Source organism: Aeribacillus sp. FSL K6-2848 (assembly GCF_038004325.1).
Lineage (GTDB): Bacteria > Bacillota > Bacilli > Bacillales > Aeribacillaceae > Aeribacillus > Aeribacillus composti.
Genome location: NZ_JBBOQQ010000001.1, coordinates 2,095,585 through 2,153,255 on the forward strand (window position 1 = coordinate 2,095,585; position 57,671 = coordinate 2,153,255).

General features: G+C 39.5%; 42 protein-coding genes and 8 pseudogenes (1 of these 50 running past the window's edge). 43 read left to right on the forward strand and 7 right to left on the reverse strand.

Annotation, left to right across the window (positions count from 1 at the left end; translation table 11 throughout):
• Nucleotides 1-69 precede the first annotated feature (69 nt).
• Entirely contained in the window at nucleotides 70-933 is an 864-nt protein-coding gene (locus tag NSS70_RS10145) for an AraC family transcriptional regulator (RefSeq protein WP_013877336.1), read from the forward strand.
• A gap of 34 nt (nucleotides 934-967) precedes the next feature.
• On the opposite strand, the gene NSS70_RS10150 is transcribed toward NSS70_RS10145, so the two are convergent.
• A complete protein-coding gene (locus tag NSS70_RS10150) occupies nucleotides 968-2,734 on the reverse strand; it encodes an alpha-glycosidase (RefSeq protein WP_094245760.1) in 1,767 nt (588 codons plus the stop codon).
• 256 nt (nucleotides 2,735-2,990) lie between these two features.
• Between NSS70_RS10150 and NSS70_RS10155 the strand changes: the two genes are divergently transcribed.
• The 6 genes from NSS70_RS10155 (at nucleotide 2,991) to NSS70_RS10180 (ending at nucleotide 11,485) form a co-directional block, all read left to right on the forward strand.
• Nucleotides 2,991-4,265 carry a sugar ABC transporter substrate-binding protein gene (locus NSS70_RS10155; protein WP_339192791.1) on the forward strand — a complete coding sequence of 425 codons (1,275 nt, stop codon included), beginning with the start codon at nucleotides 2,991-2,993 and terminating at the stop codon, nucleotides 4,263-4,265.
• A 64-nt stretch (nucleotides 4,266-4,329) separates the two neighbouring features.
• Nucleotides 4,330-5,610 carry a carbohydrate ABC transporter permease gene (locus tag NSS70_RS10160; protein ID WP_339211495.1) on the forward strand — a complete coding sequence of 427 codons (1,281 nt, stop codon included), beginning with the start codon at nucleotides 4,330-4,332 and terminating at the stop codon, nucleotides 5,608-5,610.
• Nucleotides 5,610-6,452 (forward strand): sugar ABC transporter permease, encoded by an 843-nt coding sequence (locus NSS70_RS10165; protein ID WP_012749390.1) that lies wholly within the window; start codon nucleotides 5,610-5,612, stop codon nucleotides 6,450-6,452. Before NSS70_RS10160 ends, NSS70_RS10165 begins: the two co-directional genes overlap by 1 nt.
• 76 nt (nucleotides 6,453-6,528) lie before the next feature.
• Nucleotides 6,529-8,061 (forward strand): alpha-amylase family glycosyl hydrolase, encoded by a 1,533-nt coding sequence (locus tag NSS70_RS10170; protein WP_090950134.1) that lies wholly within the window; start codon nucleotides 6,529-6,531, stop codon nucleotides 8,059-8,061.
• A 12-nt stretch (nucleotides 8,062-8,073) separates the two neighbouring features.
• Nucleotides 8,074-10,437: a glycoside hydrolase family 31 protein gene (locus NSS70_RS10175; RefSeq protein WP_090950136.1), complete on the forward strand. Its 2,364-nt coding sequence runs from the start codon at nucleotides 8,074-8,076 to the stop codon at nucleotides 10,435-10,437.
• A gap of 22 nt (nucleotides 10,438-10,459) precedes the next feature.
• Nucleotides 10,460-11,485 carry a LacI family DNA-binding transcriptional regulator gene (locus tag NSS70_RS10180; RefSeq protein ID WP_340882502.1) on the forward strand — a complete coding sequence of 342 codons (1,026 nt, stop codon included), beginning with the start codon at nucleotides 10,460-10,462 and terminating at the stop codon, nucleotides 11,483-11,485.
• Nucleotides 11,486-11,657: 172 nt separating this feature from the next.
• Here NSS70_RS10180 and gnd read toward each other — a convergent pair whose 3' ends face one another.
• Nucleotides 11,658-12,560: a phosphogluconate dehydrogenase (NAD(+)-dependent, decarboxylating) gene (gnd, locus tag NSS70_RS10185; RefSeq protein WP_181555732.1), complete on the reverse strand. Its 903-nt coding sequence runs from the start codon at nucleotides 12,558-12,560 to the stop codon at nucleotides 11,658-11,660.
• 103 nt (nucleotides 12,561-12,663) lie between these two features.
• Nucleotides 12,664-14,121 (reverse strand): glucose-6-phosphate dehydrogenase, encoded by a 1,458-nt coding sequence (zwf, locus tag NSS70_RS10190; RefSeq protein ID WP_339192795.1) that lies wholly within the window; start codon nucleotides 14,119-14,121, stop codon nucleotides 12,664-12,666.
• A gap of 412 nt (nucleotides 14,122-14,533) precedes the next feature.
• On the opposite strand from zwf, the gene NSS70_RS10195 reads away from it, so the two are divergent.
• The 12 genes and pseudogenes from NSS70_RS10195 to NSS70_RS10250 all read left to right on the forward strand — a co-directional run bounded on the left by NSS70_RS10195 (nucleotide 14,534) and on the right by NSS70_RS10250 (nucleotide 24,239).
• Complete coding sequence (locus NSS70_RS10195; RefSeq protein ID WP_339192796.1) at nucleotides 14,534-14,899, forward strand: winged helix-turn-helix transcriptional regulator; 366 nt, start codon at nucleotides 14,534-14,536, stop codon at nucleotides 14,897-14,899.
• A gap of 429 nt (nucleotides 14,900-15,328) precedes the next feature.
• A complete protein-coding gene (locus tag NSS70_RS10200; protein WP_339211503.1) occupies nucleotides 15,329-16,186 on the forward strand; it encodes a carbon-nitrogen hydrolase family protein in 858 nt (285 codons plus the stop codon).
• 22 nt (nucleotides 16,187-16,208) lie between these two features.
• A pseudogene (locus NSS70_RS10205) lies at nucleotides 16,209-17,104 on the forward strand (MBL fold metallo-hydrolase); the annotation flags it as partial.
• Between the two features lie 224 nt (nucleotides 17,105-17,328).
• Nucleotides 17,329-17,724: a sulfurtransferase gene (locus tag NSS70_RS10210; protein WP_240326745.1), complete on the forward strand. Its 396-nt coding sequence runs from the start codon at nucleotides 17,329-17,331 to the stop codon at nucleotides 17,722-17,724.
• Nucleotides 17,691-17,951, forward strand: coding sequence for a metal-sensitive transcriptional regulator (locus NSS70_RS10215; RefSeq protein WP_063389517.1), 261 nt, complete (start codon nucleotides 17,691-17,693; stop codon nucleotides 17,949-17,951). Before NSS70_RS10210 ends, NSS70_RS10215 begins: the two co-directional genes overlap by 34 nt.
• Nucleotides 17,952-18,145: 194 nt before the next feature.
• Entirely contained in the window at nucleotides 18,146-18,373 is a 228-nt protein-coding gene (locus NSS70_RS10220) for a sulfurtransferase TusA family protein (protein ID WP_066246718.1), read from the forward strand.
• 53 nt (nucleotides 18,374-18,426) lie between these two features.
• Nucleotides 18,427-18,909, forward strand: a complete 483-nt coding sequence (locus NSS70_RS10225) for a DsrE/DsrF/DrsH-like family protein (RefSeq protein WP_066246720.1) — start codon at nucleotides 18,427-18,429, stop codon at nucleotides 18,907-18,909.
• Nucleotides 18,910-18,919: 10 nt separating this feature from the next.
• Nucleotides 18,920-19,284: pseudogene (locus NSS70_RS10230) on the forward strand (rhodanese-like domain-containing protein).
• Between the two features lie 305 nt (nucleotides 19,285-19,589).
• Complete coding sequence (locus tag NSS70_RS10235) at nucleotides 19,590-20,150, forward strand: sulfurtransferase TusA family protein (protein ID WP_327873931.1); 561 nt, start codon at nucleotides 19,590-19,592, stop codon at nucleotides 20,148-20,150.
• Between the two features lie 341 nt (nucleotides 20,151-20,491).
• Nucleotides 20,492-21,273 (forward strand): annotated as a pseudogene (locus tag NSS70_RS10240) (sulfite exporter TauE/SafE family protein).
• A gap of 795 nt (nucleotides 21,274-22,068) precedes the next feature.
• Nucleotides 22,069-22,371, forward strand: a complete 303-nt coding sequence (locus NSS70_RS10245; protein WP_063389511.1) for an ArsR/SmtB family transcription factor — start codon at nucleotides 22,069-22,071, stop codon at nucleotides 22,369-22,371.
• A gap of 470 nt (nucleotides 22,372-22,841) precedes the next feature.
• On the forward strand, nucleotides 22,842-24,239 hold the full coding sequence (locus tag NSS70_RS10250) for an acetaldehyde dehydrogenase (acetylating) (RefSeq protein ID WP_340881441.1): 1,398 nt from the start codon (nucleotides 22,842-22,844) through the stop codon (nucleotides 24,237-24,239).
• 312 nt (nucleotides 24,240-24,551) lie between these two features.
• Here the strand turns inward: NSS70_RS10250 and NSS70_RS10255 are convergent, their stop codons facing one another.
• The 3 genes and pseudogenes from NSS70_RS10255 to NSS70_RS10265 all read right to left on the reverse strand — a co-directional run bounded on the left by NSS70_RS10255 (nucleotide 24,552) and on the right by NSS70_RS10265 (nucleotide 27,752).
• Entirely contained in the window at nucleotides 24,552-25,361 is an 810-nt protein-coding gene (locus NSS70_RS10255) for a hypothetical protein (RefSeq protein WP_340881442.1), read from the reverse strand.
• A 374-nt stretch (nucleotides 25,362-25,735) separates the two neighbouring features.
• Complete coding sequence (locus tag NSS70_RS10260; protein ID WP_340881444.1) at nucleotides 25,736-26,176, reverse strand: hypothetical protein; 441 nt, start codon at nucleotides 26,174-26,176, stop codon at nucleotides 25,736-25,738.
• A 225-nt stretch (nucleotides 26,177-26,401) separates the two neighbouring features.
• Nucleotides 26,402-27,752 (reverse strand): annotated as a pseudogene (locus NSS70_RS10265) (ISLre2 family transposase).
• Between the two features lie 561 nt (nucleotides 27,753-28,313).
• Between NSS70_RS10265 and bioW the strand changes: the two are divergent.
• From bioW to bioD, 4 genes and pseudogenes are all read left to right on the forward strand, one after another.
• Nucleotides 28,314-29,084: a 6-carboxyhexanoate--CoA ligase gene (gene bioW, locus NSS70_RS10270; protein ID WP_094245806.1), complete on the forward strand. Its 771-nt coding sequence runs from the start codon at nucleotides 28,314-28,316 to the stop codon at nucleotides 29,082-29,084.
• A gap of 53 nt (nucleotides 29,085-29,137) precedes the next feature.
• A pseudogene (gene bioA, locus NSS70_RS10275) lies at nucleotides 29,138-30,399 on the forward strand (adenosylmethionine--8-amino-7-oxononanoate transaminase).
• A 22-nt stretch (nucleotides 30,400-30,421) separates the two neighbouring features.
• Entirely contained in the window at nucleotides 30,422-31,594 is a 1,173-nt protein-coding gene (gene bioF / locus NSS70_RS10280) for an 8-amino-7-oxononanoate synthase (RefSeq protein ID WP_130156618.1), read from the forward strand.
• Nucleotides 31,591-31,758, forward strand: a pseudogene (gene bioD, locus NSS70_RS10285) (ATP-dependent dethiobiotin synthetase BioD); the annotation flags it as partial. The gene bioF and the pseudogene bioD, both read left to right, overlap by 4 nt.
• Nucleotides 31,759-31,928: 170 nt before the next feature.
• On the opposite strand, the gene NSS70_RS10290 reads toward bioD, so the two are convergent.
• Nucleotides 31,929-33,635, reverse strand: a complete 1,707-nt coding sequence (locus NSS70_RS10290; RefSeq protein ID WP_340882504.1) for a sigma 54-interacting transcriptional regulator — start codon at nucleotides 33,633-33,635, stop codon at nucleotides 31,929-31,931.
• A gap of 444 nt (nucleotides 33,636-34,079) precedes the next feature.
• Here NSS70_RS10290 and ahlS point away from each other — a divergent pair, with 444 nt between their 5' ends.
• From ahlS to NSS70_RS10390, 20 genes and pseudogenes are all read left to right on the forward strand, one after another.
• Nucleotides 34,080-34,928 carry an AhlS family quorum-quenching N-acyl homoserine lactonase gene (gene ahlS / locus NSS70_RS10295; RefSeq protein WP_063389500.1) on the forward strand — a complete coding sequence of 283 codons (849 nt, stop codon included), beginning with the start codon at nucleotides 34,080-34,082 and terminating at the stop codon, nucleotides 34,926-34,928.
• A gap of 111 nt (nucleotides 34,929-35,039) precedes the next feature.
• A complete protein-coding gene (locus NSS70_RS10300; protein ID WP_063389499.1) occupies nucleotides 35,040-36,221 on the forward strand; it encodes an iron-containing alcohol dehydrogenase in 1,182 nt (393 codons plus the stop codon).
• 496 nt (nucleotides 36,222-36,717) lie between these two features.
• Nucleotides 36,718-37,117, forward strand: a pseudogene (locus NSS70_RS10305) (transposase); the annotation flags it as partial.
• A 62-nt stretch (nucleotides 37,118-37,179) separates the two neighbouring features.
• A pseudogene (locus NSS70_RS10310) lies at nucleotides 37,180-37,323 on the forward strand (metalloregulator ArsR/SmtB family transcription factor); the annotation flags it as partial.
• 380 nt (nucleotides 37,324-37,703) lie between these two features.
• Nucleotides 37,704-38,180, forward strand: a complete 477-nt coding sequence (locus NSS70_RS10315) for a DUF2975 domain-containing protein (protein ID WP_094245811.1) — start codon at nucleotides 37,704-37,706, stop codon at nucleotides 38,178-38,180.
• A 10-nt stretch (nucleotides 38,181-38,190) separates the two neighbouring features.
• The gene (locus NSS70_RS10320; protein ID WP_094245812.1) at nucleotides 38,191-38,412 is read left to right on the forward strand and encodes a helix-turn-helix domain-containing protein; all 222 of its coding nucleotides are present in this window, start codon (nucleotides 38,191-38,193) and stop codon (nucleotides 38,410-38,412) included.
• A gap of 269 nt (nucleotides 38,413-38,681) precedes the next feature.
• Nucleotides 38,682-39,425, forward strand: coding sequence for an amidohydrolase family protein (locus NSS70_RS10325; protein ID WP_066250671.1), 744 nt, complete (start codon nucleotides 38,682-38,684; stop codon nucleotides 39,423-39,425).
• A gap of 909 nt (nucleotides 39,426-40,334) precedes the next feature.
• Nucleotides 40,335-41,294 (forward strand): bile acid:sodium symporter family protein, encoded by a 960-nt coding sequence (locus NSS70_RS10330; protein ID WP_340881445.1) that lies wholly within the window; start codon nucleotides 40,335-40,337, stop codon nucleotides 41,292-41,294.
• Between the two features lie 2,332 nt (nucleotides 41,295-43,626).
• Complete coding sequence (locus tag NSS70_RS10335) at nucleotides 43,627-44,418, forward strand: NERD domain-containing protein (RefSeq protein WP_340881447.1); 792 nt, start codon at nucleotides 43,627-43,629, stop codon at nucleotides 44,416-44,418.
• A 723-nt stretch (nucleotides 44,419-45,141) separates the two neighbouring features.
• Complete coding sequence (locus NSS70_RS10340; RefSeq protein ID WP_340881449.1) at nucleotides 45,142-46,716, forward strand: Vga family ABC-F type ribosomal protection protein; 1,575 nt, start codon at nucleotides 45,142-45,144, stop codon at nucleotides 46,714-46,716.
• 918 nt (nucleotides 46,717-47,634) lie between these two features.
• Nucleotides 47,635-48,555 (forward strand): putative RNA methyltransferase, encoded by a 921-nt coding sequence (locus tag NSS70_RS10345; protein WP_340881451.1) that lies wholly within the window; start codon nucleotides 47,635-47,637, stop codon nucleotides 48,553-48,555.
• Nucleotides 48,536-49,999, forward strand: a complete 1,464-nt coding sequence (locus tag NSS70_RS10350) for an Msr family ABC-F type ribosomal protection protein (RefSeq protein WP_340881453.1) — start codon at nucleotides 48,536-48,538, stop codon at nucleotides 49,997-49,999. Before NSS70_RS10345 ends, NSS70_RS10350 begins: the two co-directional genes overlap by 20 nt.
• 387 nt (nucleotides 50,000-50,386) lie before the next feature.
• Nucleotides 50,387-50,560, forward strand: coding sequence for a DUF4083 family protein (locus NSS70_RS10355; RefSeq protein WP_094245820.1), 174 nt, complete (start codon nucleotides 50,387-50,389; stop codon nucleotides 50,558-50,560).
• A gap of 655 nt (nucleotides 50,561-51,215) precedes the next feature.
• Complete coding sequence (locus NSS70_RS10360; RefSeq protein WP_063389479.1) at nucleotides 51,216-51,863, forward strand: TetR/AcrR family transcriptional regulator; 648 nt, start codon at nucleotides 51,216-51,218, stop codon at nucleotides 51,861-51,863.
• A 96-nt stretch (nucleotides 51,864-51,959) separates the two neighbouring features.
• Nucleotides 51,960-53,102: an acyl-CoA dehydrogenase gene (locus NSS70_RS10365; RefSeq protein WP_339199900.1), complete on the forward strand. Its 1,143-nt coding sequence runs from the start codon at nucleotides 51,960-51,962 to the stop codon at nucleotides 53,100-53,102.
• A 54-nt stretch (nucleotides 53,103-53,156) separates the two neighbouring features.
• Nucleotides 53,157-54,809 (forward strand): AMP-binding protein, encoded by a 1,653-nt coding sequence (locus tag NSS70_RS10370; protein ID WP_340881454.1) that lies wholly within the window; start codon nucleotides 53,157-53,159, stop codon nucleotides 54,807-54,809.
• Nucleotides 54,810-54,819: 10 nt separating this feature from the next.
• The gene (locus NSS70_RS10375) at nucleotides 54,820-56,175 is read left to right on the forward strand and encodes an acetyl-CoA carboxylase biotin carboxylase subunit (RefSeq protein WP_340881455.1); all 1,356 of its coding nucleotides are present in this window, start codon (nucleotides 54,820-54,822) and stop codon (nucleotides 56,173-56,175) included.
• Between the two features lie 84 nt (nucleotides 56,176-56,259).
• Nucleotides 56,260-56,472, forward strand: a complete 213-nt coding sequence (locus NSS70_RS10380) for an acetyl-CoA carboxylase biotin carboxyl carrier protein subunit (protein ID WP_063389476.1) — start codon at nucleotides 56,260-56,262, stop codon at nucleotides 56,470-56,472.
• Between the two features lie 12 nt (nucleotides 56,473-56,484).
• On the forward strand, nucleotides 56,485-57,393 hold the full coding sequence (locus NSS70_RS10385; protein WP_063389475.1) for a hydroxymethylglutaryl-CoA lyase: 909 nt from the start codon (nucleotides 56,485-56,487) through the stop codon (nucleotides 57,391-57,393).
• A gap of 17 nt (nucleotides 57,394-57,410) precedes the next feature.
• Nucleotides 57,411-57,671, forward strand: the start of a protein-coding gene (locus NSS70_RS10390) for an enoyl-CoA hydratase (protein ID WP_063389474.1). The gene runs 519 nt beyond the window's last position; the window shows 261 of its 780 coding nt (coding positions 1-261); the start codon lies at nucleotides 57,411-57,413; its stop codon lies off the right edge, out of view.

Sequence of the window (57,671 nt, forward strand, 5' to 3'; positions counted from 1 at the left end):
TATTGCATAATAAGAAGAGAAAAGAGCGATTTGATTTGTATATTTCCGACATGTGAAAGGATGTTTGGAATGGAATACATAACATTTTCTTTTCCGCCGTTTCCGATTTTTATTAAAGGGGCAGAAAGCGTATTTCCAAAAGGACAAAAACATTTTCGACGGACGTTTTCTGTGTTTGATTTGTTATATGTGAAAAAGGGATGCTTATATATGACAGAAGAAAACAAGGAATTTGCTGTAAAAGAAGGAGAATATCTTATTCTTATTCCGGGAAGAGAGCATTACGGGCATTATCCTTGCACGGAAGAAACACAACTAGTTTGGCTTCATTTTACGATCGAAGGAGGATATGACATTGTTCCAAAACAGTCGTTAAGCTGGCAAAATGTCATTGAGAGGGAAGCAACATATGTCGAGTCGGTTCAATATCGTTTTTGGATACGGCAATATGCGAAAGTAAAGCAAAGGGAACGCATCGAACAATTGCTTCAACAATTAGTCGAGCTGAATGAGGAAAGAGATCCAGATCGTTCATTAAAGCAATTACTCTATTTTGTTGAATTCATTTGGCAATTGCAAAAACAGGAGCTGCATATTCCAAGCGCTTCTGAAAAAGTGTGTGCCGAAGCGGTTGCTTACATCGAACGGCATTATGCTGAACCGATTACGATTCAGCAGCTCGCCCAATCATTACGATTTCATCCTGACTACATTACCCGTTGCATGCAAAAAACAATTGGCATGAGTTTTGTGCAATATTTGAATTATTATCGCTTGTCAAAAGCAAAAAAATGGTTGGCAGAAACGAATGAAACGATTGAAGCGATTGCCAAGAGAGCAGGAATTGAAGATGGCGCCTATTTTTCAAGGCTATTCAAAAAAATAGAAGGAGTTACACCGACAGAATATCGCCGTACTGTGCATCGGATGTAAAAAAAGCGAGAGGATACTTCCTTCTCGCCTTTTATCAATTTTCTACTTGATAGAGGAGAAAACCGTATGGAGGAATGTTTGCACGCAATGTTTTTGCTTCTACAGCAAATTGCTCGTTTGTCCATAAGTTCGTTAGCCGTTTTCCTTTAAGAGACAATGGGACCGTGACTTCAATATTTTTGTTGTTATTGTTGATCATAACTAAAATCGTTTCGTGCTTGTATGTTTTCGTATATATTAAATGATTTGTTTCATTATTTGCATCAATAAATGTAATATTTCCTCGACTTCCAAGAGCAGGATGAGTCTTGCGAAGCGAAATGAGTTTTTTCACATGTTCTAATATATCGCGGTTTTGTTTACTTTCATCCCAAATCATACATTTGCGGCATCCTGGATCTTGCCCACCTGTCATACCAATTTCGTCACCATAGTATATGCATGGAGAACCGGTAAAAGAGAGTTGGAATAAAAATAGCAGTTTGACTTTTCGTACGTCATTGTTACATGTCGTTAAAATTCTTGGTGTATCGTGACTGCCAAGCAAGTTAAAAGCGACTTCATTGACGTTTGCTGGGTAAGAATGCAGAACGTTCATAATTATATTAGCAAATTGTTCAGCACGGATTTCGTCTTTGGCGAAAAAGCGGATAACGCCATTCGTAAATGGATAATTCATGACAGCATCAAATTGATCGCCTCGAAGCCATGGCATTGCATCGTGCCAAATTTCTCCGAGAATATAAACATCCGGTTTGATTGCTTTCACCGCTTGACGGAATTCTCGCCAAAATTGGTGGTCTACTTCGTTTGCTACATCTAATCGCCATCCATCGATATCAAACTCGCGAATCCAATATGTTGCTACATCTAATAAATACTGCTTTACCTCAGGATTTTCCGTATTTAACTTTGGCATTTGCTCAACAAATGCGAACGTATCATAGTTTGGTCTTGGGACTGTCCGTAACGGAAATTCGTGAATATGAAACCAATCCTTATATTTTGAATTATTACCATTTTTTAGTACATCTTGAAACGGTGCAAAATAGTAACCGCAATGATTAAATACTGCATCTAGCATCACTCTTATTCCTTTTTGATGGCAAAGATCAACAAGTTTTTTAAATGTTTGTTTATCTCCAAAATGTGGATCGATTTCAAAATAATCTATCGTATCATATTTATGATTAGATGGCGCATAGAAAATAGGAGTAAAATAAATGCCGTTAATACCGAGCTCAACAAGATAATCAAGGTGTTGTATAATCCCTTCAAAATCGCCGCCGAAAAAACTTGTTGGTGTCGGTTCTTCGCTTCCCCAAGGTAGCGTTCCCTCTGGATTCAAAGACGGATTTCCATTTGCAAAGCGCTCCGGGAAAATTTGATACCAAATCGTATCTTTTGCCCATTCGGGCGCATGAAATACATCGATTTTATTTAAAAAAGGAAAGCAAAAATAGTAAGCGGTATCATCTGTTGGTGCCTCGTTGTAAAAACCTTTTTCCGTATATACTATCGTTTCACTGCCTGCTGTTAATTCAAACCCGTAACGAAGGCGGCGGTATGGAGGAACAACTTCAATAAACCAGTAGTCAAACAAATCGTCTGACCCGCTTTTCACCATGGGAGCACGGTTCAGCTGCCAAACGCCGTTTACCCATTCATACGGATCAGCATAAAGAAGGTAAACGGTTTCGATATCATTTTTTTTCGTACGAAGGCGAATATGTAACGTTTTTTCATTGTACGCATAAGCAAAGTTATCTTTTGGACGATGATAAATGGCTTCTTTCAACATTTTCTTTGCCACTCCTTTAACAAGAGCAATCGTTTGCACATAAATATGTTTTTGTACTTAAAGAGTAGGATAATTGAACAAAAAAGTCAAATTTTTATTGAAAAAAACTTGTCAAATAAAAAATAGACGATATAATGAAAGTGAGCGGTGCAATCGTTTTCATGGATAACTTACTCTTTTTTTGTAGTTTTGTGCAAACGATTTCCTAATACAAGCGATTGCGCTATAAGTGAATTAACTTTTAGGAGGGGGATATATGAAAAAAGTTGTTTCATTGTTTATGGTGATGATTCTTCTGATCGGCGTTTTGGCTGCGTGTGGTCCAAAGCGTGATACCGAACAAGTGAAAGAAAATAAAAAGGAAACTACAACAGAAAATGTAAAAAAACCAGAAAAATTAGTTGTTTGGGTAAATGATGAAGAAAAGCAAAAACAGGCATTAAGCGATATCTTTAAAAAATACACAGAGAAAACAGGAATCAAAATTGAAATGGTCGCTGCGAACATGCTTGATCAAGTGAAAAAAATAGCGCTGGACGGTCCGGCAGGAAAAGGTCCAGACGTGTTTTTCCAGCCGCATGACCGCATTGGTGACATTGTTCTCCAAGGTTTAGCTGATCCAGTTGATCTTGGTGATGCAAAAAGCGAATATAACAAAACAGCAATTGATGCGGTTACTTATGACGGTCAAACTTATGGTGTACCTTTTGTCGTGGAAACATACGGTCTATTCTACAACAAAGATTTAGTACCTGAAGCTCCGAAAACGATGGAAGATCTTATGAAAATTGCGAAAGAAAAAACAAATGCTGCAAAAGACCAATATGGTTTCTTGATGGAAGCAGCAAACTTCTATTTTGTCTATCCATTCTTTGCAGGGTATGGAGGCTACGTGTTCCATAACAAAGATGGCAAAGTCGACACAAGCGATATCGGGTTGGCAAATGATGGAGCTGTAAAAGGGGCCGAACTTGTTCAATCTTGGTTTAAAAATGGATACATTCCAAAAGAAATTAACGAAGATATTATGAACGGCTTATTTACAAAAGGAAATGTAGCGACGGTTATTAGTGGCCCATGGAACATTGCCATATATCGTGATGCGTTAGGGGATAAATTAGCGACTGCTCCACTTCCAGTATTAGAAAATGGCGAACATCCAAAATCGTTTGTCGGTGTGAAAACATGGATGTTATCTGCTTATTCGAAGAACAAAGAATGGGCGACGGACTTTATGAAATTTGTGACTAACGAAGAAAATTCACTTCATTACTATGAAGTTGCTGGTGAAATGCCAGCAAATGAAAAAGCGTTAACAAATGAAAAAATTAAAAATGACCCATTAATTTCCGGATTTGCAGAGCAAATTCAATACGGAGAGCCAATGCCAAACGTACCGCAAATGTCACAAGTATGGGATCCAATGGGCAATGCGTTACAATTCATCGCAAAAGGTGATGATCCAAAAGCAGTATTAACGGAAGCAGTAAAAACGATTCAAGATAAAATCGCAGCAAGCGGTGGAAAATGACGTAATAATTTGGTGGATAGAGCTCTCTATCCACCATTCTTATCACGTATAGGGGGGATACAACATGCCTGAAAAAAGGGTGCGGCATAATCCGGTTGTTGCCGTTGTGTTATCGGTCCTTTTTGCTGGCTTAGGGCAATTATACAATCGGCGCTATGTCAAAGGGATTTTATTTATTATCATTGAAGCAGCTTTTTTGATGACGTTTTATAACTTTTTAAACATTGGATTATGGGGACTCATTACATTAGGGGAAATTCCGAAAGTCGATCATTCGATTTTCTTGTTAATTCAAGGTCTAGTTTCTGTCATTATCATCGCATTTGCGGCCGCTCTTTACTATTTTAATATTATGGACGCGCGGAAAGATGCGCTTCGCCTTCAACGTGGAGAACCGTTTCCGTCGCTGATCGAATCTTGCAAAAACGCTTGGGATAAAGGATTCCCATATGTATTTGTCACTCCTGGTCTTGTCATGCTGGTATTTATTGTCGTGCTACCTCTACTTTTTATGGTATCCCTAGCGTTTACTGATTATAACTTATATAATTCTCCACCGCGCCATTTGTTGCATTGGGTTGGGTTTGAAAACTTTAAAAACTTAGTATCCGTGCCAATTTGGCAAAATACATTTTTCAGCGTATTTTCTTGGACGATTGTGTGGACAATTGTCGCTACCACTTCGCAAATTGCGCTAGGATTATTTTTAGCCCTTTTAGTCAATGACCCGCGCATTAAATTTAAACGGTTCATTCGGACTGTATTAATTTTGCCGTGGGCGGTTCCAGCGTTCGTGACGATTCTCGTGTTTGCAGCGATGTTTAACGATAAATTCGGAGCGATTAACCGCGATATTTTAAGCGCATTTGGCGTGATGATTCCATGGATGAACGACCCGTTTTGGACAAAAGTCGCCTTAATTTTGATTCAAACATGGTTAGGCTTCCCGTTTGTATTTGCCTTATTTACTGGCGTGCTGCAAAGCATTTCCCGCGATTGGTACGAAGCGGCGGACATCGACGGAGCTTCTCGCTGGCAAAAGTTTCGCTCGATTACATTGCCGCATGTGCTCTATGCGACGGCTCCGCTATTGATTATGCAGTATGCCGGCAACTTTAATAACTTTAATATTATTTATTTATTCAACGATGGCGGTCCGGCAGTGCGTGGTCAAAATGCCGGAGGAACCGATATTTTAATTTCTTGGGTATATGATTTAACGTTTACGACAAACAACTACAATATGGCTGCAGCGATTTCCATTATTATCGGATTGATTGTGGGCGGCTTTGCTTTATACCAATTTAGACGTACACGTTCCTTTAAAGAGGAGGGGAACATTTAATGAGTCGAAAAACAAAATCACGAATCGAAGTCACGTTGATTTATTTATTTATTGCATTTATGTTTGTTATTATCGCATATCCGCTTCTTTGGACCATTAGCATGTCATTCAATCCGGGAACGAGCTTATATTCTGCATCGTTAATTCCAGAAAAGCCGTCTTTGGAACATTATAAATGGTTATTTACAAGCCCGCAGAGTGATTATTTGCTATGGTATAAAAATAGCTTATTCGTTGCATTTGCCAATTCTATTTTATCTGTCTTTTTTACAGCATTAATTGCTTATGCGTTTTCCCGCTACCAATTTGTTGGACGGAAAATGGGATTATATTTATTTCTTGTGCTACAAATGTTTCCGTCATTGATGGCGATGGTCGCACTTTATATTTTACTAAATATGCTTGGGCTTTTAGACTCTCTATGGGGACTTATTCTCATTTATGTCGGTGGGCAAATTCCGTTTAACGCCTGGCTTGTTAAAGGGTATTTTGACACGATTCCACGCGAGCTTGATGAGGCGGCACGCATTGATGGTGCAGGACATTTGGCTGTGTTTTTCCGAATTATGCTTCCACTTGCGAAACCGATTTTAGCGGTTGTGGCGCTGTTCAATTTTATGGCACCGTTTACGGATTTCTTATTGCCATCAATCGTTTTACGCGATCCAGAAAAATATACGCTTGCAGTCGGATTGTTTAACTTTATTAGCGACCGATTTGCCAATAACTTTACTCGTTTTGCCGCTGGTTCTATTTTAATTGCTGCGCCGATTGCCATCGTATTCTTATTCTTGCAACGTTATTTAATTTCTGGCTTAACAGCAGGTGGAACAAAAGGGTAATAACCGTTATGATAGAATTGGTATTACCCCTTTCCGATGAGTCAAACGATACTAGAGATAAAGGGGGGAAGCTGAAATGGGGAATCGAGTATTCGCTTTATTTATGCTTCCGTTTCTTCTTTTTTGTGCGGTTCCGGTACAAGCTGCTGAAAAAGAAGAACGGACATGGCAAGATGAGGCAATTTATTTTATTATGGTCGACCGCTTTAACAACATGGATCCGACGAATGACCAAGACGTTAATGTCAATGATCCAAAAGGATATCACGGCGGTGATTTAAAAGGAGTGACCGCCAAACTAGACTACATTAAAGATATGGGATTTACGGCGATTTGGCTGACACCGATTTTTAAAAATGAACCGGGCGGCTATCATGGGTATTGGATTCAAGACTTTTACAAAGTCGATCCGCATTTTGGCACGATGGAAGATTTAAAAACGTTAGTGAAAGAAGCGCATAAACGCAACATGAAGGTGATTCTGGATTTTGTCGCCAACCATACCGGCTACCACCATCCATGGCTGAACGACCCAGCGAAGAAAGATTGGTTTCATGAGAAAAACGACATTTTTAACTGGGATGACCAACAACAAGTGGAAAACGGCTGGGTGTTCGGACTGCCTGATTTAGCGCAAGAAAATCCACAAGTAAAGCGCTATTTAATCAATATGGCCAAATGGTGGATTAAAGAAACGGACATTGACGGTTATCGCCTTGATACAGTCAAACACGTCCCGAAATCGTTTTGGCAAGAGTTTGCCAAAGAAGTGAAATCGGTGAAAAAAGACTTTTTCCTGCTTGGAGAAGTATGGAATGATGACCCGCGTTATATTGCCGACTATGGAAAATACGGCATCGACGGGTTTGTCGATTATCCGCTTTACAACGAAATCACGAAAGTGTTCAGCAAGCGCGATCAATCGTTGCGGCCGCTTTACGACGTATGGGAGTATGACAAAACATTTTACGATCGCCCGTATTTGCTTGGAACATTTTTAGACAATCATGATACGGTACGTTTTACAAGACTTGCGATAGAAAATAAGCAAAATCCAATAACGAGAATTAAGCTCGGTTTAACGTATTTGTTCTCTGCACCGGGCATTCCGATTATGTATTATGGAACAGAAATTGCAATGGACGGCGGGAACGATCCGGATAATCGTCGCTTAATGAATTTCCGTACTGACAAGGAAATCATTGATTATATTAAAAAATTAGGGGAACTGCGCCAACAGCTACCATCGCTACGGCGCGGCGATTTTACATTGTTATATGAAAAAAACGGTATGGCTGTCTTTAAGCGGACGTATAAAGACGAAACAGCGGTCATTGCCATTAACAATACCGGAAAAACACGAAAGGTTCATTTGACAAACAATCAACTTGCCCCGGGAAAAGAACTACGCGGACTGCTGGCAGGAGATTTAGTCCGAAGCGATCGCGACGGATATGATCTCATTTTAAATCGCGAGACAGCGGAAATTTATGTGCTTGCGAAAAAGACGGGGCTCAATATTCCATTTATTGCAACGTTAATTGCCATTTATGTGCTATTTGGGTTGTTTTTATATTATGTAAAGAAAAGGTCAAAACAGACAACCTAGGAGGGAAAAAAGATGCTCGAGGATACAAGCTTCGCCATTCAGCCGGAACAAGATGACAAAACGCAAGAAACGCACCGGATCGACATCGGGAATATGCATACATTTTCTCATACGGAACACGTATTTTCATTCCATTGCGACACAGGAATCGTCAAAATTCGATTTTACCGTGAAGATATTGTCCGTATCGCCTTCAACCCTTTTGGCGAAACAAGTTTGTCCACAAGTGTCGCTGTCGTAAAAGAGCCGGAAAAAGTAGATGCCTCCGTACATGAAACCGAGGAAGAGGTGACGTTAACATCGGCAAAACTGACGGTTGTTTTGCAAAAACGACCGTTTCGCGTCCGCATTTACGACAATCATGGACGACTGCTTGTTGCGGAAGGAAAAAAGGGGATGGCGTTTACCTACCAAGGAGAAGTATGCTGTTTTAAAATGATGGATGAAGCTGACCATTTTTACGGATTTGGTGAAAAAACAGGGTTCCTCGATAAGCGTGGCGAAACAATGACGATGTGGAATACGGATGTGTATGCGCCACACAATCCGGAAACGGACCCGTTATACCAATCCCATCCGTATTTTATGACGGTGCGAAATGGAAGTGCGCATGGCATTTTCTTTGACAATACGTACAAAACAACATTTGATTTTCAAACAGCGACCGATGAGTATTGTTTTTCCGCAGAAGGAGGGGCCATTGATTATTACGTTTTTGCTGGTCCAACGCCAAAGGACGTGTTAGAACAATATACGGATCTTACCGGCCGAATGCCGCTTCCGCCAAAATGGGCACTGGGGTATCATCAATCCCGCTATAGCTATGAAACCGAACAAGAAGTAAGAGAGATTGCACAAACGTTTATCGAAAAAGACATTCCGCTTGATGTCATTTATTTAGATATTCATTACATGAATGGCTATCGCGTGTTTACGTTTGACCGTAACCGTTTTCCGAATCTGAAGCAGCTCATTGCCGATTTAAAACAAAAAGGAATTCGTGTTGTTCCGATTGTCGACCCCGGAGTGAAAGAAGACCCAGAATACGTCATTTACCAGGAAGGCATTCGCCATGATTATTTTTGCAAATATATCGAAGGAAACGTTTATTTTGGAGAAGTCTGGCCGGGCAAGAGCGCGTTTCCGGATTTTACAAATAAAAAGGTGCGAAAATGGTGGGGAGAAAAGCACCAATTTTATACGGATTTAGGCATTGAAGGCATTTGGAACGACATGAACGAACCATCCGTTTTTAACGAAACGAAAACGATGGACGTCAAAGTGATACACGACAACGACGGCGATCCGAAAACGCATCGCGAGCTTCATAACGTGTATGGCTTTATGATGGGAGAAGCAACGTATAAAGGAATGAAAAAATTATTAAACGGAAAGCGCCCGTTCTTATTAACACGCGCTGGCTTTTCCGGCATTCAGCGCTATGCCGCGGTATGGACGGGGGATAATCGCAGCTTCTGGGAACACTTGCAAATGTCACTGCCGATGTGTATGAACTTAGGATTATCTGGAGTTGCGTTTTGCGGTCCGGATGTTGGCGGTTTTGCCCATAACACGAATGGAGAGCTGTTGACGCGATGGATGCAAGTAGGGGCGTTTACGCCATATTTTCGCAATCATTGCGCGATTGGGTTCCGCCGTCAAGAACCGTGGGCGTTTGGGGAAAAATATGAGCGCATCATAAAAAAATATATTCGATTGCGCTATCAGTGGCTTCCACATTTATATACATTGTTTGCGGAGGCACATGAAACAGGGGCACCTGTCATGAGACCATTGTTTTTCGAGTACCCGGATGATGAAAACACGTATAATCTGTATGACGAATTTCTCGTTGGTGCCAATGTATTAATTGCGCCGATCATGACGCCGAGCACGACCCGTCGCGTCGCTTATTTCCCGAAAGGAAACTGGGTGGATTATTGGACAGGCGAAGTGCTAGAAGGCGGCCAATACCATTTAATTTCTGCGGATTTAGAGACATTGCCAATCTTCATTAAACAAGGATCGGCTATTGCCTTAGGTGACGTTAAGCGTTCGACAGAAATGCCGGACGAACATCGGACTGTTCATATTTATAAGGCCAATGGTGGCAAAGCGACGTATGTACTGTATGATGATGACGGACAAACGTTCTCTTACGAAAAGGGAGATTATTTACGCATGTATATTGAGGTCGAATATGGCGAAAATTCCGTGCATATCGTAACGAAAAGCGAAGGAACGTATCAACCAAGTTGGAAGCTCTCTTTTGCAATTCATCACGCGACGGAACAGACGAAAGTCACGATCGATGGAAACGAACAAAATGCGATATTTGATCCTCATCAGCGTATCCTACTCATCCAAAGTGAATGAGCATCGAATGGGGGAGTAAATGATGAACGTTACGATAAAAGATGTTGCAAAACGAGCAAACGTGGCTCCCTCCACGGTTTCCCGCGTTATTGCCGACAGTCCGCGAATTAGTGAGAAGACGAAGCGAAAAGTGCGACAGGCAATGAAAGAACTTGGCTATCATCCGAATTTTATTGCGCGCAGTTTGGCCAATCAAGCAACACAGGTGATCGGCATTGTCATGCCAAGCGCAGCGGAACAGGCGCTGCAAAACCCGTTCTTTCCAGAAGTCATCCGCGGCATCAGCAAAGCAGCACATGAAAAAAAATACGCTTTGCAAATGTCCACAGGCGAAAAAGAAAAAGAAATTTACGAAGGGGTTGTGGACATGCTTCAAGGCCGCAGCGTCGACGGAGTGATTTTATTATATTCGCGCATCAATGATAGACTGATGAAATATTTGCAAAAACATCAATTCCCATTTGTCGTCATCGGGAAGCCGCATCAAAAGGAAGAACAAATCACCCATGTCGATAATGACAATTACCGGGCGGGCAAAGAAGCGACGGAGCATTTGATCGCGCGCGGCCATGAACGAATCGCTTTTGTCGGCGGCAATAAGCAATATTTAGTGACTGTCGACCGATTGCATGGTTACGAGGAGGCTTTGAGAGAAGCGGGCCTTCCTTATCGCGAAGACTATATCATGCACGAAGAATTTTTGCAGGAAGGCGGCCAAGAAGCGATGAAAGAGCTGCTTTCGCTCGCTGAGCCGCCGACAGCGCTCGTCGTTGCCGATGATTTAATGGCCTTAGGCGTGCTGAAGACATTGGATGAAATGGGACTGCGCGTTCCCGATGACATTTCGATCGTCAGCTTCAACAACACGCTGCTGGCGGAAATGTCGCGCCCGCCGTTAACCTCGGTCGACATTCATATCTTCCAACTCGGCTACGAAGCAACGAAAAACTTAATCGAAAAAATCGCTAACCCGAACGAACCGATTAAGCGCATTATTATCCCGCATCGGCTTGTCAGACGGTTTTCGTGCGATTATTATCGGAAATAAAAAGCTGGCACAAACGGTCACCCTACACGTGATCGTTTAGAGTCAGCTTTTTCAAATTGAGAAGTTCATTTATCATGAATGGATAGTTGTATTTCTCTGATCGAAAATAGAGGAGTTTTATGCTGTTTCCTTAAAAGTTTTTTCTGGAGATGCTTCAAATGATTATAACGGCTTATTCCTCCTCATTTTTTTCTACAGCATGTCCACCAAATTCGTTGCGTAAAGCGGCTACCACTTTGCCTGTAAATGTATCGGTTTCTAATGAACGATACCGCATCAATAAAGACATAGCGATGACAGGAGTAGCGGTTTGTAGATCTAAAGCCGTTTCGACTGTCCATTTTCCTTCACCGGAAGAATGCATAATCCCTTTGATTTCCTCTAATTTTGCATCCTTAGAAAAGGCGCGTTCTGTTAATTCCATGAGCCATGAACGAATAACAGAACCGTGATTCCACACTCTTGCCACTTTTTCGTAGTCATAATCGAATTCACTTTTCTCCAATATTTCGAATCCTTCACCAATGGCCGCCATCATCCCGTATTCAATCCCATTGTGGACCATTTTTAAGAAGTGGCCGCTACCTGCTTTTCCTGTATATAAATACCCATTTTCCACAGCGGTATCTCGGAAAAGAGGCTCGACAACGTTCCAAGCTTCAGAATCCCCTCCAACCATGTAACACGCTCCGTTACGAGCACCTTCCACTCCACCAGAGGTTCCGGCATCCATAAAGTGAATTCCAATCTCCTTTAGTTCGTTATAACGACGAATCGATTCCTTATAGTGAGAATTGCCGCCATCAATGACAATGTCTCCTTTGCTTAAAAATGGTGTAATTTCGCCAATTACCGAATCAACCACTGTGTGTGGAACCATGATCCAAATAATTCTTGGTTTTTCTAATGATAGAGCGAGCTCCTCTAAATTAGATACGCCTTTGGCTCCATATTTTTTTATTTCTTCAACCGCATTTGCATTTACATCGAACGCTACTACTTCGTGCTTATGGTCGATGAGATTTTTACCTAAGTTGAATCCCATTTTTCCTAAACCGATTAACCCGATTTTCATGTTAATGACCTCCTAAAAACGTCTTTAATCTTATAAGGTAAGGAAAATTTGTTGTTAAATGTGGCTTCTATTTCTTATATTGACAACCTATAGTCATGCTTAACTACCACCAATGAAATCCGGCCTCCTCCAATAATTGATGAGAAGCTTCTGGTCCCATCGAACCTGCAAGATATGAGTGAAGAGGAAGGAGATTCTCCTCAAATGCATCCAAAATGGGTTGAACCCACTTCCAAGATAGTTCAACTTCGTTCCAATGAGCAAAGAAAGTCGAATCACCGCATAAAGAGTCGAAAATCAAGAGCTCATAGGCTTCGGGTACATCTTTCTGATTAGTCGTAAAGTGCATATGGACGGGTTCAATCCTTCCATCGTTTAATACATTTTTATTATTTAATTGCAATGAAACTCCTTCGTTCGGATTGATTTGAATCACTAAAAGATTAGGAGCTGTTTTCTCATTTTTCGGTAAATACCATTCCTTTAATGGATTTTTGAATTCAATCACAATACGTGTGGACTTTTCCTTCATTCTTTTACCTGTGCGGATATAGAATGGTACCCCTCTCCAAACCTCATCATCAATCCACAAACGAGCCGCAACAAACGTATCCGTTGTTGAAGAAGCAGTTATTCCGGGTTCTTCTTTATATCCGACAACTGGTTTTCCATCGATTTCTCCAGGACCATATTGACCGCGAACAACGTGTAAACTTACTTCTTCTTTCTGTATTGGCCGAAGAGATTCCATGATTTTTCTTTTCTCATTCCGGATGTCTTTTGCGCTGATCCGTTTTGGAAGGTGCATAGCGGTCATCATCAACAATTGTAACATATGATTTTGAACCATATCGCGAATGGCCCCTGCCTGGTCATAATAACCTGCTCTTTCTTCAACTCCAACCGTTTCGCTAGCTGTAATTTGTACATTGGCTATATACTGATTGTTCCAGATTGCTTGAAATACAGAGTTGGCAAATTTTATAGCTTCCAAGTTCTGGACCATCGGCTTCCCAAGGTAATGATCTACTCGATAAATTTCGTCTTCTTCAAAAGCTTGACTTAACTTTTTATTTAAATCTTGCGCTGATTTTACATCGTGACCAAACGGTTTTTCGATAATCAGGCGTTTCCAACCTTTGGCGGATCCTAGTCCACTTTCCTTGATGTTTGCTGCAATCACCTCAAAAAATTCCGGCGCAACAGATAAATAAAACATGCGGTTTTCAGGAATATTCAATTCTTTTTCACGTCGTTGAACCATTTCAAGCAACTTTTTATACCCTTGGGCATTCGTTACATCTAAAGAAGTATAACGAAACGCATGGAGAAACTCTTCCATTTTGGAACGGTCATTTGTCAAACGTCTAGAAAATGTTCTTAATGAATTTTCCACATATGCTTGAAATTCAACATCGGATAATTCTCTTTTGCTCACCCCAATAACGGAAAACGACTGAGGCATTTTTTGGTCGAGAAATAAATTATATAATGCAGGGAAAATTTTTCGTTTAGCTAAATCACCTGTTGCCCCAAACAAGACAAAGGTCATCGAATCCAATGTTATCCCCCCTGTCTTTTTGAAACATTTTTCAAAAAGAATAAAGCTGATAGAGCAGATGTAACAAGGTTTACTACATTGCAAGAATTGGTATTTTTGTGAACAGGAAGAAGGTCTTGTTCTTGTATTTTTTCGTTCATGAAAGTTCAACAAAGACGAGGGCAGCTTTTGTTCCTTCCAGCGTTTTTAAAACATCGAGAGCATTCTCTCCGAAATAAATATCGCGCGGAATAGTAAAACGATTCATGCTGCTCCCTCCAGTGCTCGTAATTGGTTTACAGATGCTAGTATAATGCGTATAAAATTTATTGAGAAGTACGCACTTTATACATTTATTTGACAGTATGTGTTTTATTATTATAAAGTGAAAATGAGTATACCATGGGCTGTAATAAACATGGGAGGTGAAACGATGGGACACGTTTGCGGCAAGACGTATAACTGTGAAAAAGAATTAACACTCTCTGTTATAGGCGGTAAATGGAAAATGCTTATTTTATGGCATCTAGGAAAAGGGGGAAAGAAGCGGTTTAGTGAACTAAAAGCTCTCATGCCGGGGATCACCCAAAGAATGCTTGTTAACCAGTTGCGAGAGCTGGAGGAAGATCAAATTGTTCATCGCGAAGTCTATCCTGTTGTTCCACCAAAAGTAGAATATTCACTGACCGAGCATGGAAAAAGTCTGATGCCAATTCTTGATGCTATGTATGAATGGGGCAGAAACTATATGGAGACTGTTGTCAAAGGTCAAGTAAAAATCAATGAGGCCGCCAAGTAGAAAAAACTTTCCTCCTTTAAAGCTTCGAAAACTCCCTGCTCGTACTCCTTAATATACTTTTATAGGCAGGCAATTTTCATAGAAAATGCACACTTATCGATATAGAGATGAAGAAAGCAATAAGTTTATATTAGACGTTAAAAAACCAGCGGACAACCATCTTTATGAAAGATCCACTGTCCGTTGGTTTTTTTGTATGTATGTGGTTGCAGATCACAAAGCATCGCCTCTATCATCAGATCCCTCATCGTTTCTACAGACTTCTTTTTTATTCTCCTTTTTTTCGTTTATCCTCTTTTAGTATACTTTTCCACACTATGTAACACAAAAGTGTGTACTTGTTAAATTGAATGATGTGTCTAATAATATCAGTATCGCCACTGACTGGGGCGAAACGTTACTAGATGGATAACAAGAGAGGGGGAGACTATGAAACTGAGAGTTTCAGCAGTTCAATATCATCTTCATACCATCCAATCGTTTGAGGAATTTGCCAAACAAGTAGAACATTATATTAAAACAGCCGAAGAGTTTGGGGCGGATTTTGTCTTGTTTCCGGAATTTTTCACCACCCAGCTAATGTCTATTGGCAACCAGCAAGGGCAACCTTTGACCATTCAAGATCTTCCTGATTTTACAGAACAATATCGGTCTTTATTTATTAATTTGGCTAAGCAAACAAAGATGCATATTATTGGAGGAACCCATGTCATCCGTAAAGGCGGACGATTATACAACGTTGCTTATTTATTCTATCCAGACGGAAGAGTTGCCGAACAGCCAAAGCTTCATATCACTCCGACGGAAGTAAAGGAATGGAATATGTCTCCTGGAGAAAGCTTGCAGGTGTTCGAAACAGACAAGGGAACCATTGCGATGTTGACTTGCTATGACATCGAATTTCCAGAAATCGTTCGAATGGCAAAGGCGAAAGGGGCTGATGTCATTTTCTGCCCTTCATGCACCGATGATCGTCACGGATTTTATCGTGTTCGTTACACCAGCCATGCGAGAGCAATCGAAAATCAAGTTTATGTCGTCACCACTGGTACGGTAGGTTCCCTTCCTACGGTTGATTTCATGAGGGCAAATTTTGGGCAAGCGGCGGTGATTACACCGAACGATATCCCATTTCCTCCGCGCGGCATCTTGGTAGAAGGAGAAATCAATCATGATATGATTGTAACCGCTGATCTCGATTTAGAGCTGTTATATCAGGTTCGCGAAAGCGGTTCTGTCACCACGTGGCGTGATCGACGCACGGATCTTTATCCGGATTGGAAATAAAATGTGACTAGCTGCTCTATAAGGATCATCGCTATTTGTTGCCGAACAGCTTGAACAAGAAGGTTTTTCACATGTTTATTCCATTGAAGGCGGTATGAAAGCGTGGAGCGAGCATTTACAACCGGTCAAAATCGCTGAGCTGAAAAACGGCGGTGCGATTTATCAATTTGTCCGTCTCGGGAAAGGCTGCCTGTCCTATTTGATCGAATCAAACGGAGAAGGTGCGCTTATTGATACAAATCGCATGACGGATGTATACGTTGAGTTTGCGAAGGAACGCGAGATTTCTATTAAATATGTCATTGATACCCATTTGCACGCAGACCATATTTCCGGCGGCCGCAAGTTAGCTGAACAATTGGGAGCGACGTACTATTTGCCTCCAAAAGATGCGACAGAAGTGACCTTTTCCTATGCATCGATTCAAGATGAGGACCGCATTCAGGTCGGTCATGCAGTGATCGAAGCTGTTTACTCACCGGGACATACAATTGGCAGCACTTCGTTTATTATAGATGACCAATATTTACTAACGGGAGATGTTTTATTTATCGATTCGATCGGTCGTCCGGATTTGGCTGGAAAAGCGCAGGATTGGGTGGGGATTTGCGCAAGACATTATATGAGCGCTATAAACAATTAGCAGATGACCTGTTGGTTTTGCCTGCACATTTTATGGTACCGGGTGAAATGAATGACGATGGTAGTGTTGGTACTACATTAGGTATGTTGTACGCAAAAAATCATGGTCTCAATATCGCGAGCGAAGAAGAGTTTCGAAAAACGGTGACGGAAAACTTGCCTCCGCAACCGAATGCTTATCAGGAAATTCGGCAAACAAATATGGGAAAGCTTCATCCAGATGAAGAGCAGCAACGCGAGATGGAAATCGGTCCAAACCGTTGGGCAGTCCGGTAATGATTAAAAAAAGGAGACTTGAGTCATTCATGCCGAGTCTCCTTTTTCTCCCTCCGCAAATATTTTTTAAATTAAGTAAAGGGAAAGCTATATTGATAACTAACAAATAAAGAAAATGCCTCTGTTCCAAAAATTTGTTTAGAAAAATAAATCGGTTGATTATATACTTATACATGTATATAATTGTTCATAAATAAAAACAATGAATGAGGTGGAAAGAAGAATTGGAAGGAATACTGCTTTTGGCTTTATTTATTTTGTTATCAATATCTGTCTATCGGCGGTATTATCCAGTAAGAGGAGTTCCGTGTGTTGACTACCGCGATGAAAGTATAAATTCTTTAACGATTCTAGATCTTCGTGATTACAACGAAAAAACAAATCATTATCCCATTGCGAATTCCTTTCACATACCGTTTGCTTATTTAAAACGGCATGTTTATGAAATTCCTGATAAACCAATCCATGTGATTGCAAGTGATGAAGTAGGAAAAAATTTAGGCATTCGCTTTTTGCGCAGCCGCGGTTTTAAAGTGAAGAGCTATTCAATGGCCGATTGTCCTTGCAAAGAAAGGAGAAATGCCAAATGGAATACAGCAAAGAAATCAAAAACCGCCTAAAACGAATTGAAGGACAAGTAAAAGGGATTATTGGTATGATGGAACAAGAAAAGGACTGCAAAAGCGTGATTTCTCAACTTTCTGCTGCACGAAACGCTATTGATCGCACTATTGCTGTTATTGTAAGTTCCAATTTAGAGCAATGTATCCGTGAAAGCTTAGAAAATGGAGAAAAAACGGAACACCTTGTAAAAGAAGCTGTAGAGCTGTTGGTAAAAAGTCGTTAAAAGTTTGGGGCTGTCCAGAAAGTCAAATCCCCATTGAAAACAAAAAATCATAAACACCGATATATCAACGTTTCTAAAACATTAATGGGGACGTCAATAAGCCGTAAAAACGACTTATTAGACACCCCCAGATTTTTTTATCCCTATTAATATACATATAGGGGTAATGGTAATATTAAAGGAGGTCATTGACAATGAATGCAGATAAAGTATTAGATGCAAAGGGTTTTGCATGCCCAATGCCAGTCGTAAGAGCAAAAAAAGCAATTGATGAGTTAGAAGCTGGTCAAGTTTTAGAGGTGCATACAACGGATAAAGGTTCCAAAAACGATTTGACCGCTTGGGCAAAGGCAAGTGGACATACGGTTGTTAATATGAAAGAAGAAAATGGCGTTTTTACGTTTTGGATCAAAAAGGGATAATTTTTGCTATCTTTATACCCCTATGAGTATTTTGGGAAGAAGGTGGAAACAAAGTGTCGGAGCAAAAGAAAAAAACAACGATCATCTTGTTTAGCGGTGACTATGATAAGGCGATGGCAGCGTATATTATCGCGAACGGCGCTGCTGCCTATGACCATGAGGTTACAATTTTTCATACGTTCTGGGGGCTTAACGCATTGCGTAAAGATTCGACAGTTCCGGTGAAAAAAGGATTATTAGAAAAAATGTTTGCGAAAATGATGCCGCGTGGTGCTGACCGCATGGGACTGTCGCGGATGAACTTTGGCGGAATAGGAGCGAAGTTAATTAAGCGGGTGATAAAAAAACATAATGCTGTGCCGCTGCCGCAATTAATCGATATGGCAAAGGAACAAGGAATAAAGCTGGTTGCTTGCCAAATGACAGTCGATCTTTTAGGACTCCAACAGGATGAATTAATAGACGGCATCGAATTTGCAGGGGTTGCTGCGTATTTAGCAGATGCTTCTGAAGGAAATGTCAATTTGTTTATTTAAGGTGGGGCCTATGGTTCAAACCATTATTAATATTGGTCTAGTTCTATTGGTGATATGGTTCGTTGTCAATCGGTTTCTGCCCATAAAAGGAGTGCGAATCATATCTGTAGTGCAATTAAAGAAGGAATTACGAAAAAAGATGTTCATTACATTGACGTACGCACACCTATTGAGTTTCATACGAATCATATTCCTGGTTTTAAAAATATTCCGCTTCACGAGCTTCCAAAACGAGTTCATGAACTATCAAAAGATAAAGAAGTTATTGTGATTTGTCAAAGTGGAATGAGAAGCGCCAAAGCAAGCAAATTATTAAAGAAATTAGGATTTCAGCGTGTAACCAATGTAAAAGGCGGCATGAACTCTTGGTCATAAAGGTTGCTATGAAACAACTATTCTGCTAAAGAAATTTGAGGCGTTGTTCCATAAAAGGAAAACATTCAATGTTATTGATGTTCATGAACTAGAAGAAGTCGATTTAGGAAAATTTCTAGTTCCATAAATATTACGCCCTGACTGTTCAAGTTTCGGAGAATGAACTAGATACAGAAAAAGAAAATACTCTCGCCTGCTGTTTGAAGGAAAAAGCAGACGAGCCGAAAACTATCGGAAAGTTGCGGAAATTGATGCATAAATAAGAAGATCCTGTAGAATAGTTCCCATTTAAGGAGGAGAAAGTCATGATTCAAGTAGATATGACAATAGACGCTAAAGGGTTGTCTTGTCCGCTGCCGATTGTCAAAGCGAAAAAAGCGATTCATAAGTTGCAGCCTGGACAAGTACTGGAGGTACAAGCAACAGACAAAGGATCGAAAGCGGATATGAAAGCATGGGCAGAAAGCACTGGACATCACTATCTCGGTACAATTGAAGAAGAGGGGATATTAAAGCACTATATTCGTAGAGCAAGTGAGAGCGAGGCAAAGAATGAAGCGAAATTCCCCCATGTTATTCGCAATGAAGAATTAGCAGACAAAATAAATGATCCGTCAATTATCATTTTAGATGTCCGTGAACCGGCAGAGTTTGCATTTGGGCATATTCCTGGTGCCTTGTCAATTCCTCTTGGAGAATTGGAGGAACGGATCAAGGAACTCCCGCAAGATAAGACCATTTATGTCGTCTGCCGCACGGGAACGCGCAGTAGTTTGGCAGCCCAGAAATTAGCAGAAAAAGGGTTTTCAAACGTATGGAATATTGTCCCCGGTATGTCAGAATGGAATGGATCGCTTGAACAATGATTGAACAGTTGGTTATCAATATACAAATATATGATAAAGGTACAAAAAATCTTTAAACAACAAAAAAACATTTTTATAGTATACATGCGAACTATTTTGCAATTGGAAAATGAAAGGCGAAATTTCTCAATATTGAATTGTCCCTTATTGTGAATTAATCGATGGTTCATTGCATTGGGACGAAAATTCATTTATCGCCTTGGGCATCAAGCAATAGGCATACGATGATGAAAAAAAGAACATGATCGATCATTTTCGAATTAAAAAGGATAATTCACTTACTAGCGGGGTGCATATACGCACCCCGATTTTAACAACAACATCAAAGGAGTAGTATATCAATGGAAATAACGTTCAATTTTATTATCGTAATGTTTCTTATTGGCTTTATCGGTTCCTTCCTTTCCGGTATGGTTGGGATTGGCGGTTCCATTATTAAATATCCGATGCTTCTTTACCTGCCCCCGCTTTTTGGCCTTGCTGCGTTCAGCGCCCATGAAGTATCGGGAATTAGTGCCGTCCAAGTATTTTTTAAGACGATTGGCGGTGTTTTAGTCTATCGGAAAGGTGGATACTTAAATAAGTCGTTAATTTTTATATGGGGTGCAGTATTTTAATTGGAAGTTTCATTGGCGGATACGTTTCTAGGATGATGAGTGAAGGAAGCATTAATCTTGTATACGGCATTTTAGCAGCATTTGCTGTTTTGATGATGTTCGTACCAAATAAAGGGATTGATGATATTCCATTGGACATGGTGAACTTCAATAAATGGCTGGCAGCTTCGCTTTCATTTTTGATCGGAATTGGATCAGGAATCGTCGGAGCGGCGGGAGCTTTTCTATTAGTACCGATTATGCTTTCTGTTCTAAAAATTCCAACGAAAATGACGATTGCCTCCTCATTAGCGATCACGTTTATTTCCTCAATCGGATCGACATTTGCAAAAATCACAACGGGCCAAGTTGAATTCATTCCTGCAATAATTATGGTCATTGCAAGTTTGATTGCATCTCCTTTAGGTGCAAAAGCAGGACAAAAAATGAGCACAAAAGTACTCCGCGTAATTTTAGCTGTCTTAATTTTAGCGACGGCAGCGAAAATTTGGATCGATATTTTTTAAGCCGTCAGTGAAAAAACTTTCATGTGTGATTCGAAAAAACGAATCAAGATGTATAATAATTATGGCGTATCATTTATTGGTTTTAAAGTTAGGAAAACAAAGAGAGAATATTTGGAGCTCTTACTTGGATGATAAGGATGCTATAGTGATCAAGTGTATGATGAAAACAAACATGAACTATATGCAATGATTCGCCTGATCATGCAATGGTGTTCAGCGCGCTTTCACCACAATCTAAAAACCATTTCGCTCTGCAAGTGTGTCTGAAAAGGATTTTGCCCGCATTCAATATAGATGTCTTTCGCTTATAGAAGGAACAATGAATTTGTTTTTACGATCATCCGGATCAAAGATTCAACAGTTCATCTTTGATTGGCTGCTCTGAAAACATGTTTATAAGGTTGTGTTTGAACATGAAGCGCTGAGGAGGCTGATTAACTGTTCAAGAATCAAGTTGATTATAATTGTATGTAATTTTATTATCAGGGCTTTACAGAAAATAAAGCAGTTTATTGCTAAAAGACTTGGATTTTGCTTTTATGGTTGGGTTTCGTGTATTATTGAATTAATAATAAAATTATTACGTTTTAGGGGCTAATGATCACTGCCACGCTGTCAACAATCAGAGCTAGTCGTCAAGGTATTGTAGATTTGTTGGTTATATGCTAATCTATCCATGCAAGAGCGATCAACCTCCGTTTTAGGATTGTCGTTGTTCGTGTTTTTATTGTCTGTTAATGCAAATTTTATTCCGCTGTTGTTTTGAAATATAAGTATTGTCAATTGGAGGTAGCAATGGAACTTTTAGAAGTGTTTAAAGCCTTGTCAAATGAAACGAGGCTGCAAATCGTACAATGGCTCAAGAATCCGGAAGCTCACTTTCCCAAACCGCAGCACGGTGATATACACGAAGATGGAGTATGTGTGAGCGATATCCATAAAAAAGTTGGACTGTCACAATCTACTGTATCCCATTATTTATCGATGCTGCAAAATGCCGGATTAATAAAGGCAAAACGTGTTGGGCAATGGACTTATTATAAAAGGGATGAAGAGAACATCAAAAAATTGAATGAATTATTATCAAGGGATTTATAGGCCTAATTTTTTAATTGTTGCTTTTGGCTTGAATCCCTTTTTATTTTGTTTTATTATATTTATAGATTCAGATATCGAGAATTATCGATTTATAATTATTTATATCGATGATTCTAGATATTTAAATAAATAAAAAATATACTTCAACAAATTTTCGGGTTTTATGAAACCGCTTTTTTGTAATCGTTATCAATTTTTGGGCGGTTGAAATGCTTCTTCTTTGTCAAAAAGCGAAAGTATTGGAAGAAGGAGTTTTGCATATTGGTGACGACATCAGATTAGATCGTCGTTCGATAAAGTGGTCATGACAAGAATCAGTGATGTCAAACTGCTAGCATTTGAGGAGGTGAGGGCAGAAACACAAAAAATGATGCTTGTTCAAGCGAACAAAATTGAAATAGTGTCATTTGAGATCATGACAATATGAATCTGCTAGTTAAATGAAAACTATGAAAGGGAGCGAAGCAAAGATGTTGCGAGATATTGATTTACAATCTATCCAAGAAATAAGAAATTACCTTGAGGAAGCGAAAACAGCTCAAAAAATAATGGCAAAGATGACTCAGAGCGAGATTGATCATATTGTTGAAAGCATGGTTAAAGCGGCAAGGGAAGAAGCTGAGCGATTGGCTGCTATGGCAGTAGAAGAGACTGGCTTCGGGAATGTTCCTGATAAAACAGTAAAAAATCTGTTCGCAGCGAATGATGTTTACAATTCTATCAAGGATGTGAAAACAGTCGGGATTATTCGTCGCGATGAAGAAAACCGCGTATGGGAAGTTGCTCAACCTGTAGGGATCGTTGCAGGAATTGTTCCATCTACAAATCCTACCTCAACAGTCATTTTTAAATCATTGATCGCAGTTAAAGCAGGAAATGCGATTATTTTCAGCCCTCACCCAGCTGCTGCAAAATGTACAACGGAAGCGGCAAGAATTATGCAAGAAGCAGCAGAGCGTGCCGGAGCACCAAAAGGTTTGATTTTGTGCATTACCCAACCAACATTGGCAGCAACAAACGAGCTGATGAAGCATAAATTAACTGATGTCATCCTTGCCACAGGCGGTCCTGGATTGGTAAGAGCTGCTTACAGCTCCGGAAAACCAGCATACGGAGTAGGTCCTGGAAACGTACCTGTATACATTCATGAAAGTGCCAATATCGAAAAAGCTGTTGAACTTATTATTGAAAGCAAAACTTTTGACTACGGAACAATTTGTGCTTCTGAACAAGCTCTTTTAGTGGATGAGTCGATTAAAGAGAAAGTTGTTGCAGAGATGACAAAACAAGGCGCTTATTTCTTGAATGAAGAAGAAAAACGAAAAGTAGAATCCATCATTCTCGTAAACGGTGGACTGAATGCAAAAATTGTAGGAAAGTCACCTCAAGTGATTGGTGAAATGGCAGGTATTGAAGTTCCGTCCGAGGCGAAAGTGATCGTTGCAGAAGAAACAGGAGTTGGGAAAGAATATCCATTCTCAATTGAAAAACTATCTCCAACGCTAGCATTTTATACAGTGAAAGATATGCAAGCAGCAAGCGAGCTTGCCCAAAAACTTCTTGATGCAGGCGGACTTGGTCACACAGTCGGAATTCACGCTGAGGATGAAAAAGTAATCGAAGCTTACACAATCGATAAACCAGCAGGACGTATCATTGTAAATGCCGGTACAACATTTGGCGCTATTGGCGCTACAGTGAACGTAAAACCGTCCTTGACTCTTGGCTGCGGTGCTATTGGCAACAACGTTACATCTGACAATGTTACGGTCAATCACTTGTTTAACATTAAACGTGTTGCATTTGGAGTCCGCCAAATGCCAAAAAAAGAGGAAAGTGCACAAAATGAACCTGCATTAACGAAATAACTTGACTGTCCATAAAAACTCTTTTGATAGATTAAAAGACTGTATCAAACATCTGCCATGTTCTTTGATACAGCTAAAAAAATAAATTCGACACTCCGGAAGTGATAATGCGTTTACCCCCCTAAAAAAATTTCGTTGTAAGGACGATATTCAGTACAAAAATCCATGCAGGAGCATCTTTTCCTGCATGGATTTATTATTGCACACATCAACTAGTAAGCTCGTGCAGTTCACTGGATCTATTTTAAAAAGTTTTTTGTTAATTTGGAAATCGTAAAGTGGTAGCGGGAAAACTCCCAAAACAACACTAGATTATTGGTTGCGCTGCAAAAATAAAAAGCCAGTCATTGCAATTAAAAGCATTTTATGATGTTTCGACAAGTTGTCAGAGAGCTCAACGATATCATTGTACACATCACGAAAAATATTTGTATATTCATGAGGGAAATATCCATTGTAGAAACGGGCCAACTGCCGACCTTCGGAATCTGTTAATGTAAAATCACCAGAAAAGGCCTTAACCTTAACAGGGAGAATCAGCTTATCATCAGCATCTCTCAGCTCACCTTTTATGTTGACTAGACTTTTCCAATCCTCTTGTACATATTCTCCCAGTTTTCGGCCATGTACATCCTTCACAGTTACAATCGACTTTTTCATTCCTTTTCTCTTAAAGGTAAACAGCACATTTCCTTTATTCGAAAAAACACCATATGTAATCGGAAGCGTCATGATCAATGAATCACGAAGCAGCAGGCTCATTGGGTAAAAAATAGAAGGAATACGGATTGGCTTAATCGTTCCAACAAAATGGCCGCTTTTTTCAAACAGTAGGAGACGAGGAAAAAAGCCAATATCTTTTTTTAAAACTAGATGATCCAACTCAAGGAGGGAAGCTTTTGACTCATGAATTTGAATATCTTTCACCTTGTTATATTTAATCTGGTTTGAAACTCCGGTAAAAAACAAAAAAAGACCTACAATACCTATTGAAGAAAGATTTAACCAATTTTGTAAAGAATCTGGTCGATCGATGAAAAAAACAGAAATACCAATGAGCATAACTATAGAAGATAGAGCAAATGCTGCTTTCATTCTCCGTTTATACATAGTAGCAATCATCAAATCAACTCCAGTGAAACATAGGGAAGTCTTTCTACCTCATCAACTATCAGTTTAGATTAGTAGTTTATTGTATTCAATATTTTTTACATCCTTTTAGTAAAAAAATGGAGAAGACATCAAGATAGGCGGCTTTGAATTGCTCGTGCTCACCAGCCTTAGCAATCCTAAGTTATTCATTAGCACAATATGCCAAATAGAGAACTGTATGATTGGGCACGTTTTTTATTTATTTTCAAAGGTCAGAATAAAAGTTTAAATACAGGTTCTTTGAATAAAATGGAATAAATTTTTGCTTTTTGTATGGTATTTCCAGGAAATAGCACAGGGTTAAAAAAAGAAGTGAGGTTATCACTTTTTGAGGTGGTTGTAGGTTACATAATTTTTTTTCGTAACGTACGGATGGAAACGTCATGTTCGCCAATAATTTCGTAAACAGATTTGAAGCTTTCTTGGAGGTTTTTCATTTCTTCGTTTGTTTCCATTACAGCTTGTTTAATTGATTTTTGTTCCTGTTCAATCCGATTCAATCGCTCTTCAACATAATTTAAGCGTGTTTCTACTTGATCTAATCGCTCTCCTACTCGATCCAACCGATTTTCGACCCAATTCAATCGCTCTTTAACATGATTTAAGCGTGTTTCTACTTGATCTAAACGCTCTTCTACTCGATCCAATCGATTTTCGACCCGATTTAATCGTTCATCTACCTGGTCCAATCGCGTCCCGATATAATCCAGTCGCTCATGCACATTTTTAAGATCATTGTCAATAGACATCACTTTTTCTAAAATTAAGTCGAGTTTTTGTTCCATTTTTTGACTCCTTTTAAAAATCTCCTTTTCTCAATTTTATTCGAATGAAATGGTTCTGACAAGTACGGATTGGGTGCCGAGTCAGTCAAGACTTTGTGGGAATTTTTTTGGTTCGCTGAAAATAGATGTAAGTCATAGGTTAGCGAACCATTTTTTTGAATTTCATCCGTAAGCGCTTTCGGACTCTCATCCCTTGCCATGACAGACGAATATGTATACCTTTTTTTACCATCCCTTGAGTTCAGACAGGGCATGATAGATCGGAGTCCCGGACGATTGCTGTAAATATGGCTTGTTTCCGCGTTACCTCTGGAAGAAGACGGCGGATGCGTTGTTTCGCCTTGTTCACGATCGTCTGTTTGGTAGATGCCGTTTCCTCCGCCGGATGCGACGATTCTTCTCCTAAACGACGTCCGAAAAGACGAATCCCATCCCATCCGGGCAATCATTGCCTTGAAAAACGCCCTGAGTCCCTTGTCTGTCCAACTGCGGCGGTATTTCACCCGATACGCCAGCTGGCTCATCACGCTTTCAGCCCTCCCCATCGGATACATGCCCGTTGTGTCCACTCCTTGCTCCTTCAGCCATTCCCGGTAATTGCGGATACATCCCGGCATCGATTCAATCCGGTGGATCAAGGCAGCCAGCTGTTGTTCTTTCGCTTCGTCCCCCAGCGTGCCGAGGGCGCTGTTCAGTTCCACAAGCAACCCCTCTTCATCCTGCTTCGCCAGCTTTTGCCGAATCGCCTGCCACCGTGGATGGCCCGAGAGGCATTGGCGCAACTCACGCGCCACGTGGAATCGATCCAATTGGAAGCAGACCCGTCCTTTGAAATACTCCCGGCACGCGGTAATCCATGGAGCGCCGTCCCCGTTGATGACAAGAAGATCCCGACACGGATCATAGGCATATTCGTTCATCAAAAATTCCTCGAAGCCTTCCCACACCTCCCTCTTGCCCTCATGGACGTAATGGCGCTGATTCACGAATTCGATCCGTGAGCCGTTGCGCTTCCACCCTTCGTGAACGGTCAGGATTTTGTCTTCCTTGGCCCGTTTTCCCTTCCCTTGGCGAGAGACAAACAGTCCATCGGCCTCCACAAACAGCACCCGTCCATATCGCTGGTCAACCGGGCAGTGCAGCGGAACTTCAGCCTCGAGCACCAACTGGCGGATCGCCTCATGGCTCATCACCGGATACCCGACCATCTGGGCAAGCGTACAAGCCGCTTTGCGATAGGAAGAGCACTCCACAGCCAATCCCACCGCTGTTTCTTCTAGACAAGGGCTGATTGACTGTGATCCATCAAACGCTAAAAAGGAGTCAAGCAAAAACGTGTAACGGTTTTGTTCTCGGTCTAAATAGTAGTTTCGCTCAAAGGTAACTTCGCCAAACAAGGTTTGAATCGTGGTGCGTCGTTTGTCTTTCAAGTGGTACCCGGCGCTTGTCCCGGGTTGATGTCCTCCAACAGAGCCGTAAACAGCTCGGTGAAGGCGTTTTGCAAGGCTCGAAACAAATCAAGTTCGATCGCTTTGAATGTCAACGAATTTGTGGTAAGATGTTGTTGAATATTCATGGGACTCTCTCCTCCTGTTTGATGGTGTGGACAATGATCATCTTACCAGGGAGAGAGTCCTTTTTTCATGTTTCCTGCTTGGGATCCTACCGCGCTTTGCTTGCTGGCCCCGATGAGGGGGATTACGAACCTACGTTCCCAACCCCCTCATCGGGGAATTCTAAGAATTTCTCCCACAAACATTTTACTCACACTTATTTTTTTCAAATCGGCATTGAACTGATAATGAATGAGAAAAGCGAGGAATAATCATATCCTTTTAGACGGCATTTTTTAAGATAAAAACATTTTGCAAAGCATTCCTACTCAGCTTAACCGCTTATCTTCAATAAAAGCTCCTTTCACCCGAGACTGGCTGCCATTTTGAGTGCGTATTTTAGTTAACCAATTGACATTAATAGTTAACAATTTTATCATTTAATTGTTAACCTTTTTATTTTAAAAGTTAACATAAAAAAGATTGGAGGTTGGAAAAATTAGAAATAGCTCTTTAATTAGTTTAATGAATTTTGACGGAAATTCATTGACATAAAATAAATGACGGATGCTGGAGGCCAACGAATGGAAGAGGAAAGGTATTATAGTGTCAGAATGAGAGCTGCCAAGAATGGACCTCATGAACATGGCGGAAAACATATATCTGGTGGAGAACTGCTTTCAACCTATAGTGATTTAAAAAATTCAGTAAATGCTTTATTAGAAAAGGGACTTCATCACTCAAGAGGTACTCCGGATTTTATGCAAATTCAATTTGAATCTATTCACGAACCGATTAAACGAATTCAACCATTACATATTGACACAAATGAGGCAGATACAGTAGAGAAAGGGCGAAAGTTGTCTAGGCTGCTTTTGGAGAAAGTCGGTATCGAAAGACGGGTTATTGAAAAAGCATTTACAGAATGGACGAAATATTCAGGAATGAGAGGCGCTATATTAATTGATGTTCATTCAGGAAAACGTATTGATGATAGGCAGGAAAAGGGAGTGCGTGTTTCAAGAATCGATTGGATGAAGACGAATTTTGAACATTGGGCAGACTATTTTCATGTGCCCAAGAGTACAAGAATCAGGGAAGCACTTGTGATTGCCACAAAGGTGTGTGCGCATCCGGCTACCATCGCTGAACTATGTTGGTCAGACGATCCTGAATATACTACTGGCTATGTTGCAAGTAAAAAGCTAGGGTATCAACGGATTACAAACCTAAAAGAATATGGAGATGAACGTGGCTGCCGCATCTTTTTTGTTGATTGCAGGAAAGATCTGAATGCCTATATTCACTATTTAGAAAAACAGCCAGTCTTTATTCATTGGGAGGTAGAGAAATGAAACAACAATTAATCGAAAAAAGTAAAAAATATCTATGACTACCTTTTACACAGATGATGATCATCCTTTAATAATTGAAAGCGGCCAAGGAATGAAAGTTAAAGATATTGAAGGAAAAGAATATATGACGGCTTTTCTTCCGTTTGACTAACGTACATGGTCAATCGTAAAAAAGAACTGGACGAAGCAATTAAAAAAAAGCTCGAAAAAATGGCCACTCCACATTGTTAGGCATGACAAATGTTCCAGCAACAGAGCTTGCGGAGAAGCTCATTCAAATAAGTCCTGAAAAGCTGACGCGTGTTTTTTATTCAGATAGCGGAGCTGAAGCGATGGAAATTGCACTTAAGATGGCGTTTCAATATTGGAAAAATATCAATAAGACAGAGAAACAAAAGTTTATTACAATGCAAAACGGCTATCATGAGGATACGGTCGGCGCCATAAGTGTCGGTTCCATCCAGCTTTATCATCAAGTATATGGGTCATTAATGTTTGAAAATTTTAAGGCACCTATTCCTTACGTTTATCGGTCAAAAAGCGGCGATCCGAAACATTGTCGTGATGAATGCTTAAACATACTTGAACAACTGCTTAAGGAAAAGCATCAGGAAATTGCCGCACTAACAATTGAATCAATGGTCCAAGGAGCGGGTGGGATGATTGTGATGCCTGATGGATTTTTAGCAGGTGTCAGAGAATTATGTACAAAATATGATGTCTTAATGATTGTTGATGAAGTGGCAACGGGTTTTGGCCGTACTGGGAAAATGTTTGCCTGCGAATATGAACATGTCCAGCCTGACTTAATGGCAGTTGGGAAAAGAATTACAGGCGGTTATTTATCAATCGCTGCCACATTGACGACAGAGGAGATCTATAGGGCTTTTTATGATGATTATAACAAGTTCAAAACGTTGTTCCACAGCCATTCCTATACAGGCAACCAGTTAGGATGCGCTGTTGCCATTGAAAATTTACGTTTGTTTGAATCGGAAAAAGTGGTAGAGCAAGTTAGTGAAAAAGCAGCGTATCTTCAACAGCTCCTTCGTGAGTTCAAATCACTTTCTCATGTGGGAGATATCAGACAGCTTGGAATTGAACTTGTTTATTCGAAGGAAACAAAGGAGCCTTTCCCTTCAGAAAAAAGAATAGGCTACCACGTTACGTTAAAAATGAGGGAGCTTGGCATGCTGACGAGACCATTGGGTGACGTCATTGTATTTATCCTCCGCTTGCCAGTACAAAAGAAGAACTTAAAGATATGAAAGATGCAATTGTCACGGGTAACAGAAAAAGAGGTTTTGCTTTTTAAAGACATAATGAGGTGACAAGCGTTGAACTTTAATGGGTGGTTAAACGACCGTTTAGCGAAGACAAAGGAATCCGGCTTGTATCGGACGCTTAGAACAATGAATACTGCACCTAGTCCCGAAATGTACGTAGATGGCCAAAAGTACATAGTATTTTCCTCAAACAACTATCTGGGCTTGGCCAATGATTCACGCTTGATTCTTGCAGCAGAAAAGGCATTGCACGAGTTTGGGGTTGGGAGCAGCGGCTCAAGGCTAACGACAGGCAATACGCAGTGGCATCAAAAGCTTGAAAAAAGATTTGCAGATTTCAAACAGACTGAAAGTGCCTTGCTGTTTTCAAGCGGTTATTTGGCGAATATCGGCGTGCTTACTTCATTGCCTGAAAAAGGTGATGTTATTTTTAGCGATCAATTAAACCATGCGAGTATTATCGATGGATGCCGTCTCTCACAAGCAGATACCGTCATTTATAACCATGTAGATATGGAAGATTTGGAAAAAAAATTAAAAGAAACAAATTCATCACGGCGACGCTTTATTGTCACAGATGGTGTCTTTAGTATGGATGGTACCATTGCGCCTTTAGATAAAATCATGTCACTTGCTCAACGTTATCATGCATTTGTCATTGTGGATGACGCACACGCAACAGGAGTTTTAGGAGAAAACGGCAGGGGAACAAGTGAATTTTTTCACGTCTTTCCGGATGTAGTGATTAGCACTTTAAGTAAAGCGGTTGGAACGGAAGGCGGGGTCGTTTCTGGATCGAAGGTTTTCATTGACTTTTTGCGAAATCATGCCAGAACCTTTATCTTTCAAACCGCACTATCACCATCTATTTGTGCAGCTTCATATACAGCATTGGAAATCATCGAACATAGTAAAGAAAAACGACAGCAATTGCTTATAAAAGCAAAACGAATAAAAACTAGTTTACAAGAAATGGGGTACACCGTGAAGGGAGATCATACACCAATTATTCCTGTATTGATCGGAGATGCTCATAAGGCTGTCCTATTTGCAAAAAGATTACAAGAAAAAGGAATATATGCCCCGGCGATTCGACCGCCGACTGTACCTATCGGAGAAAGCAGAATTCGGTTAACGGTGACCGCGGACCATAGCTTAAAGGAGATAGATTATTTGTTGCATGCATTTAAATTAATCGGAAAAGAGTTGAATATGATCAAATGAAAGGTTTTTTTGTAACAGGAACTGATAATGGTGTTGGAAAAACGATAATAGCTTGCGGACTAGCAGCTGTATTAAAAGAGAAGGGAATGGATGTCGGCGTCTTTAAACCGTTTTTAAGCGGTATTTCTCGTGATGATCCAACAAGCGATACAAGTCTTTTAAAAGGGAACCTCAAAGTCGAAAATTGACTTATGAGACACCCCATGTAAAAATTCTACTCCTTTAATATAGAGCGTCTGAAAAAATGAGGACGCTTCTTTTGATTAGCAACTGCAAATTATTTTTCTCCGGCACAACAGAATAAAATCTTTAGATGAGCAGAAATCGAGATTGTTTATATGTTTGCTTTTTTTGGATCTAAACCCCATCTCTTTAACTTTTTGACTAATGTGGAATGGTCGATGCCGAGTTCTTTTGCCGCAATCCGTAGTGATGGATATTTTTTGATCACATCTTTTACAATTCGCTGTTCAAATTTTTCCACGCGCTGTTTCAGCGTCAAAGCTTCTTCACCGTCTTTTTGATCATGAATGTGCAAAGGAAGATGGTGCGGCTCGATCAATTGAGAGGGAACCGATACGATCATGCTTTCTATTAAATTTTTCAATTCTCGGACGTTTCCAGGCCAATGGTAGCTCGTTAAAGCCTTCTTAGTTTCTTTTGACAATGTTTTATCGACATGGTAAAGCTTGCAAAAGTATGAAAAAAAATGATCAATAAGCGGTGATATATCTTCTTGGCGTTCAGATAAGGGCGGAACAGTTATTTCAACAACATGCAGACGGTAATAAAGATCCTCACGAAATTTTCCTTCTGAAACAAGTTGCTTTAAATCTTTGTTCGTTGCAGAAATAAATCGAATATCAAGCTTAATTGGCTCCCTGCCTCCTATTCGCTGAATTTGCTTTTCTTGCAATACTCGTAATAACTTTACCTGCAAAGAGAGAGGCATTTCTCCTACTTCGTCAAGCATAACGGTTCCGCCGTCCGCCAATTCAAGCAGACCAATTTTCCCCTCTTTATTCGCACCAGTAAATGCACCTTTTTCATAGCCGAATAGTTCAGATTCAAGCAGATGTTCAGGAATGGCCCCGCAATTCACTTTAATAAACGGCTTTTGTTTCCGTTGGCTGTGATGATGGATAAAATTGGCGATCACCTCTTTTCCTGTTCCGGAAGGGCCAGTTAAAAGGACGCTTGTTGGAAAAGGCGCCACTTGTTTTACTTTCTCATAAATGTTTTTCATTTTTTTGCTGTTGCATATAAACATTTGTTCTGATCCGTTCACATGAGCCGAAAAACGGTTTTGGTTTATTTCGGAAATACATTTTGCTTTTTCTAACTCTTTTCTAAGTTTATTTAATTGTGTGATATCCCTTACGCTCGTCACTACGAGCTCAACGTCTCCTTGATCATTAAATACCGGATTTCCGGTGACAATGACATCTTTTTTGCCTCCTATTTTTTGCATAATGGAAATTTGTCTCTTTTTTTCCAAAACTAAGAGAGATACTGACTGGTCAATATAACCATTCGTCATCAGATCCCGCATATGCCTTCCGACCAGTTCTGTGCGTTCAAAACCTGTAATCTCTTCATATGCGGAATTAACATAGATCGTAATCCCTTCTTTGTCAACAACATAAAGGCCGTCAGTTGAAAACTCGATAATCGCCTCAAGCTGTGTTAGTAGGCTGCGATATTGCTCGATTTCAGTAATATCTTGAATAACACTGATCGCACCGATGCGCTTGCCGTTTTGATACAGAGGAGTCCGGTTTACCATACATTGTCTGTCCGCTAGTATCATTTTTTGACCGATTGAACGATCGCCGCTTTCCACAACCTCCAAAATTTTTGTGTGAGGGACGAGTTCTTGAATATGCTTTCCTTCCCAGTTTCCATTTTCCGCTTGCAATAACTTTTTTGCAGCAGCATTCATCACAACAATGTTTCCTTTTCGATCGACGACAACTACTCCGTTATGCATGCATGAAAAAATATTTTCCCAAGTTAAGGAATTAATAGAGTTTGCTTTGATTATAATCACAACCTTTCATCTGATTGGTGAATTTTTTCAACCGTTTGGTGAATAATTTCACCATATATTTTCGATAATTTCGATTATTAATCCTTTTTTATGGTGAAATTTTTCAACAGTTTTTAGTAAAGAAGCTTAAAAATCCCTTTGTTTGTAAGAAGCTTTTTTTGGCATGCATTTTGCATTTAAATTGATGAGCAAAAAATAAGGAGGGGGAAAGTAGAACGAATGATGAATGAATAGAAAAAAAGAATATACTGCCTCTATTCTTTCAGCAGTATTTCTTGTACTGTATAAAGAAAGCGCTTACGGAATTTGGAATATGTTGTGGTAGAAATGGCTGAATGTTGAAACAAAAACAAGAACACATTTTTACATGTCGTCATTTAAGAATTATCTCATGTCTTGATTGACATTTTCTATTTCATTATAGGAGGGTTTTTTATGGCAAACATTATTAAAAAACACCCGAAACTGTATGTAATGGACAACGGCCGAATGAAAATGGACAAAAACTGGATGATTGCGATGCACAATCCAGCAACCATTGACAATCCGAACGCGCAGACTGAGTTTGTCGAATTCCCGATTTATACCGTTTTAATTGACCATCCTGAAGGAAAAATTCTTTTTGACACGGCATGTAATCCAAATTCCATGGGTCCTGCAGGCCGCTGGTCTGAAACGACGCAAAAAACGTTCCCATGGACAGCGAGCGAAGAATGTTACTTGCATAACCGACTTGAGCAATTAAAGGTCAGACCAGAGGATATTAAATTTGTTGTGGCATCTCATCTTCATCTCGATCATGCGGGCTGCTTAGAAATGTTTACAAACGCAACCGTTGTCGTACATGAAGACGAATTTAACGGCACATTACAATCTTATGCCCGCAACCAAAAAGAAGGGGCATACATTTGGGCAGATATTGATGCATGGATAAAAAATAATCTTCAATGGAGGACAATCAATCGGGATGAAGATCATGTTGAACTTGCGGAAGGGGTGAAAGTTTTAAACTTTGGCAGCGGTCATGCTTGGGGAATGCTTGGTCTTCATGTACACCTTCCTGAAACTGGCGGCATCATTCTTGCATCTGATGCGATCTATACGGCAGAAAGCTACGGGCCGCCAATCAAGCCACCTGGAATTATTTATGATTCTCTCGGATATGCGAAAACGGTCGAACGAATTCGCCGGATTGCCAAAGAAACAAATTCCCAAGTATGGTTCGGGCATGATGCAGAACAATTTAAAGGATTCAGAAAATCGACGGAAGGATATTATGAATAAAATTTCCCGGAGTTTATATAGAAGAAATGGGTGGAAACGTCCATTTAGATTTTAAAGAACACAAATGTCGATGCTTTAAGAGAACATTCCAGGGTGTGAAGGAGGAGAGTCATGACACATTCAAAGCTAGTTTTTACACCTTTATGTTATACTGGATGGGGTTCGTTAAGCCAGCTTGTTCCGGAAGTTGAAAAATATCAACCTAAGAAAATTCTTGTTGTGACAGATCCGGTGTTGAATGACATAGGGCTCGTTGACCGCGTCACATCTCCATTACAAGAAAAAGGATACAGCATTGATGTATATACTGACATCGAACCAGAGCCTCCGCTTCAAATCGGAGAAAAGCTTGTCGCCTATACGAGAGAAAACAAATTCGATCTCGTCATAGGTTTAGGCGGAGGAAGCGCAATGGATTTGGCAAAGCTTGCAGCAGTCTTGTCTGTTCATAAAGGAACAGTGGAAAGTTATTTAAATTTAACAGGTACAAATCAAGTAGATAAAAAAGGTCTCCCCAAAATTTTGATACCCACAACTTCCGGAACGGGCTCTGAAGTCACTAATATTTCTGTCTTATCTTTAGAAAGTACGAAAGATGTTGTAACACATGATTATTTGCTCGCTGATGTAGCAATTATTGATCCGGAACTAACTGTCACTGTCCCGCCGAAAGTGACCGCTGCAACGGGGATCGATGCATTGACACATGCAGTGGAAGCATATGTCTCAATCAATGCCAATCCGGTAACAGACGGTCTTGCCCTGCAAGCGATGAGACTGATCAGCCGTTCCATCCGTAAAGCTGTGTTAAACGGAAATGATAAACAGGCGCGGATTGATATGAGTTACGGCAGCTATATTGCCGGATTAGCTTTTTTTAATGCCGGCGTGGCAGGCGTACATGCTTTAGCCTATCCGCTTGGAGGACAATTTCATATTGCCCATGGCGATTCCAATGCAGTTTTATTGCCATATGTGATGGGCTACATCCGAAAAAGCTGCCAAAAAAGAATGGTGGACATATTGAATGCTCTAGGCGAGAATTCAAGCTATTTGTCTGAAAAAGAAGCTTCCTATCAATGTGTCGAGGAACTAAAAAGATTAGTGGCAGATGTCGGAATTCCGACAACTTTGGGAGAATTCGGCATTCCGGAAAGTGCGATCGAAAAATTGACGGAAGACGGGGTGAAACAAAAAAGATTGCTCGCAAGAAGTCCAATGAAGCTTAATAAAGAAGATATCCGAACCATATATCAGTCAGCCTTTCAAGGGATAGTAACGGAACCGTCATAATTGTCGATAACTTGAGTTTTATAATTCACAGTTGAAAGGAAGATAAGGGCCAGATTTTTGATATTATCCCCTTATAGTTAGACAGAAAAAAGAAAGGGATGTCACTGTCTACTAGAAGGGGGTATTTTTATAGGTAAAAATTAAAAAAACATACAATAAAGAATATAAATTAGATGTTGTGAAGAAATATTTTGATGAGGGAAGGGCAAACCGTGAAATCATGGATCACTTTCACAACTCTGTTTTTGCAAAATAAAAGTGCAGAGAATTACAAAATCCTTACGCAGTGATATACAAGGTGCTTTACATGGAGGGGGAGACATGAAAACCTTTTTTGGTTTTGCCAAAACTGTTGAAGCTGGTGCTTGGCTAAAGAATCATGGCTACAGAGGATCCATGCCAAGCTCTTGATGGATAGATCGCATATATGTATATTTATACAAAATTTGGATATAGATATACTGCAAAACTCTGTATTTTTTTCTTTCAGAAAACAACATGTCAATTAGGAACAAAGCAATGCCGTTCGAAGAAACGTTATCGAGTGGCCATCTTTCGTGACATCCATGGACATGAGATTCGCATTGTAGCCAATGTTTTGACTATCGGCGGAAAAGATCGCCGATATGTATCAAAAACGTTGGACGGTCGAGATCTTTTCGATGGATCAAGCAGTATCCTATTTGGGACAATAGAAAAAGCAGTCTACAATTAGTCGTTTGCGTCGTCATTGCCTGCGTGCTGTTAAGATGGCTATAGAAGTAGGTTCAAAAGGGGCTTACTTTCATTTCTTTTGAACGTCAACTTCTTTTTGGACAACTTCCTCTCAATTGGCAATCGGAGTTGCCTTGTTTAAGTATTCTCAAAGTTTTGGAAATGACATACCTAATTTTTGATAATCAACAGTCGTGTTGTAAAATATTAAAAAATAAGACATTGACTTCCAAAATATCGATATATTAACGAAGCGTTTAAAGCCATTGCTGATCCCACTAGAAGAAAGATTCTTTCCTTGCTGAAAAGTGGGGATTTAACCGCTGGTGAAATTGCTTCCCATTTTGATATGCAGAAACCGAGCGTGTCGCATCATTTAAAAATTTTGGGTCTTCGGAATATATGGTGGAATTACTTTTTTAACAGTTTGAAAACAATGGATGCCTAAATCGGATTATTTGGTGGAATGTTGAGTGATGTGTTGTGAGAAAGTTTAAATATTCTAATGAACAAGAGTGTTGCAAATAAATTTTCCAATGCCTTGTAAAAGTGTTACGACATACTGGAAAAAAGAAATTTATTGTTATGACTGTATTAGGTATTCAAAGCATCTCTGTCTAAAAAAAGAGATGCTTTTTTATTTCACACCAACAAAAGAAATTACAATAGTAAAACAATAATAATATATTAATTAATAACAATAATTTATTGCAAGACAATAAACTTTGTATTAGGATAATAATAACGGTAAATAAGTGAGGTGCTTTTATGGAACGAGGAACAACACTCTTTTTAAAGATAGCTGTTTTTCTTATTGGGATTACGGTACTTGCTTTGTGTATATTTTTGTTACCTTGGTTAGCAAATTATACCGCAGAAATGTATCCAGAATATGCTTATTTGCAATATCCTGTATTAATTGGTTTGTATGTAACTGCAATACCATTTTTCTTTGCTTTATATCAGACTTTAAGACTTTTAAACAACATTGATAAAAACAATGCTTTCTCGGAGTTTTCAGTAAATGCGTTAAAAAATATAAAATACTGTGCAAATGCCATTAGCATTTTATATGTAATAGGTAGTATTTTTCTTATATCACAAAATGCCTTACACCCTGGAATAGCACTTGCAGGATTTATAATTATCTTTGCTTCATTTGTGATTGCAGTTTTTTCTGCGGTTCTTCAAAAGTTGTTAAAAAATGCCATAGAAATAAAATCAGAAAATGATTTAACGGTCTGAGGTGAAAAATATGGCAATTATAATTAATATTGATGTGATGTTAGCAAAAAGAAAAATGAGTGTAACAGAACTATCTGAAAAAGTTGGAATCACTATGGCTAACATTTCTATTTTGAAAAATGGAAAAGCAAAAGCGATTCGATTATCAACTTTAGATGCTATTTGTAAGGCTTTGGATTGTCAGCCTGGGGATATTCTTGAATATCAAAGTGATAAGGATACCCAAGAATAAATAATCAAATAATTAATTTAATAAGGGGTTGAGAATTTATGAAGAAATCGTTACTTTTATCAATTTCATTTTTGATAGTTATGTTTTTATCGGCTTGTACGGATAATTCTATGGAACCAAATGAGAATAACATGATTTTAAGTATAACAAATAATGCTAATTTTGATTTTTAATCAATAGAAATCAGCATTGATAAAATTACAGGCGGTATGAGTAATGCTGATGGTTCCAAAATACAAAAAGGAGACACATTTGAATGAGGTAATCTGATGAAAATATTTGATGCGCATTTACATATTATTGATCCAAAGTTTCCTTTATACGAAAATCAAGGCTTCTTGCCCGAGCCATTTACAACAGAGGATTATTTACAACATGTAAATACAGTTGATTTAGTAGGTGGAGCAATTGTTTCAGGCTCTTTTCAAAAGTTTGACCAAACATATTTGTTGGATGCATTACAAAAACTAGGAAAGAATTTTGTTGGTATAACACAGCTTCCATACGATACGTCCGACGAAGAAATTATTGAGCTAAATAAACACGGTGTCCGAGGACTGCGTTTTAATGTGAATCGCGGGGGCTCTGAGGACATTCGTCGATTAGATTATTTTGCTAAAAGAGTTTATGAGCTAGCTAATTGGCATACAGAATTGTATATTAATTCAAAAGAGCTGCCGGCTATCAAGCCAATTATCGCCCAACTTCCAGCAGTATCCATTGACCATTTAGGCTTGTCGAAGGAAGGATTTCCACATTTGCTTGCATTAGTTGAAATGGGTGTACGTGTAAAAGCAACAGGATTTGGACGAATTGATTTTGACCCGGTTGAAGCGATGAAAAATATCTATAAGGTGAATCCAGATGCCCTCATGTTTGGAACGGACCTGCCTTCTACAAGGGCAAAAAGACCATTCCGGTTTTCAGATATCGAATTAATCCAAGAGCATTTTGATGATAAAGCAGTTAAAAAAATCCTTTATCAAAATGCAATGGAATGGTATTGTAAATAAAGTAAAGTGGAATTAAGTGTGAAAAAGGGAAATATAAAGCGAAAGTTTTCAAAAAAATTAAGAAAAGTAAACATTTCACGCCTTTTTATTGCATATTTATATTTTATTCAAACAAAGCATATACGACAAAATGGGATGTCTATTTAGATGGCATCCTCTTTTTTTGTTTTGGAGAAAATGGATTATGTCATGTTCTTCGCATGGAACTGTTTTTAACCTGCAGTTTAAAAAAACACATTGACTATCCAGTCAATTTTAATAACGAGATTTAACAAAAAATTGGATAAGGAAATTAAATGTAGTATAATGTAAAAAAATGTCTCGAGGATAATCAATGACTCTGGTCTCTCCCGTTTTTTATTTTTCCACAGTCAAGGAAACCAATCTGCAAGTAAACCGACGATCAGCGTGCAAAATGAAAATACTATATTTAATTAAAGGCGATCCAGCCAATTTGCGAATACGATAAATGCATTGATGTTCCCAAAATCGAAAACACTCAGGAACAACCGACTGCATGGCTTCATGTCAATTGACCGATACTGATTGCAATTAATATTGGATAGATCGTCGTATATACACGGGTACACTGGTCAACGTTTGTTTGCATCGTTTTCCTCTCCCAATAATTAATGAATAGTACATTATAATTCTTCTGGGTATTCCAGAAGCCATTAAGAGCGTTAATCCTTATAAATCAACAATATGAATGAATTTCATCACTCTAAATCCTTGTACATCAAAAGTTTCAAAACAAAAAAGAGTGCCCACAAAATATAAATAAAAAAGGAAAACCATACTCTTTACAGGTTTTCGTTATATAGTAACCTATTATTTTTATAGTTGAAACTTTTCAAATATTAAAAGTATAATAGCTGTTGTATTCATAATTTGGAAGGAGAAGAAATAATGGGGACTCTTGTAAAACTAAGCAATTTTGTCAGCAATACTTTTGCAATTTGGGTATTAATATTCGCGGCATTAGCTTTTTTTGAGCCAAAAGCATTTACATGGATCGTCCCTTACATTGTGCCGCTGCTAGGTATTGTCATGTTTGGAATGGGATTGACCTTGTCGGCCAACGATTTTAAGGAAGTCTTCGCACGTCCGATAGAAGTGCTGATTGGAGTAATCGCCCAGTTTCTTATTATGCCGCTTTTGGCCTTTTTGCTCGCTACCTTATTACCTGTCTCACCTGAAGTAGCGATCGGCATCATTCTTGTGGGCTGCTGCCCTGGCGGAACGGCTTCAAATGTCATGACGTACTTAGCAAAAGGTGATACAGCGCTTTCGGTCGCTGTTACGTCCGTGTCAACCTTGCTTGCTCCCATTTTAACACCGTCCCTGATTTTGCTGCTTGCGGGGAAATGGCTGTCCGTTTCAGCCGGTGCTCTGTTTTGGTCAATCGTGAAAGTTGTACTTATTCCTATTATTCTCGGACTGATTGTACAAATGTTGTTTAAAAAACAAGTAAAAGCAACCGTTCAAATTCTTCCGCTCGTTTCCGTTATCGCTATTGTGGCTATCGTGGCTGCTGTCGTCGCTCAAAACCAGCAGGCTATCGCAAAAAGCGGGCTTCTTATTTTCCTTATCGTCGTTGCTCATAATGGGCTTGGATTGCTGCTCGGCTACTGGTTTGCGAAGCTGCTTAAAATGTCAGAACCGAAACAAAAAGCGATTTCGATTGAGGTCGGCATGCAAAATTCCGGACTTGGAGCTGCGCTGGCGACTGCTCATTTTTCGCCTCTTGCCGCTGTTCCAAGCGCAATTTTTAGCGTTTGGCATAACATCTCTGGACCGATTGTGGCGACCTATTTCCGTAAAAAAAGTGAAAAGAAGGAAAGCAATCAATCAACGATTACAACATGATCTATAAAGATTAGCAGCACAGACCAATGACAAAGGTCTGTGCTGTTATTTGTGCGCCCGGCATGGGTGTAATCTATAGGGTGAAAGTCCCGAGCTGCGAAGGCAGAAGTAGCAGTTAGCTTAACGCAAGGGTGTCCGTGGTGACGCGGAATCTGAAGGAAGCGAGCGGCAAACTTCCGGTCTGAGGAACACGAACTTCATATGAGGCTAGGTATCACTGGGTGAGTTTGCAAGACAAAACAAAGCCCTTTCTGCCGAAGGTGATACAGAGTAAATGAAGCAGATGGATGGAAGGAAAGATTACACTCTTACCCGGGGAGGTCTGGCTGGCACGCCAAGTAACCTTGGTAACCTATCTAGTGATAGATAGCTGAACCGTCAGAAGTCAGCAGAGGTCATAGTATTAGTTGGTCTAGAACAACTAAGAAGGACCGAACAATTAAGAGAGAATAGCCCTTGGCATTCAGTGAGTCATGATGAACACAGAAAACGTAGTACCTCACTTGAGGGAGGAAGCGGTGAATCCCGTGGGAGATCTCTTGGAGGGTGGAGTGACCACTGGCATAAAGAGAACAGCTATTCACGGAAGTTATAAAGACTTGCGTCAATTATCTTAATTGAACCGCCGTATACGGAACCGTACGTACGGTGGTGTGAGAGGACGGGGGTTAGTCACCCCCTCCTACTCGATTTGTAGTAAAAAGTGGTACTTGAGTTACTTTAAGGGCTAAATCTGTTGCTGTTGTTCCATTAGGCAGCTCGCCAACAAGTCTTACTCTGATGACCGTGACAGAGCCAGAACTATGAGAGTTCGTACTAAAAACTGGCCAACTTCACTGTCCTTATCAGAATCTGTTTTAAAATATTGGAACCATGAGATCGTGTATAAGAAAAGTGAATCGATAAGGTTATGTGAAGATTTCTACAAATCATTGAAGAGGAATGAATAATTGGCAAAGTGTAATGGCATTCGTAGTTAGAATGGAAAAAATTTTTTATCAATTCAGCTGTGAAATTTTCCATAATCACGCACAGTTTGAAATATGGGCGCAGTTTTATAAGGTGACGTTTTCAATTTGCCGAATCATTCCACATGATTGTTCCAAAACGGCTTTGGCGAATTACGGCAGTATGTAAAAGTCAATCCATTAAGACAGAAGCAGGTAAGTTTCTGCTTTTTTTTAGTTTTATGACAATATTCGACAACATTTTTTTGTCTATTATGTATATTTTGGACTAGAAAGAGTCAATAGAATAAGGGAGAAAAGTCCTACTTGATTTTAAGCTTTGAAATTCAAAATGCATTACAACAAATTTGAACGCATGAGAAAAGCTGGGAAAGCTAATGAAGAAACGTTTATAAACATTTAATCAGTAAATTTCTTGAGGGTGCAATTTAAAAATGTGCAGCTACAAAATTTTTTTCGAGCAGATCATTCAAAACTGTATTAGTAAATTGACTTATTATCTATTACATTAACGATCATCATGGATACAGTGTTCGTTTTCAAAAAAAAGGAGTGGGAAGTATTAAAAAAGATCTTTCATCGCTTAAGAAGGTTAACTTAAAATGATGAGAAAGCTTTTTGTTGCGATCACCGACGAATTACTAGTTGGCAAATTATAAGAATTAATGCTTCGGCTAAATGAATAAAGCTTGATTAGAGTTATATTTTTAACATTTGTCTTTTTGAGCTAAAACTAACATTATCATGAGTGTATTCGGCATTATCAGGACTTTTAGAAATAATTTTAGGTTTATATGAGTAAAAAAAGCGTTAATAGGTAAGACGATACCCTTTATAAATGTTTTTTGGCATTGGGAATCGCTTCAAGGTAACTGATTAAATATTCATTCGTATTTAGTGATTAATTGTGACAAAGATTAAAAATATAAATTTCAATAGCTTGGGAGGTTAATATGGGAGATGTTCAATCAAAAACAGTCAATGCTTTTTGTCTTTTCCTTGTAACGATTCACTTGCTTATTCTCTATTCGTTCGTTTTTATGACAGACAAATTAGATACTAGGCTTGGGCAAATGGGTTCTCTGATTACATTAGTTTTAGGAATAGTCTTTTGTTATCAGTCCTTTAAAATTAAATCCCCGTTTAGATATATTTTGCTAATAACAACGGCTTTTGTATCAATTTTAGCAGTACTAGTATTGCTGATATTCTTAATTGCTTGTTTTTAAAAGAAGGATTATGCACTCCTTTATATTGTTTCAACAATTTATGCTGAAAAAAAAAACAATACGATAAGAATTGAAAGAAATCAATAAAGCAGTCTGCAACAGCATACAGTAGATGCAGCAAGGAAGGGGAATACAATGAATACGAATCTTTTCTATACATTCCTTCTTTTATTCTTGTTTGCCTTGTTAGCAAGATGGTTCAAATCGAAAGAAGCGGAATGGCTTGGATCGCTTGGAGAATATAAAGTCCGAAAAGAAATAAATAAGATAGAAGAATCGTCTGAAAAATACAAATCTTTTCATGACTTGTATATTCCGAAACAAGATGGCTCCACTTCGCAAATAGATCATATTATTCTTTCTGATTATGGGTTGTATGTGATTGAAACCAAAAATTACAGCGGTTGGATTTTTGGTGATGAAACGTCAAAATATTGGACACAAGTCATTTACAAACGAAAAGAAAAATTTCTTAATCCAATTTTTCAAAATAAAGGTCATATCAAGGCGTTAAGAAACTGGCTTGGGGAGGAGTTTGCACATATACCAATTCACTCGGTCGTCGTGCTTCTGCCGCGGGCAAAGTTCAAATCAGAAATTCATTTTTCCAATGCATACGTTATTTATCCAAAACAGCTGAAACAAGTGCTTGAGCAGCATAGAACAAGCGAGATCGACGGAGAAACAAAACAACAGTTGATTCGAAAATTAGAAACTGTCATTGCCAAGAACAAGCAGCAACAAAAAGAAATAAAAAAGCGGCATGTACAAACGATTCAAACAAATAGAAAGCAGGAGGATCGATATATTCAGCAAAACCGCTGTCCGAAATGCGGCAGCGCTCTAGTAATCAAAAATGGAAAATATGGAAAATTTAAATGCTGCAGCACCTATCCCAAATGCAGGTTTACACAAAAGATTCGCTAATTTTCTCTGTTGTAGAATAATTGTGGGAGCAATTGTACTCCCATGAAATATGAGTTAAATTCCAACTTCTGTGTGTGAACTCGTTTTATGGTTGGCTAACGAAACAATTTTTTGCAAGGAGCAAAAAAGTTACATGTTATTAACATAAGAACTACCATTTAATCATTTACTCTCGTAAAGCTGCCCTTGCTGCATCCATATATTCAATCCTCTGCAGGCGCGATCATAAATCTTTTGTTGTTCATCAAATGCAGTTGGGACGTTTTCTAATCCCAAAAATACCTTGATACGCGTAATATTTAATTTTGTCAGACTGTCGATGTGTAAACGTGACGAAACTCCTCGAATGCTATTTATGTATGAGTGGAATGTAAAAATTTGTTCCATTAACAAAAATGTTTTTTATTTACAATTAACATTTGACAATTCTTAGTAAATCGTTTATAGTAAATTTAAACTTAAGATCAAAAGGGTGAACTGACCTAATGAAGTACTAATCCTATTTATGAAAGGTTACAATTGAAGGCTATGTTTAGCAGACAATCTCTGCTGTGTTTGCAATGACTTCAATTGTCGTTTTTTCAGAATAGGATTGGTCTTCTATAGGTGGATCTAAAAGAATAGTTTCTTTTTGGTGTGCCCCTAAATATTTATGCCTCCTATTCTGAATGTATATAGGAGGCATTTTTTTGTCTCCTAAGTTAGTACAAAGGAGATGTTCATATGCTCTTATTAGAAGCTCATCATATAAAGCACTATGTACAGGATCGTTTATTACTAGATGTGGATCGATTGGAAATCCATCAAAAAGATCGAATTGGATTAGTTGGTCGAAATGGAAGCGGGAAAACGACGTTACTTCATATTTTAGCTAAAAAAATTTCTTCAGAGGAAGGGAGCGTTATTCAACATACTCAATGTGGACTTTTGCCGCAGTTTAAACGAACTGATACAACAAAAAGCGGTGGTGAAGTGACGCAAGAATATATTCAAAAAGCTTTTGTGAAAGATCCAGAGCTTTTACTTGCAGACGAACCAACGACAAATCTCGATACAGACCATATTGAATGGTTAGAAAAGAAACTGAAAGAGTGGCAGGGGGCATTTATCATTGTTTCACATGATCGCGAATTTTTGGATGCTCTTTGTACGACCATATGGGAAATCAATGAAGGAAAGATTAAGGAATATACAGGCAATTACAGCGATTATGTAGAACAAAAAGAAGTAGAGAGACGTCAAGAACAGTTAGCGTATGAAAAATACGAGAAAAAGAGAAAGCAGTTAGAAGAAGCATTAAAATTAAAAGAGAAAAAAGCGGAAAGAGCAACAAAGACTCCTAAAAAGGTAAGTAAATCAGAGGCGAAAATTACTGGAGCGAAGCCGTACTTTGCCAAAAAGCATAAGAAGCTGCAAAAAACAGCGAAAGCCATTGAAACGAGATTAGAAAAACTTGAAAAGGTAGAAAAAGTGAAAGAACTCCCGCCGCTTAAGATGAACTTGCCGAATGCAGAAGCGTTTAAAAATCGAATTATCTTACGTGTAGAGGATGTAACAGGCAGGATTAGCGAACGTGTACTTTGGAGCAATGCAAGCTTCTATGTACGCGGTGGTGATAAATTAGCGATTATCGGTCCAAATGGAAGTGGAAAAACGACGCTTGTAAAAAAGATCATCAACGAAGAGCCTGGCATTACACTTTCCCCGGCTGTGAAAATGGGGTACTTTAGCCAAAATTTAAATATTTTAGATGTGGAAAAATCTATTATTGAGAATGTCCAGTCTTCTTCTAAACAGAATGAAACACTTATTCGGACGGTTCTTGCGAGAATGCATTTCTTCAGAGATGATGTCTATAAGCCTGTAGAGGTTTTGAGCGGCGGTGAGCGGGTAAAAGTTGCACTGGCAAAACTATTTTTAAGTGATATCAATACGTTAATTTTAGATGAACCGACGAATTTTCTTGATACGGAATCTGTTGAAGCATTAGAGTCTCTTCTAAAAGAGTATGAAGGAAGCGTGATCTTCGTCTCCCACGATCGCCGATTCATTGAAAATATCGCTACACGAATTTTGGCAATACGTAATCAAAAGATTGCACTTTTTGAAGGAACCTATCAGCAATATAAACATGCTCAACTGCAAAAAACTCGAGACACTGCAAAAGAAAAACGTCTCTTACTCGAAACAAAAATATCAGAAGTACTAAGTCGCTTAAGTATCGAACCATCTAAAGAATTAGAAATGGAATTTCAAAAACTTTTACGAGAAAAAAGGGAATTGGACAAGTTTGAATAATTGCGAAGAATTCTTTTTTGAACCAAAGGTAATTTCGATGTATAGCTTTTATTTAAAGAGCAATACCAATATCATCTTGGACAGTTGAGCAAAAAATACAGAAAAGATTTTACAGGAAGTGATGAAACTGCTTGGATCACGATCATTTAAAGCTTTTAGAATGATCACGTGTATGTGTTAAGCACAAAATGCTGTCACAAACTTCAGGTATTATTGTTTTCTAAAGGGATCAGGATGGTGGGAGAATCAGCAAGTTAAAAGGAGATTAATGGACAGCTTCTTCAAGAAAATGTTGTATAAAAGCGGAATAATTGCTAGTTTTCTTTGACTTTTTCAGATAAGATCTCTATAATAATCGGTGTACTGAAAATTTAAAGGAGGATTATTAAAAAGTGTATTCTGTCAGATTGCGTTTCCCAGCTTTGAACTAAGTAATTAAATACGTTCAAAGGCTCTGCTTGTGAATGCAGAGTAATGGGAGCAGTCTGTCCTTTTTTAATAATCTTCATTTCATATAGAAAATATGTAATATGAAGACAGACGGGTCTCGTCTGTCTTTTTTATATATGTATAATTATCCTTCTTTTATTTAGCAAAAGGAAGGTTTATCCCGCTTTAACGGGCAATAAGTCCCCGCTTCAAGGCTAAAGCTATAATAATAAGTCTAAGTGGGGAATAACTGCCCGTAAAAGCCCGATTGGTTTAGCTAACCATCAGTGGGGATGAAGGCCGATTAAAAACGCAGCGTCATCATTTCTTCATCGGCACTAGCACATGTCGCCTACTGATGGAAGTTTCACTTTATTTGGTGACGGCTTCAAATAGCCCCGTAATTTAAATAAGGATGGGTCTTCTTCCCTTTACTCTGAATCACAGGCAGATCGCCTGTGTTTTTTTATTTTGAAAGGGAGAGATCACATGACCAAAAAAATCAAAAGTGCAGAACTTGTTAGTGAATTTGTAGCGGCATTCAGATGTCCACTCTGTAAAAGTTCGATGAGGGTTGTTGATTTGAAAAGCCTAATATGCTCTAAAAATCATACTTTTGATTTCACTAAACAAGGATATGTAAACTTGATGACTCGTTCCTCTACTAGTCATTACAAGAAGGAATTGTTTGAAGCAAGACGCAAAATCATTATGGAAAGCGACTTATACACATTCGTGCATGAAGCGATTGCAAGGTCGATAAAGGAGTATATGGACGTTTCTTTTAAACCTTTAATGGTTGCAGATGTAGGGTGCGGAGAGGGCTCCCATTTACAAAGGATTTTGGACGAATGTAAGGTTTCGGCAATGACTGGGATTGGTCTTGATATTTCAAAGGAAGGCATTGCCATGGCTGCGAAGAGATACGAAAACCAAATTTGGTTAGTAGGTGACTTGGCAACATCACCGCTTGCGGATCAATCGTTTCATGTAATTCTAAATATCTTATCTCCTGCCAATTACAAAGAATTCAAGAGGATATTAGTTGAAGATGGACTTGTCATTAAAGTTATTCCTCGTCCTCATTATTTGAAAGAGCTGAGAGATGAACTATTTGATCACAACGAAAAAAAGGTCTATAAAAATGATCAAACAGTGTCGCTTTTCAAAAAACATCTCCATCTACTGGATGTGCAGCATTTATGTTACACAAAGAACCTTAATAAAGCTGATCTTAAACACTTGGTGCAAATGACCCCGCTAGCATGGTCTGCGGATAAAGGGCGTATTGATGCGTTTATAAATCGGGATTCGGCTGAGATCATGGTGGATTTGGAAATTTTAGTAGGCGTAAAGAAAACATCTGCAACAAGAATGGGGGCTGCGAATCATGGAAAAAGTATTGATTGAGTTAAATAATATTGAAGTTTCATTTTCCGGCCAACTTGTATTAAATATTCCTCGACTGGCCGTACACCAATTTGATCGTATCGGGATTGTCGGAAAAAACGGGGCCGGAAAGAGTACGTTGTTGAAGCTTTTGGCAGGCCAAATTACGCCTGATAAAGGTCAAGTACATCGCTTTGCCGATTTTGTTTATTTTGATCAGCTGTCAAGACCGGTTAAACGTGAAATCGATTATAAATTGCTAGGAAGGTTGTCAATCCCGCAAACAGAAGTGAAAAATTTAAGCGGCGGAGAACAAACTCGTTTGAAATTAGCGGAAATTTTCTCCACCTATCATGAAGGTTTATTAATAGACGAGCCGACAACACACTTAGATGAGGACGGTGTACAGTTTTTCATTGATGAGCTAAGTTATTACTATGGCGCGCTTGTTCTTGTAAGCCATGATCGCCATGTGCTAGATGAACTCGTTACAAAAATTTGGGAGGTAGAAGACGGGCGTGTAACGGAATATACGGGGAATTATTCAGACTACGCAGAACAAAAAAAGCTCGCTCGGAATAGACAGCTTAAAGAGTACGAAAAATACGTGAAAGAAAAAACGCGTCTTTTAAAAGCAGCTGAGGAGAAAATGAAAAAGGCTGAAAAAATTACTCAGCCAAATAAACGTATGTCAAAAAAGGAAACAAAAGCAAAGGCAAATAAAATGTTTATGACGAAATCAAAGGATACAAGCCAAAAGGCGATTCAACGTGCAGCAAAAGCGATTGAGCAGCGTGCGGAGCAACTCGAAGCAGTAGAGGCGCCAAAAAAGGAACAAACCCTTTATTTTCCTCAGTCAGCTGCTCTCAAGCTGCACAATAAGTTTCCCATTATGGCGGATCGATTGACGCTTAAGGCAGGAAATAAAATTCTGCTTAAAGAAGCCAGTTTCCAATTCCCATTAGGGAGCACGATCGCTATCACAGGAAAAAATGGTTCAGGGAAAACAACACTCCTTCGTCATATCATCCAGCAAGGGGAAGGAATTATTCTTTCTCCGAAAGCTGTCATCGGATCATATAAACAAATGGGCTATCAATTTGAAAAGAACGAAACAGTAGTTTCATTTATGAAAGAACGAAGCGACTATCATGAAAGTAAGATTCGTGCAGTTCTGCACGCAATGAATTTTACAGGAAATGATTTAGAAAAGAACGTCCGAAATTTAAGCGGTGGCGAAGCTATCCGTCTAGTTTTGTGTCAACTATTTTTAGGAAGATACAATATACTGATTTTAGATGAACCGACCAATTTTTTGGATGTTTTTTGTATTGAAGCGTTAGAGCGTTTTTTAAAAGGATATGAAGGAACTGTTATCCTCGTATCGCATGATCGCATGTTTATTGATCGTGTCGCAGATCATATATATGTCATGGAAAACCAACAATTGAAGCTAAGAAACTGAAGCAGGGAAGACGTTCCTGCTTCTTTTTTTATAAGAATCCTTTTTAGGCGGGTGACTTTTTAATAAGAAATTGTATAGTGTGAACGCTTATTTTTTAAAAATAGAACTATGTGCTAAATGAACATTGAAACAAAATAATGAAAATAATTAAACAAGAAGGTAAAGGAAAAATGGAAGTTTAAGGAGAAGAAAAAGGATTAAAAACAGAGAATTCTTTAAAGGGCATCAAACAGAAGCATTCACTCTAGAGCAAACAATCAAAATAAATTTGCTATTTACTGATTGTTAAAGTTTTTAATAAAAATGTTATGTTAACTGTATGGTGAGTCGGGATACAACCAAAGATTCCAGCCCTTTGTTTCTTTGTGATACAGTTAGAAAAAGAGGATGGGTGATTGGGAATCATTCATTTTTCCATTGGTCATGTTTGCTTTTCTTATTGCTTTTACACGTGCAGTGTTCTTTGTAGTCAAATCATTAGTCATGAGCAAAAGTTCAGCACAAATTGATAAGAAGCTGGATAGAATCATTGAACTGTTAGAGAAACAAAGCAAAGGATAACCTATTCTTTTAGACGGTTTAAGGAGGCCGTTTTACAACATAGAATTAGACAAAAACTAACCTAAAAACATTGTGTCTGAAGGGGAACGATTGCCTTCAGGGAGATTTCAAGAAGTACCTACTTATCCAACGGCACTCAAATGTATTCCGATCCTGCGGCACGAACATTGTATCTGTACCAATGGATGAATTTGGAATGAGAATTTATGAAACATGCAAACTTAGATTAATACATACTATTCCGGAATTTTTTTAAGTCAGGAAAGAAGAAAAAAGCAACTATTAACTCTTGTGCGAAGATATCAAACGATTGTTTTATAAGAGAGAACAAATCAAAGCAATATCTGTGTCTTCTTGATCAGTCTCTTATCTACAACACTCATCTGGCAGCCCGATGTATCATGCCTTGATAGCGATGGTTAGATTTAAAAAATCCTAAACGGTACTGCACAGGCAAACTAAGGAGTTCAGTAAACGCTTTCGAATAAAAAATTCTTCTGTACAAAAAAAGAAAATACCCACAAAATTTTGACTCAATCTTATTAAACGAGGATTGACATTTGGGGCATTTATTACGTATTTTATAGATAACAGCTATAAAATATTTAACTTTTCTGAAAATTGTGTTAATATAAGCTGATGAAGGAGATTTTCTATGGCAAATAAAACTTTAAAAGAAAGAATTATCGATACGGCTCTGCATCTTTTTGAACAATACGGCTATCATGGGGTTACTGTCGATCGGATTGTCACAGAAATCAACGCATCAAAAGGCGGCTTTTATCATAATTTTAAATCAAAAGATGAACTTCTTTATCACATTCACGACGTGTTTATCACCTATGTGCTCAACAAGGCACAGGCGGCCTATGAAAACTACAAAACCCCAACAGAGCGTTTATGTGCTATTATTCAATCATTTGTAAAAGTATTTCATTTATATAAGCCGCATATAACGGTGTTTTATCAAGAAAGCAATTATTTAAAGCCGGAGTATGCACAAAAAATTAATGAAAAACGTGATGAGTTTAAGCAGGTGATTTTTCGGGTCATTCGCGAAGGAATTGACGCAGGCGAGTTTCGCCCAGAGCTTTCAGTGGAAATTACAGGAATGACGATTATTGGCATGGTGAACTGGACGTATAAATGGTATAAGCCGGAAGGGCCGATGACAATCGAGCAAATTGCCGACTATTTTATTGATTTTATTTTGCATTCTGTCCTTACAGAAAAGGCTAAGCAAAAGGCGGAAAATATCATTTATTTCATCAAAAGCAAGCAGGCTTCGCTTCAATCATTTTAAAATTTAAAAAATGATTTTTAGTTAACGTAAATTTTTCATGAAAAACAAACCGACTAGTCGGTTTTATAATAATATGTTAGAAATGGGGGAGAGAGCATGAATTTTGAACTTACAAAAGAGCAACAGATGATTAAAGAAATGGTAAGGGAGTTTGCTGAGAAGGAAATTGCACCAAACGCAGCGAAATGGGATGAAGAAGCCTATTTTTCCATCGAAATATTCAAAAAGATGGGAGAGCTAGGGCTATTGGGAATCCCGTTCCCAGAAGAATATGGCGGAGCTGGTGGCGATACGATTTCATATGCTGTTGCTGTAGAGGAAATTGGCCGCGCCTGTGGCGGAACAGGTCTTAGCTATGCTGCTGCTGTCTCATTAGGTGCAAGCCCTATTTACTATTTTGGTACAGAAGAGCAAAAGCAAAAGTGGCTTGTTCCGATGGCAAAAGGAGAGGCGTTGGGAGCGTTTGGGTTAACTGAACCGAATGCCGGTTCAGATGCTGGCGGAACCCGAACGAGAGCGGTGCTTGACGGAAATGAATATGTGATTAATGGAGAAAAATGCTGGATTACGAATGCAGGGCATGCAAGACAAGTGATTGTCACCGCAGTGACCGGAAAGGATGACAAGGATAAAAACATCATCTCTGCTTTCATTGTTCCAACAAACGCTCCGGGATTTACGATTCAATGCAATTACGACAAAATGGGTGTCCGTGCCTCGAATACGTGCGAGCTTGTGCTTGAAAATGTACGCGTGCCGAAAGAGAACATATTAGGGGATCCGGCAAAGGGATTTAAGCAATTTTTATATACTCTAGATGGCGGTCGCATTTCGATTGCTGCTCTTGCCGTTGGCATCGCTCAAGCCGCGTTTGAGAAAGCGCTTCAATATGCGAAGGAACGGAAACAATTTGGCCAATCCATTTCTAAATTCCAAGCGATTCAATTTAAGCTTGCCGATATGGCGATGGAAATCGAATTAGCCCGCAGCATGGTGTATAAAGCGGCCTGGCTAAAAGATCAAGGGAAACCGTTTACAAAAGAAGCCTCTTTCGCTAAACTGTTCGCTTCTGAAGCTGGCTTCCGCATATGTAATCAGGCAATTCAAATTCATGGAGGATACGGGTATATGAAAGAATATGGGGTCGAGCGCCATTTGCGCGATATTAAGCTCATGGAAATTGGTGAAGGCACATCAGAAATTCAGCGGCTCGTTATTGCCCGTCAGCTTGGATGTTAAAGGACAGAAAAATGGAGAGGATGAAAATTTATTCAAACAAAGGAGGCGCACGTTATGACGGAGATGTTAGAGGTTACGGTTGGCAAACTATTAGAAGAAAAAGCGAATGCTTATCCAGAGCATGAGGCTGTTGTGTATGCAGATCGCGGACTTAGAATGACATACAGGCAGTTTGATGAATATTGTCGTCTTGTTGCTCGAAGCTTCATGAAACTGGGCATTCAGTCAGGAGAGCATATTGCAATTTGGGCAACCAACACTCCTGAATGGCTGGCATGCCAGTTTGCTACAGGCAAAATGGGGGCTGTACTTGTGACGGTCAACACGAACTACCGTACAGCTGAATTAGAATACTTATTGAAGCAATCAGATTCCACGACCCTTCTTTTAATCGAACAATATCGCGATACCTCTTACATTGACACGATCTATGAGATTGCCCCGGAGCTGTACGAATGTCAGCCAGGACAGCTGAAGGCGAAGCGTCTTCCACGTCTAAAAAATGTCATCGTTCTTGGTGATAAGCGTTACCCTGGCACATATACATGGAATGATCTTTTGGCGATGGCTCAAGATACCGCTGAAGATGAACTCGATCAACGAATGAACTCCCTTGACCCGCATGATGTCATCAACATGCAATACACTTCAGGAACGACAGGATTTCCAAAAGGAGTTATGCTCAGCCACTACAACATTATCAACAACGCCTACAATATTGCTCAATGCATGAAACTCACGAAAGATGATCGTTTATGTATTCCTGTGCCATTTTTTCACTGCTTTGGCTGCGTGCTTGGCGTCTTAGCATGCGTCTCTGTCGGTGCTACGATCGTACCAATACAAGAATTCAATGCTACCCAAGTGCTTCAAACGGTTCAAGATGAAAAATGCACCGCTTTACATGGTGTGCCGACCATGTTTATTGCTGAGTTGAACGATCCTGATTTCGAAAAATACGATCTGTCTTCATTGCGGACAGGAATTATGGCGGGATCAAATTGTCCAATTGAAGTAATGAAGGCGGTCATCGAAAAAATGGGAGCTAAAGAAATTACGATTGCTTATGGACAAACTGAATCTTCGCCTGTCATTACTCAGACGAGAACGGATGATCCTATTCATTTGCGCGTCGAGACAGTCGGGCGTGCTCTTCCAAACGTTGAAGTCAAAATAGTCGAACCAGGCACAAACAAGGAAGTACCGTGCGGTGTGCAAGGAGAGCTATGTACGCGAGGCTATCATGTCATGAAAGGATATTATAACAATCCGGAAGCGACGAAAGAAGCGATTGATGAGGAAGGATGGCTCCGTACAGGCGACTTAGCAATAATGGATGAAAATGGATATTGCCGCATTACTGGAAGACTAAAGGATATGATCATCCGCGGCGGAGAAAACATTTATCCACGGGAAATTGAAGAATTTTTATATCAGCATCCGAAAATTCTAGATGTTCAAGTGGTCGGTGTACCTGATGAAAAATACGGAGAAGAAGTAATGGCGTGGATTATTTTAAAACCAGGGCAAACTGCGACGGCTGAAGAAGTTCAAGAATTTTGCCGCGGAAAAATATCGCGTCATAAAATCCCCCGTTATATTGAATTTACCGATTCGTATCCGATGACAGCATCCGGAAAAATTCAAAAATTTAAATTGCGCGAGCAGGCTAAACAAATTCTTAGTACAAAGACAACCCATGAATAGGAGGAGTTGCATGTTTAAAAAAGTGTTAGTGGCCAATCGGGGAGAAATTGCAGCTCGAGTCATTCGAACGTGCCGGCGGTTAGGAATTCAGACAGTAGCCATATACTCAGAAGCAGATGCTGATTCGCTCCATGTAAAATGGGCAAACGAAGCTTATTTAATTGGAAAGCCGCATGTCAGTGAAAGTTATTTGAATATTGACAAAATCATTGAGGTTGCAAAAGCGACGAAAGCGGAAGCGATTCATCCAGGATATGGTCTCTTGTCGGAAAACCCGACATTTGCGCACCGTTGTGAAGAGGAAGGAATTGTATTTATCGGACCGAATGCTGATGTTATTGCGAAAATGGGAAGTAAGATTGAGTCGCGGAAAACAATGTCAGAAGCAGGCGTGCCGATCGTCCCCGGCATCTCCTTTCCGCTTCAAAATGTCGAGGAAGCAGCAAGCACAGCAGCGACGATCGGTTATCCTATTATGTTAAAGGCGTCTTGCGGCGGTGGCGGTATCGGAATGCAAATCGTCCATAATGAAGAGGAATTGCACAAAGTGTTTGAAGGCAACCAAAAGCGGGCGACTTCTTTCTTCGGCGATGGGGCGATGTATTTGGAAAAGTATATTCAGAATCCGCGCCATATTGAAGTTCAGCTTCTTGCTGACCACTACGGGAATTATGTGTATTTATGGGAACGTGAATGTTCGATTCAGCGGCGTCACCAAAAGGTGATTGAAGAAGCTCCTTCTCTGTTTTTAGATGAGCAAACAAGAAAAAGAATGGGGGAGACAGCCATTCAAGCTGCCCAATATATCGGTTATACAAATGCAGGAACGATTGAATTTCTTGTTGATGAACAGAAAAACTTCTACTTTCTTGAAATGAATACGCGTCTTCAGGTAGAGCATCCAGTAACTGAGGAGATCACCGGTCTGGATCTTGTTGAAGAGCAGCTGCGCATCGCTGCCGGGGAAAAGCTCGGCTATAGCCAAGATCACATCCAGCGTCAAGGGCATGCCATCGAGGTGCGGATTTACGCAGAGGATCCAAAAACATTTTTTCCATCCCCCGGAACCATTACTGCGCTTCAATTACCGGAGGGAGAGCATATTCGCAATGAAACAGCAGTTCAAAGCGGAATGGTCGTAACGCCGTTTTATGATCCAATGATTGCTAAATTAATTGTAAAGGGCGAAAACCGAAAGGAAGCGATTAATCGCATGCTGCAAGCGCTTGGCAGCTATCAAATTGAAGGAATTAAAACAAACATTCCAATGCTAAAAGAAGTGTTGGCACACCCAGAATTTCAAGCGGGACATACAACAACCGATTTTGTAAATCGGCATTTAAGCAGCGTTTCTATCAAAAAATAAGATGTTGATCAAGTCTTCCACTTTTCTTGATTAGAGAGTGGAAGACCTTCAATCTGCAAGTTCAGGAAATGGAGGAGTAAAAAGATGAATCAGATTGTTGCAATAATGGCAGGGAATGTATGGAAAATTGTTGTTTCTGTCGGAGAAAACATTGAGAAAGGGCAAGATGTCGTGATTTTAGAATCAATGAAAATGGAAATTCCTATTGCTGCAGAAGCAAGCGGAATCGTTAAAGAAATTCATGTGAGGGAAGGCGATTTTGTCAATGAAGGCGATATTTTGCTTGAATTTGAATAAGAGGTGAGGCGCGTGGGCAACTGGCCTAAACACGTTACGATTAAAGAGGTAGGGCCTCGTGATGGGCTGCAAAATGAAAAGACAGCCATTGCGACTGAAGATAAAATTGCTTGGATCAATCAGCTTTCCAAAACAGGGTTGACGTACATTGAAATAACATCATTTGTTCATCCAAAATGGATTCCGCAGCTAGCCGATGCGCTAGATGTTGCAGCAGGAATTGAACGAGCTCCTGGTGTTACTTATGCAGCGCTTGTTCCGAATCAAAAAGGGCTTGAAAATGCTTTGACGACTCAAGTTGATGAAATCTCTGTATTTATGTCTGCAAGCGAGACGCATAATCAAAAAAATATTAATAAATCAATCTCAGATACCTATCCTGTCTTAACAGCTGTTGTTCAGGAGGCAAAGCGTGCTAAGAAAACTGTTCGCGGCTATCTTTCAACGGTTTTCGGTTGCCCTTATGAGGGGGAAGTTTCCATTGAGCAGGTAGCTGCTATATCAGAGCGGTTGTTTGAAATGGGAGTGGATGAGCTTTCTTTAGGTGATACGATCGGTGTTGCTACCCCTCGCCAAGTGGAAGCTGTGCTCAACTCGCTTCTAAAGAGATTCCCGAAAGAAAAGCTATCCATGCATTTTCACGATACAAGGGGAACAGCCTTAGCCAATGTGCTGCTTTCATTAGAAATGGGGATTACGACTTTTGACAGCTCGCTTGGTGGACTGGGCGGCTGTCCGTATGCACCGGGAGCTTCCGGAAACGTAGCGACTGATGATTTATTATATATGCTTCATGGCATGGATATTGCTACAGGCATTGATGCTGGGCGGTTAACGGAGGCAGCGCTATTTATTCAAAATAAAATCGGTCGAGCGCTCAATAGCCATTATTTGCAAACCGTTGATCCTTGTTTGTCCTAATAAAGGAGAGTGATTAAATGGAATCTTCTATTCTCTATGAGGCGGCGAATGGAGTGGCAGTGCTGACTTTGCATCGCCCGCAAGCAGTCAACGCTTTGTCTACAGCGCTGTTAATGGAGCTGAAGCAAAAGCTTGGGCAATTAAGGTTTGATCGCTCGATCCGTTGTGTGATCGTAACAGGAAGTGGAAAAAAAGCATTTTGTGCTGGTGCTGACTTAAAAGAACGTGCCAGTATGACTGAAACAGAAGTGAGAAAAACCGTTGCGCTGATTCGCGAG

Excerpts from the sequence above, each read along its gene's own strand:
- NSS70_RS10325 (WP_066250671.1), top strand. The coding sequence starts at position 38,682 with ATGAAAATATTTGATGCGCATTTACATATTATTGATCCAAAGTTTCCT.
- NSS70_RS10315 (WP_094245811.1), top strand. The coding sequence starts at position 37,704 with ATGGAACGAGGAACAACACTCTTTTTAAAGATAGCTGTTTTTCTTATT.
- NSS70_RS10235 (WP_327873931.1), top strand. The coding sequence starts at position 19,590 with ATGATTCAAGTAGATATGACAATAGACGCTAAAGGGTTGTCTTGTCCG.
- ahlS (WP_063389500.1), top strand. The coding sequence starts at position 34,080 with ATGGCAAACATTATTAAAAAACACCCGAAACTGTATGTAATGGACAAC.
- NSS70_RS10340 (WP_340881449.1), top strand. The coding sequence starts at position 45,142 with ATGCTCTTATTAGAAGCTCATCATATAAAGCACTATGTACAGGATCGT.
- NSS70_RS10375 (WP_340881455.1), top strand. The coding sequence starts at position 54,820 with ATGTTTAAAAAAGTGTTAGTGGCCAATCGGGGAGAAATTGCAGCTCGA.
- NSS70_RS10355 (WP_094245820.1), top strand. The coding sequence starts at position 50,387 with ATGGGTGATTGGGAATCATTCATTTTTCCATTGGTCATGTTTGCTTTT.
- NSS70_RS10195 (WP_339192796.1), top strand. The coding sequence starts at position 14,534 with ATGGGACACGTTTGCGGCAAGACGTATAACTGTGAAAAAGAATTAACA.
- NSS70_RS10200 (WP_339211503.1), top strand. The coding sequence starts at position 15,329 with ATGAAACTGAGAGTTTCAGCAGTTCAATATCATCTTCATACCATCCAA.
- NSS70_RS10300 (WP_063389499.1), top strand. The coding sequence starts at position 35,040 with ATGACACATTCAAAGCTAGTTTTTACACCTTTATGTTATACTGGATGG.
- NSS70_RS10245 (WP_063389511.1), top strand. The coding sequence starts at position 22,069 with ATGGAACTTTTAGAAGTGTTTAAAGCCTTGTCAAATGAAACGAGGCTG.
- NSS70_RS10335 (WP_340881447.1), top strand. The coding sequence starts at position 43,627 with ATGAATACGAATCTTTTCTATACATTCCTTCTTTTATTCTTGTTTGCC.
- NSS70_RS10255 (WP_340881442.1), bottom strand. The coding sequence starts at position 25,361 with ATGATTGCTACTATGTATAAACGGAGAATGAAAGCAGCATTTGCTCTA.
- NSS70_RS10360 (WP_063389479.1), top strand. The coding sequence starts at position 51,216 with ATGGCAAATAAAACTTTAAAAGAAAGAATTATCGATACGGCTCTGCAT.
- NSS70_RS10380 (WP_063389476.1), top strand. The coding sequence starts at position 56,260 with ATGAATCAGATTGTTGCAATAATGGCAGGGAATGTATGGAAAATTGTT.
- NSS70_RS10175 (WP_090950136.1), top strand. The coding sequence starts at position 8,074 with ATGCTCGAGGATACAAGCTTCGCCATTCAGCCGGAACAAGATGACAAA.
- NSS70_RS10330 (WP_340881445.1), top strand. The coding sequence starts at position 40,335 with ATGGGGACTCTTGTAAAACTAAGCAATTTTGTCAGCAATACTTTTGCA.
- NSS70_RS10215 (WP_063389517.1), top strand. The coding sequence starts at position 17,691 with ATGGAATACAGCAAAGAAATCAAAAACCGCCTAAAACGAATTGAAGGA.
- NSS70_RS10150 (WP_094245760.1), bottom strand. The coding sequence starts at position 2,734 with ATGTTGAAAGAAGCCATTTATCATCGTCCAAAAGATAACTTTGCTTAT.
- NSS70_RS10170 (WP_090950134.1), top strand. The coding sequence starts at position 6,529 with ATGGGGAATCGAGTATTCGCTTTATTTATGCTTCCGTTTCTTCTTTTT.
- gnd (WP_181555732.1), bottom strand. The coding sequence starts at position 12,560 with ATGAAAATCGGGTTAATCGGTTTAGGAAAAATGGGATTCAACTTAGGT.
- bioW (WP_094245806.1), top strand. The coding sequence starts at position 28,314 with ATGGAAGAGGAAAGGTATTATAGTGTCAGAATGAGAGCTGCCAAGAAT.
- NSS70_RS10155 (WP_339192791.1), top strand. The coding sequence starts at position 2,991 with ATGAAAAAAGTTGTTTCATTGTTTATGGTGATGATTCTTCTGATCGGC.
- NSS70_RS10260 (WP_340881444.1), bottom strand. The coding sequence starts at position 26,176 with ATGGAACAAAAACTCGACTTAATTTTAGAAAAAGTGATGTCTATTGAC.
- NSS70_RS10365 (WP_339199900.1), top strand. The coding sequence starts at position 51,960 with ATGAATTTTGAACTTACAAAAGAGCAACAGATGATTAAAGAAATGGTA.
- NSS70_RS10345 (WP_340881451.1), top strand. The coding sequence starts at position 47,635 with ATGACCAAAAAAATCAAAAGTGCAGAACTTGTTAGTGAATTTGTAGCG.
- NSS70_RS10250 (WP_340881441.1), top strand. The coding sequence starts at position 22,842 with ATGTTGCGAGATATTGATTTACAATCTATCCAAGAAATAAGAAATTAC.
- NSS70_RS10160 (WP_339211495.1), top strand. The coding sequence starts at position 4,330 with ATGCCTGAAAAAAGGGTGCGGCATAATCCGGTTGTTGCCGTTGTGTTA.
- NSS70_RS10320 (WP_094245812.1), top strand. The coding sequence starts at position 38,191 with ATGGCAATTATAATTAATATTGATGTGATGTTAGCAAAAAGAAAAATG.
- NSS70_RS10370 (WP_340881454.1), top strand. The coding sequence starts at position 53,157 with ATGACGGAGATGTTAGAGGTTACGGTTGGCAAACTATTAGAAGAAAAA.
- NSS70_RS10350 (WP_340881453.1), top strand. The coding sequence starts at position 48,536 with ATGGAAAAAGTATTGATTGAGTTAAATAATATTGAAGTTTCATTTTCC.
- NSS70_RS10180 (WP_340882502.1), top strand. The coding sequence starts at position 10,460 with ATGAACGTTACGATAAAAGATGTTGCAAAACGAGCAAACGTGGCTCCC.
- NSS70_RS10145 (WP_013877336.1), top strand. The coding sequence starts at position 70 with ATGGAATACATAACATTTTCTTTTCCGCCGTTTCCGATTTTTATTAAA.
- NSS70_RS10165 (WP_012749390.1), top strand. The coding sequence starts at position 5,610 with ATGAGTCGAAAAACAAAATCACGAATCGAAGTCACGTTGATTTATTTA.
- NSS70_RS10220 (WP_066246718.1), top strand. The coding sequence starts at position 18,146 with ATGAATGCAGATAAAGTATTAGATGCAAAGGGTTTTGCATGCCCAATG.